The 57671-nt window shown below is 62.8% G+C and carries 37 protein-coding genes and 2 pseudogenes (2 of these 39 running past the window's edge); 6 read left to right on the top strand and 33 right to left on the bottom strand.

Features of this window, described 5'->3' with window-relative positions:
• The 16 genes and pseudogenes from WJU18_RS22830 to WJU18_RS22905 all read right to left on the bottom strand — a co-directional run.
• Positions 1-637, bottom strand: partial view of a branched-chain amino acid ABC transporter permease gene (locus WJU18_RS22830; protein ID WP_423455816.1) — the 5' portion only. Its footprint begins 419 nt before the window's first position; only the first 637 of its 1056 coding nucleotides appear in the window; its start codon is at positions 635-637; the stop codon falls past the left edge of the window.
• 46 nt (positions 638-683) lie between these two features.
• The gene (locus WJU18_RS22835; protein ID WP_423455817.1) at positions 684-1850 is read right to left on the bottom strand and encodes an ABC transporter substrate-binding protein; all 1167 of its coding nucleotides are present in this window, start codon (positions 1848-1850) and stop codon (positions 684-686) included.
• Positions 1851-1968: 118 nt separating this feature from the next.
• Entirely contained in the window at positions 1969-2370 is a 402-nt protein-coding gene (locus WJU18_RS22840; RefSeq protein ID WP_423455819.1) for an aromatic-ring-hydroxylating dioxygenase subunit beta, read from the bottom strand.
• On the bottom strand, positions 2367-3683 hold the full coding sequence (locus WJU18_RS22845; RefSeq protein WP_423455821.1) for an aromatic ring-hydroxylating dioxygenase subunit alpha: 1317 nt from the start codon (positions 3681-3683) through the stop codon (positions 2367-2369). The genes WJU18_RS22840 and WJU18_RS22845 overlap by 4 nt, the downstream gene beginning before the upstream one ends.
• A 25-nt stretch (positions 3684-3708) precedes the next feature.
• On the bottom strand, positions 3709-4857 hold the full coding sequence (locus WJU18_RS22850) for an ABC transporter substrate-binding protein (RefSeq protein ID WP_423455822.1): 1149 nt from the start codon (positions 4855-4857) through the stop codon (positions 3709-3711).
• 37 nt (positions 4858-4894) lie between these two features.
• The gene (locus WJU18_RS22855; RefSeq protein WP_423455824.1) at positions 4895-6052 is read right to left on the bottom strand and encodes an ABC transporter substrate-binding protein; all 1158 of its coding nucleotides are present in this window, start codon (positions 6050-6052) and stop codon (positions 4895-4897) included.
• Positions 6053-6141: 89 nt separating this feature from the next.
• Positions 6142-6885 carry an SDR family oxidoreductase gene (locus WJU18_RS22860; protein WP_423455826.1) on the bottom strand — a complete coding sequence of 248 codons (744 nt, stop codon included), beginning with the start codon at positions 6883-6885 and terminating at the stop codon, positions 6142-6144.
• Positions 6886-6889: 4 nt separating this feature from the next.
• Positions 6890-7693: a cyclase family protein gene (locus WJU18_RS22865; RefSeq protein ID WP_423455827.1), complete on the bottom strand. Its 804-nt coding sequence runs from the start codon at positions 7691-7693 to the stop codon at positions 6890-6892.
• 26 nt (positions 7694-7719) lie between these two features.
• Positions 7720-8968: pseudogene (locus tag WJU18_RS22870) on the bottom strand (SDR family NAD(P)-dependent oxidoreductase).
• Complete coding sequence (locus WJU18_RS22875; protein ID WP_423455829.1) at positions 8965-10167, bottom strand: thiolase family protein; 1203 nt, start codon at positions 10165-10167, stop codon at positions 8965-8967. The pseudogene WJU18_RS22870 and the gene WJU18_RS22875 overlap by 4 nt, the downstream one beginning before the upstream one ends.
• Positions 10164-11810 carry an AMP-binding protein gene (locus tag WJU18_RS22880; protein WP_423455831.1) on the bottom strand — a complete coding sequence of 549 codons (1647 nt, stop codon included), beginning with the start codon at positions 11808-11810 and terminating at the stop codon, positions 10164-10166. Before WJU18_RS22880 ends, WJU18_RS22875 begins: the two co-directional genes overlap by 4 nt.
• Before the next feature lie 10 nt (positions 11811-11820).
• Entirely contained in the window at positions 11821-12303 is a 483-nt protein-coding gene (locus WJU18_RS22885) for an aromatic-ring-hydroxylating dioxygenase subunit beta (protein ID WP_423455833.1), read from the bottom strand.
• Entirely contained in the window at positions 12300-13628 is a 1329-nt protein-coding gene (locus tag WJU18_RS22890; RefSeq protein ID WP_423455834.1) for an aromatic ring-hydroxylating dioxygenase subunit alpha, read from the bottom strand. Before WJU18_RS22890 ends, WJU18_RS22885 begins: the two co-directional genes overlap by 4 nt.
• 37 nt (positions 13629-13665) lie before the next feature.
• Positions 13666-14661, bottom strand: coding sequence for a PDR/VanB family oxidoreductase (locus tag WJU18_RS22895; protein ID WP_423455836.1), 996 nt, complete (start codon positions 14659-14661; stop codon positions 13666-13668).
• A 16-nt stretch (positions 14662-14677) separates the two neighbouring features.
• A complete protein-coding gene (locus tag WJU18_RS22900) occupies positions 14678-16180 on the bottom strand; it encodes an indolepyruvate oxidoreductase subunit beta family protein (RefSeq protein WP_423455837.1) in 1503 nt (500 codons plus the stop codon).
• Between the two features lie 33 nt (positions 16181-16213).
• Positions 16214-18394: a thiamine pyrophosphate-dependent enzyme gene (locus WJU18_RS22905; RefSeq protein WP_423455839.1), complete on the bottom strand. Its 2181-nt coding sequence runs from the start codon at positions 18392-18394 to the stop codon at positions 16214-16216.
• 75 nt (positions 18395-18469) lie between these two features.
• On the opposite strand from WJU18_RS22905, the gene WJU18_RS22910 reads away from it, so the two are divergent.
• Entirely contained in the window at positions 18470-18994 is a 525-nt protein-coding gene (locus WJU18_RS22910; RefSeq protein WP_423455841.1) for a MarR family winged helix-turn-helix transcriptional regulator, read from the top strand.
• Between the two features lie 54 nt (positions 18995-19048).
• Here the strand turns inward: WJU18_RS22910 and WJU18_RS22915 are convergent, their stop codons facing one another.
• From WJU18_RS22915 to WJU18_RS22960, 10 genes are all read right to left on the bottom strand, one after another.
• Positions 19049-19849 (bottom strand): alpha/beta fold hydrolase, encoded by an 801-nt coding sequence (locus tag WJU18_RS22915; protein WP_423461077.1) that lies wholly within the window; start codon positions 19847-19849, stop codon positions 19049-19051.
• A gap of 1 nt (position 19850) precedes the next feature.
• Complete coding sequence (locus WJU18_RS22920; RefSeq protein ID WP_423455842.1) at positions 19851-20861, bottom strand: 3-hydroxybutyryl-CoA dehydrogenase; 1011 nt, start codon at positions 20859-20861, stop codon at positions 19851-19853.
• Positions 20848-21921, bottom strand: coding sequence for an NAD/NADP octopine/nopaline dehydrogenase family protein (locus WJU18_RS22925; RefSeq protein WP_423455844.1), 1074 nt, complete (start codon positions 21919-21921; stop codon positions 20848-20850). The genes WJU18_RS22920 and WJU18_RS22925 overlap by 14 nt, the downstream gene beginning before the upstream one ends.
• Positions 21922-22076: 155 nt before the next feature.
• Positions 22077-23303, bottom strand: coding sequence for a TolC family protein (locus tag WJU18_RS22930; protein ID WP_423455846.1), 1227 nt, complete (start codon positions 23301-23303; stop codon positions 22077-22079).
• A 79-nt stretch (positions 23304-23382) separates the two neighbouring features.
• Positions 23383-24621 (bottom strand): HlyD family type I secretion periplasmic adaptor subunit, encoded by a 1239-nt coding sequence (locus WJU18_RS22935; protein WP_423455848.1) that lies wholly within the window; start codon positions 24619-24621, stop codon positions 23383-23385.
• Positions 24611-26941, bottom strand: a complete 2331-nt coding sequence (locus WJU18_RS22940) for a type I secretion system permease/ATPase (protein WP_423455849.1) — start codon at positions 26939-26941, stop codon at positions 24611-24613. The genes WJU18_RS22935 and WJU18_RS22940 overlap by 11 nt, the downstream gene beginning before the upstream one ends.
• Before the next feature lie 317 nt (positions 26942-27258).
• Positions 27259-36750 carry a Calx-beta domain-containing protein gene (locus tag WJU18_RS22945; RefSeq protein ID WP_423455851.1) on the bottom strand — a complete coding sequence of 3164 codons (9492 nt, stop codon included), beginning with the start codon at positions 36748-36750 and terminating at the stop codon, positions 27259-27261.
• A 26-nt stretch (positions 36751-36776) separates the two neighbouring features.
• Positions 36777-39890, bottom strand: coding sequence for an Ig-like domain-containing protein (locus WJU18_RS22950; protein ID WP_423455852.1), 3114 nt, complete (start codon positions 39888-39890; stop codon positions 36777-36779).
• An 89-nt stretch (positions 39891-39979) separates the two neighbouring features.
• Positions 39980-40405 carry a hypothetical protein gene (locus WJU18_RS22955; protein WP_423455853.1) on the bottom strand — a complete coding sequence of 142 codons (426 nt, stop codon included), beginning with the start codon at positions 40403-40405 and terminating at the stop codon, positions 39980-39982.
• Between the two features lie 789 nt (positions 40406-41194).
• Positions 41195-42430, bottom strand: coding sequence for an FAD-dependent monooxygenase (locus WJU18_RS22960; RefSeq protein ID WP_423455855.1), 1236 nt, complete (start codon positions 42428-42430; stop codon positions 41195-41197).
• A gap of 201 nt (positions 42431-42631) precedes the next feature.
• Between WJU18_RS22960 and WJU18_RS22965 the strand changes: the two genes are divergently transcribed.
• The 3 genes from WJU18_RS22965 (at position 42632) to WJU18_RS22975 (ending at position 45666) form a co-directional block, all read left to right on the top strand.
• On the top strand, positions 42632-43366 hold the full coding sequence (locus tag WJU18_RS22965; protein ID WP_423455857.1) for an enoyl-CoA hydratase/isomerase family protein: 735 nt from the start codon (positions 42632-42634) through the stop codon (positions 43364-43366).
• Positions 43367-43431: 65 nt separating this feature from the next.
• Entirely contained in the window at positions 43432-44403 is a 972-nt protein-coding gene (locus WJU18_RS22970) for a Bug family tripartite tricarboxylate transporter substrate binding protein (RefSeq protein WP_423455859.1), read from the top strand.
• Between the two features lie 3 nt (positions 44404-44406).
• The gene (locus tag WJU18_RS22975; RefSeq protein ID WP_423455861.1) at positions 44407-45666 is read left to right on the top strand and encodes a CaiB/BaiF CoA transferase family protein; all 1260 of its coding nucleotides are present in this window, start codon (positions 44407-44409) and stop codon (positions 45664-45666) included.
• 93 nt (positions 45667-45759) lie between these two features.
• On the opposite strand, the pseudogene WJU18_RS22980 reads toward WJU18_RS22975, so the two are convergent.
• The 3 genes and pseudogenes from WJU18_RS22980 to WJU18_RS22990 all read right to left on the bottom strand — a co-directional run bounded on the left by WJU18_RS22980 (position 45760) and on the right by WJU18_RS22990 (position 49535).
• A pseudogene (locus WJU18_RS22980) lies at positions 45760-48647 on the bottom strand (aconitate hydratase).
• A gap of 292 nt (positions 48648-48939) precedes the next feature.
• Entirely contained in the window at positions 48940-49101 is a 162-nt protein-coding gene (locus WJU18_RS22985) for a hypothetical protein (protein WP_423455863.1), read from the bottom strand.
• A gap of 35 nt (positions 49102-49136) precedes the next feature.
• Positions 49137-49535 carry a hypothetical protein gene (locus WJU18_RS22990; RefSeq protein ID WP_423455865.1) on the bottom strand — a complete coding sequence of 133 codons (399 nt, stop codon included), beginning with the start codon at positions 49533-49535 and terminating at the stop codon, positions 49137-49139.
• A 153-nt stretch (positions 49536-49688) separates the two neighbouring features.
• Here WJU18_RS22990 and yegQ point away from each other — a divergent pair, with 153 nt between their 5' ends.
• On the top strand, positions 49689-51071 hold the full coding sequence (yegQ, locus tag WJU18_RS22995) for a tRNA 5-hydroxyuridine modification protein YegQ (protein WP_423455867.1): 1383 nt from the start codon (positions 49689-49691) through the stop codon (positions 51069-51071).
• A 40-nt stretch (positions 51072-51111) separates the two neighbouring features.
• Here yegQ and WJU18_RS23000 read toward each other — a convergent pair whose 3' ends face one another.
• The 4 genes from WJU18_RS23000 to ppa all read right to left on the bottom strand — a co-directional run bounded on the left by WJU18_RS23000 (position 51112) and on the right by ppa (position 55233).
• Entirely contained in the window at positions 51112-51432 is a 321-nt protein-coding gene (locus tag WJU18_RS23000; RefSeq protein WP_423455869.1) for a hypothetical protein, read from the bottom strand.
• Positions 51433-51481: 49 nt separating this feature from the next.
• Positions 51482-52921: a GTPase/DUF3482 domain-containing protein gene (locus WJU18_RS23005; RefSeq protein ID WP_423455870.1), complete on the bottom strand. Its 1440-nt coding sequence runs from the start codon at positions 52919-52921 to the stop codon at positions 51482-51484.
• On the bottom strand, positions 52914-54365 hold the full coding sequence (locus tag WJU18_RS23010) for a DUF2868 domain-containing protein (protein WP_423455872.1): 1452 nt from the start codon (positions 54363-54365) through the stop codon (positions 52914-52916). Before WJU18_RS23010 ends, WJU18_RS23005 begins: the two co-directional genes overlap by 8 nt.
• Before the next feature lie 331 nt (positions 54366-54696).
• Positions 54697-55233, bottom strand: a complete 537-nt coding sequence (gene ppa, locus WJU18_RS23015; protein WP_423455874.1) for an inorganic diphosphatase — start codon at positions 55231-55233, stop codon at positions 54697-54699.
• Between the two features lie 278 nt (positions 55234-55511).
• On the opposite strand from ppa, the gene WJU18_RS23020 reads away from it, so the two are divergent.
• Positions 55512-57671: the 5' portion of a sodium-translocating pyrophosphatase gene (locus WJU18_RS23020; RefSeq protein WP_423455875.1), read on the top strand. It continues 282 nt past the right edge of the window; 2160 of the gene's 2442 nt are visible here — the first part of the coding sequence; it begins with the start codon at positions 55512-55514; its stop codon lies beyond the right edge, outside the window.

The raw sequence follows: 57671 nt of genomic DNA on the forward strand, positions 1-57671 counted from the left end.
AAAGCCCGCTGAGAACGATTGCCGAAATCACCATCAGGATCACCTGCCCGCTCACCGTGAAGCCATCCGCCAACGTCAACATACCGTCGAATAGCGGCGCTGTGCGGGAGCCCTCAGGCCCAAAAAACAGCAGGCCCAGGCCCGACAGCAGAAAGTGCAGCGCCAGCGAGACGATGAGCAGCACCAGGACCGACGCATCGGCGATGGGTTGGTAGACCACCCTCGCCAGCAGCGGCGAGATGGGCACCACCAGCAGCACACTGGCCATGATTTGCAGTGCGGCAGGTACCCCCATGCGTGCCGCCAGCCAAGCCAGCAGGCACGGAATGGCGGGCAATACCCCCCACATCAGCAGCGCCTTGGGAATGCCCGCAACCTCTCCTCGCCGCAGCAGCGAGACGATCTCCGTGATGAGCGCAAGCAGCGCCAGCGTGAGCACCAGCCCGATCGTGGGCGGCATGCGGTTGGTTTCGAAGGCAGCCAGCGTGAGGGCCGCGAAGGCCGCCACGTCGCCGAAAGGCACGAACACCACCCTGGTCACCGAAAAGATCAGCACGAGGCCCAGGCCGGCCAACAGATAAACAGCACCGTTCGCCAGGCCGTCGATGCCCAGGATGAGTGCCACGTCCCATGTCATTTGAGGGGTCCTTCCAAAATCAGATCAATGGCGGCGCGTGGCACGCTCACGGCGCCAGCGTCCACTGGCCCTTGTCCAGCTTCACGATGACGCGGGCCCGCTGGTCAACGCCGTGCAGATCGCCGGGCTTGAAGGTGTAGATGCCGTGTGTGCCCGCCACTTCCTTGGTACTGAAGATCGCGTCGCGCAATGCGGCACGGAATTCCGCTGTGCCCGGCTCGCCGCCCTTGATGGCGCGGGTTGCCGCATCGACAAACACCATCCAGCCGTCGAAGGAGTAAGCCGAGAAGGCGTCTGACGAAGGCGCGTTGTTGACTTTCTGGTAAACCGCGCGGAAATCCAGGCTGATTTTCTTGGTGGGGTAGTCGGCCGGCAGTTGCTCGGCCACAATGATCGGCCCCGTGGGCATCAGCGCGCCTTGTGCCGAGGCGCCCGCCACACGCACGAAATCCGGGTTGATGAGGCCATGCTGTCCATAGATCTGGCCCTTGTACCCGCGCTCCTGCAAAGCCAGGAATGGCAAGGCACCAGGCGTGCCCGCGCCGCCGGTCATCACCACGTCGGGCCTCTGCGCCATGATCTTGAGTATCTGGCCAGTGACGGAGGCATCGGCACGCGCATAGCGCTCATTGCTCACCACCTTGATCCCTTCCTTGGCCGTCGACTTGATGAGCGCCTCGTACACAAGGTCGCCCCATGCGTCGGAAAAGCCTATGTAGCCCACCGTCTTGACCTTGTTGCGCTTCATGCGCTCGACCACCGCGTCCACCATCAACTGGGTGGGTTGGGCCACCGTCATCACCCAAGGGTTGTCAGCCGGGTTCAGCGCTATCGGGGTGAGGCCGATCATGGGCGTCTGGCTCGCCTTGGCCACCTGGGCCATGGCAATGGCGGCGGGCACGCCCGAAGTGCCCATGAGGACGTCGACCTTGTCTTCTTCGACCAGCTTGCGGGCATTGCGGCCGGCCGTGGTCGGATCGCTGCCGTCATCCAGCACAATGAGCTGGATCTTGCGTCCGTTGATCTCACCCTTGTAGGCTTGCGCGGCGGCCATGCCCTTGGAGTAGGGCACGCCCAGTGACGAGTTGGGCCCCGAGAGCGATACGCTCAACCCTACTTTGAAATCTGCCGCAAGCGCGGCGGAGGCAGCCGCGGCCGATAAGGCCAGGGCGGCTGCGCAGCGGGTCATGGTCAGTGTCAAGCTCTTCTTCATCACGGGCTCCTCAAAGGACAGGGTTGTCAGATGAACAGTTGCACCGCTGGCAGCGCGCGTTCGGCCGCCAGCAGATCCACACGTTTTTGCCGCATGCGCAGGCCGTCGGGCGTGCGCGTCAACTCATGGCGATAGCTGCCGGCGAGCACCAACTGGTCCTCGCCTCGCGCCTCGACATACAGGAAGGGGTGCGCAACACGGCTGCCCCTGCTTCGGCATCCAGGCTTTCCACACGCGGTATCTGCAGCACGTGCTGGCAGTGGCTGGGCGGGTGCTGCGAGTGCGCGCGCGGGTCGCGCAGGCGCCGGATGCGCAGCGCCAGCAGCAACCGGTCTTCATAGGCAATGGAGTTATAGGAATGCGCATCTTCCTGATGGCGCCCCAGCAAGGGAACCCAGTAGCGGCCGTCTTCAGTGAAGAGTTCGAGCCACTGCTCCCACCGGCCTTCATCCAGCAGGGCTGCCTCGCCGGTGACGAAGCGGCACAAGGCCGGCTCGCTCAGCAACGGATCGCCGCTCATGCGCCGCCCCCCATCCGGCTGGTCATGAAATCTGCCCAGGCATGGAACTGGTTGCGCATCAACCGTTCATTCGTGCCGTTGACATCTTGCGCGCCCGACTCGGCTTCGCCAGGCCGGTGGTCTCGATGCAGGCTCACCCACTCGTTGCCACCAGCCCGCAGGCCTTTTTGCATGCTCTCGAACAAATGTACGTCGTCATGCGCCACCACGGACATCGGCGAAAACACCAGCCGGTTGTAGCTCAGGGACCGCTCGAACAGCAACTCGGGCGCACCTTCCGCGCGGAAAGCGTAGGCCTCCACCAAGGTGCGGTTCGCCGCCAGAGGGCGGATCACGCGGATGGCCTGAGGGGAGCTTTTGACCGACAGGCTGGGAAAGAGCACTGAGTTCTGCGGCGAGCGCGTCAACACCTCGTTCGCCCTCTCTTCGCCGTGCGCCGCGCGCATGGCTTCCTCGTAGCCGTCCAGCCGCGCGTAGTTGGAATGAATGGAAAACCGCGTCCCCAGCACGCTGTGGCCATGAGGCAGCACGCGCCCGCCCATCTGGTCGAAGAATTCGTAGCCGGCGCCAAAGGGCAGGATTTGCTCCATGGCCATGGGTTTGGGCTCGGTCTCCGCGCGGCCTTCCCACAGCGCGTCGGCCGCGCGCGTGGCCGATTCGTGCGTGGACATGGGATGCACCGTGTCATTGATGTTCTCCAGGTACATCTTCCAGTTGCAATGAATGATGTTGCGCATGGCGCCGCCTGCCAGCGTGAGGCGGCCCTGCGGAGAACGATCAACCAGGTTGTCGATGGCGCGCAAGGCCTCTCCGAAGTAATCCTCGAAGGAGGGGCCTTCATCCGACAGGCGCACGAAGACAAAGTCGCGGTATACCGCCATGCCGCGCACCGGACTCAAGCCCTGACCGGATTCGCAGTTTTTCAGGTTTGTCCCTTCATAGCCGCTTCTGACCGGAACAGCCAGAGGCGCGCCGTCCAGCTTGTAAGTCCAGGCGTGATAGGGGCAGCGGAAGAATTTGCCGGTATTGCCGGAGGCATCGCTCACCAGTTGGGAGCCCTTGTGTGCGCAGCGGTTGTAGAGCACGCGGATGCCGCCATCGGCCTGCCTCACCATCAGCAGAGGCCGGCCGGCGATGTCCTGGGTCAGATAGTCGCCCGCCTGGGGTATCTGGCTGGCATGGCCCAGATAGGCCCAGGTGTTGGCGAAAAACTCCTGCTCCAGCGCGAAGAGCTCGTCGCTCACGTACAGATCGCGGTGCACCCTGTCTTCCTGCACCAGGGCGCGTATGCGGTCGGGATGGTCGCGGTACATGGTGTCCTGCTTCCAGCGCGCCGGCTCAGGGCGCCAGCTTCCATTGGCCTTTTTCCATGCGCACGATCACCACCGCGCGCTGGTCCGAGCCGTAACGGTCCTGGGGTTTGAAGTTGTAGACGCCGTGCGTGCCCGCCAGTTCGCGGGTATTGACAATGGCGTCCTTCAACGCCGTCCGGTAGGCCGGCGTGCCCGGCTCTCCTTTGGCACGCTTGGCGGCGTCGGCCAGCAGGAGATAGGCGTCGTAGGTATAAGCGGAGAAGGCGTCCGTCGGAATGGCGCCATTGAGCTTCTGATAACTTGCGCGGAAATCCATCGACACCTTCTTGATCGGGTTGCTTTCCGGCAGCTGATCGGCCACCAGCACCGGGCCGCTGGGCACCTGCAGGCCTTCAATCGCGGCACCACCCACACGCACGAAATCGGCATTGATCAGGCCGTGCGTGCCATAGATCTGGCCTTTGTAGCCCCGCTGGGCCAGCGCCAGGTAAGGCAGCGCGCCGGGCGTGCCAGAGTTGCCGGCGAACACCGCATCAGGTTTGCCGGCCACGATCTTGAGAATTTGCCCCGCCACAGACGAATCGGAGCGGGCATAGCGCTCGTTGGCCACCACCTTGATGCCGGCAGGCCCTGCGGCCTTGGCCAAGGAGTCATAAGCCAGGTCACCGAGCGCATCGGAAAAGCCAATGAAGGCCACGGTCTTCACGCCGGCCTTCTTCATGCGCTCCACCACCGCCGACACCATCAGCGGAAAGGGTTGCGACACGGTCACGGTCCAAGCGCCCTCTTCGCCCGGGATGACCACGGGCGTGGGAGAGATCAGCGGTGTGCCGGTCTCCTTGGCCACGGCAGCGATCGCCATGGCACCAGGTACCCCCGAGGTACCGATGAGCACGTCCACCTTGTCGTCCACCGCCAGTTTGCGGGCATTGCGGCCCGCAGTGGTGGGATCGGAGGCATCGTCCAGCACGATAAGCTCGACCTTGCGGCCCGCGATAGTGGGCTGCTGCGCTATGGCGGCGCGGATACCCTTCTCATAAGGAACGCCCAAGGCGGCCACCGGGCCCGACAGCGAGCTGATGAAACCGATCTTGATCGTGTCGGCGGCTACGGCGCCGGTGGCTGTGCAAGCAGCCAGTGCGGCAATGGTCAGGTGCGGTAATAAATGCTTCACGGATCCGTTCCCTCCTGTCTTCATTGACTGGGTGCGTTTATTTCACGAGCTTCCACTGCCCTTTTTCGAGCCGGACGACCACGCGCGAACGCTCGTCGGAACCGTAGCGATCCGTGGGTTTGAAGTTGTAGACGCTGTGCGTGCCCACCAGCTCCTTGGTGGAGACAATGGCATCGCGCAGCGCCACGCGGTAAGCCGGCGTGCCAGGCTCACCCTTGGCGCGGGTGGCGGCGTCCAGCATCACCAGCCAGGCGTCGAACGAGTAGGCCGAGAAAGCATCGGTCGGCGCGCTGCCGTTCGCCTTCTGATAGGCCGCACGGAAATCCATGGCCACCTTGCGCATGGGGTTCGATTCAGGCAACTGCTCGGCCACGATCACTGGTCCGGTAGGCGCGAGCAGGCCTTCGACGGCCGCACCGCCCACCCGCACGAAATCAGGATTGATCAGCGCATGCATGCCATAGATCTGCCCCTTGTAGCCGCGCTGGGCCAGCGCCAGATAAGGCAGGGCGCCGGGTGTACCCGAGGTACCCGTGATCACGGCATCAGGCTTCTGGGCCACGATCTTGAGCACCTGCCCCGCCACCGAACTGTCGGCGCGCGCGTACCGCTCGTTGCTCTGCACCTTGATGCCGGCTGGGCCCGCGCTCTTTTGCAGCGCGTCATAGACCAGATCGCCCCAGGCGTCGGAAAAGCCGATGTAGCCGACGGTCTTGACGCCGGATTGCTTCATTCTCTCCACCACCGCACTCACCATCAGCGGCGCAGGCTGCGGCAGCGTGACCATCCAGGCGCCCTCCTCGCCCGGCAGGTTGGCGTTGGCGATGGCGATCAGGGGTGTCTTGGTCTCGCGAGCCACGGCGGCAATGGCCAGTGCGCCCGGCGAACCGGCCGTACCGATGATCAGATCCACCTTGTCTTCCTCTATCAGCTTGCGCGCATTGCGCGCGGCCGTGCTCGGATCCGAGCCATCATCGAGCGACACCATGGTGATCTTGTGGCCTGCCACCTCGGATTTATAGGCGGCGCCAGCCTTGATCCCCTTGTCATAGGGGATACCGAGCGAGGACACCGGCCCCGACAGCGAGGTGATGAAGCCTACCTTGAGGTCGGCGGCGAAAGCCTGGGACACGGCAAGCGCACTCAGGCCGAAAGCCAGACCGGTGCGAAGGCAAAAACGCGCTGTAACTTTCATGGGATTCCTCTCTGGGTTGGTACTCGGGATGAAAAGTGGATGCACGGAAAAATGCTCGGATGCCTGTGTTTTTGAGGCTTGGGGCTTGGCTACAGCGTCAGGCTGCCCACGCTAGTGCCGCCGCAGACATACAGGACCTGGCCGGTCACGAAGCTGGCCGCCGGATCGGCAAAGAAGGAGACGGCACGCGCCACGTCGGCCGACTCGCCGACTCGGCGCACCGGGATGGAAGCCTCCAGCGCCCGCTCGCGTTCGCTGCCTGCCGGAATCACGTCATAGAACATGTCGGTGCGAATGGGGCCTGGCGCCACCACGTTGACAGTGATACCTTCGGGCGCGAGCTCCAGTGCCCAGGTGCGGGCCATGCCCATCATGCCGGCCTTGGTGGCCGAATAGCTGGTGCGTGTCACCGCACCCACCGCCGCGCGGGAAGACATCAGCACGATGCGGCCGAAGCGCTGCGCCCTCATGGTGGGCAGTGCGGCCTGCGTGAGCGCGATGGCCGAGCCCAGGTGCAGATCCACCAGCGCGTCCAGATCGTCCAGCTTGACCTCGGACAGGAGCGCACCGCGAATCACGCCCGCGTTGTGCACGATGGTGTTGACCGCAAACCTCTTCGTCACCTCGGCTGCCGCCTGCAGCGTGGCTGCGCGGTCCATCAAATCCGCCTCCACGCTGTGCATGCGCGGGTGGTCGATATCGGCCGCGCGGCGCGACAGCGAGATGACCTCGCACCCTTCGCTCAGCAATTGCTCGCAGATCGTCTTGCCGATGCCGGCGCTGCCGCCCGTGACCACGGCCACGCGCTTGATCTTCACGTCTTGATCGCGCATCACCTCACTCCTCCACCAATGCCAACACACGCAAGGGGCTGCCGCTGCCCTTCTCGATCTTCAGCGGCGGACAGATCAGCACCGCGCCTGCAGGCGGAAGAAGATCCAGATTGCAGAGGCACTGCAAGCCATAGCGGCCGGCACCGTGCATGAAATAGTGGCAGGGGTAAGGCGGGCGCAGGTGGTAGCCCTGTCCCGCGTCGGTGCCGATGGCCTCGGACCCAAAGCCCAACACATCGCGCTGCTCCACCAGGAAGCGCACCGCCTCGGTGCTGGGGCCAGGCGTGTGTTGCCCTGTCTCGTCGAAGTTCTGATAGGCCTCCGGGTCCTGCCGCTTGGACCAGTCGGTGCGCATCAATACCCACGCCCCGGCCGGAATGCGTCCGTGCGCGGCTTCAAAGCGCTCGATGTCTTCCACGGTGAGCAGGTAATCAGGATCTTTCTTCACCGCTTCGGAGCAATCGATGACACAGGCCGGCGCCACGAAGTGCTGCGCCGGAATGGTGTCCACCGAGTTGTTCGGCAGGTCGCGGCCGGAGATCCAGTGGATCGGCGCATCGAAGTGCGTACCGGTGTGCTCGCCGCAGGAAAAATTGTTCCAGTACCAGCCCGGGCCGCGTTCGTCGTATTTGGAGACTTCCTCGATACGAAAAGGCCAGCACTGCCCCATCTCGGGCGGCAGCGCGATTTGCGGAAATTCAGGTGTCAGCGTTTGCGTGAGGTCCACCACGCGGATGCGGTTGCTGGCCAGGGCGCTCACCAAAGCGCCCAGCGCGCTGGCGGCGGAAGTCAGTGTTTCGGTCGTCATGGTTCGTTCTTTCAGTGAGTTCGGCCTCAGCCACCCGCGGCCAATTCGCGCTCCAGCACTTTCGGGTTGTCGCGCCAGCGTTCCAGCCATTCCTGGGCCACGTCACCGGGGTACACGTCTTCCACGCCATCCCGCAGCGCTTTCACAATGGCGTTGGCCAGAGCGGAAGGTGCCAGCTTGGGCGGGGGCAGGTGTTGGTTCCACTCATCGTCGATCGGCCCCGGGAAGACATTGATCACGCGGATACCCGCTGGCCGCATCTCGGCTCGCAGGCACTGGGCCAGCGAATAAGCCGCCGCCTTGGACGCGCTGAAGGTGCCATGCGGCGGGAAGTTGGAAAGCGCGTAGATGGAAAGCAGGTTCACCCACGCGGTGGCCGAGGTGGTGCCGTCCGCCGAGCGCCCCTTGAGCGCAGGGCCGAACTCCTGCGCCAGGCGCAGAAAGCCGAAGTAGTTGATGTCCATCTCGGCCTTGGCCACGTCGGTGCCGCGGCGCGACCCAATGCCGAAACCACGGTGCACCTCGGCGTTGTTGATGACGATGTCCACCTTGCCGCCGATCGAACCCGCCAGTTGGCTCACTTGGCGGCCGTTGGTCAGATCCAGCGGCACCAGCGCCACCTGCGGCATCGAGGTGATGTCGTCCAGGCCGCCAAGATTCTTCCAGGGCTCGGCATGGCCAACCCAAACGATGTCGGCACCGGCTTTCACCAGCGCGCGCACCAGAGCCTGGCCCACCGGGGTTTTACCGTCGGTGACCAGCACCTTGCGGAACTTCGGATCGCTGGTCATTTCTCGCAGCATCTTGTCGTCTGCCATATGGGGGCTCCCTTCATTCGGAAATCCAATCAGTACCGCCTGTCCGGCGCGATCCAGCCGAGCGCCCACGCGCACGCGCACCGGGGCTTCCCCTACTTCGCCGTGCAGGTGCACCACGACCGTGGGGCCCGCGTCCAGATGCACCAGTCCCAGCCGCCAGGGCAGGCGTTCGCGGAAAAAGATCGTTGCTGTGGTGCAGCGTGGTGTTGGCCAGCAACTCTCCCTCGCCGGACTGCTGGCGCCATTGCAAGCTAGGCGACAGGCACTTCCCGCAAGCCTCGCGCGGCGGGTATTGCACCGTGCCGCAGTCCTCGCATTCCTGCAATTCAAAGCGGCCTTCGGCTGCTGCGGCCGTGATGCCCAGTGCCACACGGCCGCGCTGGCCGGGCGGCAGGTTCATCTGCCGCGTACGCAGGACAGGATTTTTGCGCTTGGGGCGCATCAAAGGCATCGTCATTCAGATTTTCCTAAGATGACAGCGCCGGTGCACAGGCACCGGTCATAGGTGACCATTCCGAAACCGCACACCATGCCCAGTTCGGCATCCTTCACCGCACGCTTATCCGCTTGACCGGTCAATTGGCGGATGGCCTCGGTCATGCCAAGAAATCCGCCGGCTGCACCGGCCTGCCCCACCGACAACTGGCCGCCGCTGGTGTTGTTGGGAAAATCACCCGCATAGGTCATATCGTGGGAGCGCACAAACTCGGGGCCCTCGCCTTTCTCGCAGAAGCCCAGATCCTCGAACTGCATCATCACGATGACCGGGTAGTCGTCGTAGGTCTGGATGAAGTCCACATCCTTGGGCTGAATACCGGCCTGGGCATAAAGATCGCCGCGGTCCATGCGCCAGCCGCCCTGCACCATCACCGGATCTTCGGAAAACGCGTTATGGCGCTCAATGGCACCGCGGATCACCACGTGCGGCAAGCCCAGGTCGCGCGCCCGCTGTTCGCTCATGACCAGGAAGGCGTCGGCGCCCGCGCAGGGCATGACACAGTCGAACAGATGGATGGGATCGGAGATCGGCCGTGCCGCCATGTACTCTTCAAGCGTCAGGGGCTTCTTGAAAAGCGCGTTGGGATTGGCCAGCGCGTTGGTGCGCTGAGCTACTGCGATACGGCCGAAGTCCTCACGCAGGGCACCATAGGTGCGCATGTAGTTGGCCGTGATGAAAGCAAAGATCGAGTTGGGGCCTCCCGAACCATAGGGATAGGTGGCGTCGCGCGCGAAATTGCTGAAGGCGCCCAAGGTCTGCCGGAAGGAGTCGACATGATTGGTGTCGGCTGCCACACAGGCCACCACGTCCGCATCGCCCGCCTGCACGGCGCGCGCCGCACGGCGCAGGCACATCACGCCGGAGGCGCCGCCGGTGGGCACATGGTCCAGCCAGCGGGGCGAGATGCCCATGTGCTGCGTCACCCCCACGGCGGTATCGGGCACCAGCGAGAAGCTGGACAGGCACAGGCCGTCGATCTCTTCCTTGGCAATACCGCTTTCCTTCACCAGGGCTGCCAGCGCCTGGCCGATGAACCAGTGCGCAGTGCGGGTGGAATAGCGCTCATAGGGCACTGTCACTGGCACGGCAACAGCCACGCCTTCGTAGGACATGCGTTTCGACGTGCGGGTAGACACGCGGGTGGTTGGGCTGCTCATGCCTGCCTCTTTTTCAAGGTGCGCGTGTCGAAGCAGCCCGCCTGGCCCGGCAGCGCGTGCGCCAGGTCACGCAGTTGCCCGCGCTGGATCTTCTGCGAGGGCGTGAGCGGCAGTGCGTCGACAAAAGCCACGTAGCCGGGGGCCTTGTAGTAGGCCAACTGAGCAAGCGCATGCGCCACGATGCTCTCTGCCAACTGTGCGAGTTCGTGCGTGGATTGGTGCGCGGGTTGGCCGTTGGCCACGTCCTCGCGCAGCACGATGCAGGCCAGCACCTCATCTCCACGCACCACGTCCGGCGTGGCGGCCACGGCAGAGGTCTTCACCGCCGGGTGCTGGTTAAGCACGCTCTCTACCTCCACGGCGGAGATGTTTTCGCCGCTGCGGCGGATCACGTTCTTCTTGCGGTCCACGAAGAAGAGGTTCCCTTCAGCGTCGCGGCGCACCAGATCGCCGGTGTGGAACCAGCCATCGGCCCAGGCCTCATTGGTGGCTTGCTCGTCCTTGAGGTACCCGGAGAAGAAATGCTCCCGGGGATCGGCGCCGCGGGCGCGCACCAGCAGTTCGCCGGGCGTATCTACACCGGCCTCGTGGCCCTCTTCATCGAGCAGCCTCATGTCGAGGAAATCGGGCTGGCGGCCAAAACAGCTGCTGCCCACCAGGCGCGGCTCGCGGTTGGCCATGATGCAGGCACCGGCGCCGGTTTCGGTCATGGCCCATGCCTCCACCAGGGGAAAGCCGAAGCGCTCCTCGAAAGGCGCATGGTTCTTCTTGTCCACGCCGGCGCCGAAACCCCAGCAGATCGCATGGTCACGGTCGGCCGCCGAGGGTGAGGCAGACAGGAGCATGGCCGGCATGACCCCCAGATAGTGCACGATCGTAGCGCGGCTTTCGCGCGCGCTGGCCAGCCAGCTCTTGGGATGGAAGCGGTCAAGCTGCACCAGGCAACCACCGGCCGTCAGCACCACCATGGTGGAGAAAGCCATCGCATTCATATGGTTGAGCGGCAGCGGCGTGATGACGCGCTCGGTGTCCGGGCGGATGCGGCACACGCCGTCAAGCTCGGCATACCATTGGCCGGCGCGCAGGAAATAGCCGTTGCTCAGCATGCAGCCCTTGGGCCGTCCGGTCGTGCCCGAGGTGTAAAGCAACGCACACTCGGTCTGCGTCCCGATGGCTTCGTTGGCACGCGGCGCGGCGCTGGGCGCCTTCGGCACCTCGTCGTCTGCCCCCATGGTCGCGAAGGCCACCCCAGCTTCCCGTGCCGCGGCGTGCAGGTCGGCGGCGCGCTCCGGGAGCGTCACGGCCAGGCCGATTTCACTGTGGCCGATGAGATAGATCAGCTCGGCCGAACGCATCTCCGCGTTGATGGGTACTACGCTCACGCCCAGCGCATTGAGCGCCAGCCAGTGCATGAGGAAAGCCGGGCGGTTCTCCAGCAGCAGGCCCACGCGGTGGCCGTGGCCCCAGCCAGCCTGTGCGTAAGCCTGCCGGAGGCGCTCGATTTCAGCCGCTGCGTCACCCCAGCTCAGGGCCCCTTGCTCGATACCATAGGCGTTGGCGGTCACCGATTCCGTGAACAGAAAGTCCGCCTGCGGCGTGCGGGCAGCGGTGGCCGAGAAAACGTCGTGAACGGTGCGATGCATCGCCGGTCCTTCAGATAAAGAGCTGCACCGCTGGCAGTGCAGCATCGCAGTTCAGCAGGTTCACGCGTTTGAGCGTCATGCGCAGTGCCCCATTCACCCACGTGAGGTGATGGAAGAAGGTGCCCACGTAGAACTGCAGTTCGTCGCCCTGCGATTCGGTGTAATGAAACTCCGTGCGCAGCACATAGTTGTTGGCGGCCTCATCGAACGTCTCTACCGTGGGCACTTGCAGCAGGTGATGGCAGCGGCTGGGCGGCTGCTGGGAGAAGGCGCGCGGGCTCTTCAGGCGCTCGATGCGCAGCTCGCGCAGAAGCTTGTCTTCATACAGGTGCGAGGTATGCTGCAGGCCATCTTCCTGGTCCGGCACCAGCGGCACCCAGTAGAAGGCCTCGTCAGTGAAAAGCGCGTTCCACTCCTCATAGCGTTTTTCATCGAGCAAACGGCACTCGCGCACCACGAAACCGATCAGATCCTCTTTCTGGACGGTGCTCATTGGGCATCTCCTTCCATGCTCGCGGTCATGTAGCGCTCCCAGGCACGGTATTGGTTCCGCATGGAAATTTCGCTGGTGCCGATGGTGGTACGGTCCTTGTCAGCCACCTCATCCGCCTCAAAGTTGCGGTGCAGGCTCACCCAGTCGTTTCCGCTGCCGTGCAGTCCGGCTTGAATCCCCCTGTAGGCCTGCAAATCGTCGTGGCCCACCACGGAGAACGGCGAGTTGATCAACCGGTTGTACATCGTGGTGCGCGCCAGCAGTTCGGGTGGCGCGCCCTTGAGGCGGAAGGTCCAGCTCTCTACCAAGGTCTTGTCCACCGCGATGGGGCGGATCACACGGATCGACTGAATCGCGCCCTTGATGGTCAGGTTGGGGTAGTACACCGTGTTGTGGCGCGCCAAGCCCAGAATCTCTGCCGTGCGCTCCGGGCCATAGGCGGCTTGCATCGCGGCGTCGTATTCCGGGATGGCGGAATACTTGCTGTGGATGGAGAAATGAACACCGGAAAAGCTGTGGCCGTTATCGAACACACGCACGCCCATGTCCTCGAAGAATTTGTATTCCGACATGAAGGGCACGAACTGCTCGATGGCCATGGGCTTGGGTTCGTCCGCGGGTTTGCCGGCCCACATGCTCTTGGCAGTGCCCGCCGAGGACTCGTGCGCCACCATGGGGTGCATAGTGTCGTTGAGGTTCTCGATGAACATCTTCCAATTGCACTGGTGCATGAAGCGCAGGCACCCGCCGGCAATTTCCAGCTCGCCTTCTGGCGACCGGTCGGTCATGTTGTCGATGGAGCTGAGCGAGTCGCCAAAGTACTCTTCGAAGCTCGGCCCCGTGTCGTTGATCTTGACGAAGATGAAGCCGCGATGGCTGCGTACGTTTTTCACCGTCACAAGGCCCTTGGCGGATTCGCATTCCTGCAGGTTGGTGCCTTCATAGCCGTTCTTCAGCGGAATCGACAGCAGCGATCCGTCGGTCTTGAAGGTCCAGGCGTGATAGGGGCAACGGAAAAACTTGCCCGTGTTGCCGCAGGCCGCGCTCACCAGCCGGGAACCCTTGTGGGCACACCGGTTCATCATCGCCTTCACCGTGCCGTCGGTGTGCCGTACCACGATGAGCGGCCGGCCGGCAATCTCCACGCTGATGTAGTCACCCGGCTTGGCCAACTGGCTTTCATGTCCTGCGTAGTTCCATGTATTGGCGAAGAAATGCTCCTGCTCCAGCTCGAACAGCTCCTCGTTGATGTAGAGGTCCCTGTGCACCCGGTCGGGCTGCACCAGGGCACGGATCGCATCCGGATTGCCGCGGTAAGTGGTCATCGTGGGCTCCTTTTTCTTTCGGTGCTTCTTTCAGCGCTCAAATGTCAAGAGTCAGCTTGGCGCTCTTGGCGCGTGAAATGCAGATCTGCATCACGGTGCCCTCGGCTTTCTCCCGGGCCGTGAGCACGTAGTCGCGGTGATCGATCTCGCCCTCGAGCACCGGCGTCGCACACACGCCGCATTCGCCGCGCTTGCAATCGAACAGGGGATCGCACCCATGCTCGATGAGGCAATCCAGAATGGTTTGATCCGCCGGCACGGTAAAGCTCTTGCCGGATTGCGCCAGCACCACTTCGAAGGCACAGTCGCCCTCTTCCACCACAGGTTCGGTGAACAGCTCGAAGTGCACCCGCCCGCTCGGCCAGCCTCGGGCCTGGGCAGCAGCGAGTACCGCGTCCAGCATCACCTTGGGCCCGCAAACGTAGAGTTGATCGTCAGCCAGGCAAGCATCCAGCAGCGGACCGATACCGAGCGGCGCACCCGCATCCACATCGGCATGCACCACGAGGTCGTCGCCCAGCAGAGCCTGCAGCTCCGGCAGAAAGGCCATCAGCTCACGGCTGCGGCCGGCATAGTGCATAAGCACCGGTGCCCCTTCAGCGCGGCGCCTGGCGGCCATGCTGACCAGGGGCGTCACGCCGATGCCACCGGCCACCAGCACCGCTCGGGCCCCGCCCGCATGCACCGGGAAGTCGTTCTTGGGGGCCTCTGCAAGCAGCACGTCGCCCGGCTTCAAGCCCTCATGCATGAAGCGGGAGCCCCCACGTCCCCCATCCTCACGCCGTACGGCAATGACATACTCTGCCGGCGAGAGGGCGCTGTCCAGCTGCGCGGAAGGGTTGATGAGCGAGTAGTGCCGCCAATCCTGTTGGCCGCCGGGCAGGGTGACCTGCACGCGGATGTGGGCGCCGGCGGTAAAACCCGGCAGTGCCGAGCCATCTTCCGAAGCCAGCCGCAGCATGCGGATCAATGGGTTCAAACTGCGCGCCTCGACGACTCGCAGGCGCAATGTGTTGGGCACCGGGTGGTTCATCCGTACGCTCCTTGTTTCAGCCCAATGCGTACTGCGCGAGCTTGGCACGCAGTTGCTTGCCGTGTTCGTCGGCCAGGGCGGCATCGCGCAGTTCGCGCAAGGTGGCAGGGGCCAGCGTGTGGCCTGCGCGGGCAACCGCCGCCATCACCAACTCGTAGTTGGCCACGCCGCGTTCATGGGTGTCGCTGTAGCCCTTTACCAGGCGCTGGCATTGCGCGATCTCCAGCGCCAGCGCTGGGTTGAAGGCGGCCGCTTCGGAAATGCGCGCCAGCCACTGCTCGATGAAGGTGTTCTCCTGAGCAAAGCGCGTAGTGCCGCGCCGCCATCGGCGCGCGGCCGCCACACAGCGCAGCATCAGGTAGCCGTGCAATGAACTCGTGCGCACCACCCGGCCCTTCTGCGTCATGCGTTCCACCAGACGGCGAGGCGCACCTGAGCGCATCAGCCAGCGGCCCAGGCCGCCAGGCAAGGTCTCGCAGATTTCCTGCAGCCGCGGGTGCATGTATTCGTTGATGGCCAGCAGTTGCTCCGCCTGCGCGCCAGACTCTCCTCGTACGCGCTCGAAGCGGGCGGCACGGGTCTTCAGATCGGCCACACGGGCGGTGTCCTCATAGGACATCCATAGAGCCAGATGACGCGCGGTGGCCTCGAACAAGCGCCCGCCATCTTGCACGCCCCTCGACAGAATTACCTGCAAGCGATCCAGGTAGGTCGCAGCGTAGGGCAAGTCCTGGTAATCAATCAGACGGCGCACGCCCTCCAACAGCACCGCCTGCGCCTCGCCTGGAAACTCCTGACGCACACGCTCGACCAGGGCACGTACCCCAGGATGCTTGGGCGCCGGTTCGCGCGGAGCTACCGCCGCAGCGGGCTGAGCGGGTTCTCCCTCCTTCTGCGCCCGCTCGAAGGCCTGCCCGAAAGCGCGCAGGCTGGGCTTGACCCCCACACCGCCGCGCTCGATGGTGGCTTCGAACTGGGCACGGCTGAAAGGCAACACGCCCGTGCCCGCCACGGCGCCAAAGAGTACGGCACTGATCACGCTGCCCGCCTCTTCCGCCGCACGCGCCATGTCGAAACGCACGAAACGCTTGGCAGCGCGCTGCGCATGCTTCAACAATTGCTCGCTGTCCACCCGGCCATCGCCCATGGCCGATTTTTCGTCGATGGAATACACCCGGTGCGTGGAAGCCACGAGCGTGGTGCGCTCCTTCGTCACCAGCCCGCGCTGCACGGCGCGGCCAGCCTCCATCAGTTCGGAGGCCAGCACCACGTCCACGTCGCCCGGCAATGGCATCAGCGCCAACACGGGCCGGCCGCCGTCTTCCTCGGCGCGTGCGCTCGGAAACAGCTCCACGTAATAAATGGTGGCGCCGGTACGCTGCGCCACACCGGGCACCGAGGTCGTCTGGGCAATGTAGCCGTTGTGCTCGCCCAGGTCGACAATCCAGTCAGCCAGTACGCCGCCGCCCTCGCCACCCATGGCCAGGATCGCAATCTTGATGGGTTGTACCGCGTTCATCGTGAGACTCTCTACTTTCTGTTCTTTCCCGGTTCAGAATGCATAGCGTTCACGCCGCTTCGCCTGTCCGCGCTGAAGCCAGCCAATGATGGTGCCGCGCAGGCGTTCGCGCAACCGCTCCCAGCGGCTGGGATTGCTGACGACCTGCGCTTTGTAAAAGGACGGGCACAGTACTGCTGCGTGCGAGACGTCGCCGCAGTTGCCGCAGCCCACGCAGCTGTCGAGCACCGTGGCCACCGGGTCAGTGCGCAACGGATCAGGATTGGGTTTGATCGAAAGCGACGGACAACCCGATAAACGGATGCAGGAGTGATCGCCTGTGCAGGTATCTGAATCCACGCCAAATTTCTCGCGCACCACACGCTCGCCATTGGCAATGGCCTTGCGCACGATCGGCTTTTCACGGCGCTGGCGGTTGAGCATGCATTCGGATTGGGCGATGAGCACCTTCGGGCCAGGCTCCTTCGTGGTGAGCGCCTCACGCAGGGTATCCCGCATGCCGGCCACGTCGTAGGTGCGCCGCATCGTGCGCACCCATTGCACGCCCACGCCGCGCACCGCCTGTTCGATCTCGTGGCCTGTGCTGCGCGTGGCATTGCGCGCCTTGGAGGAAAGAATGTCCTGGCCGCCCGTGGCCGAGGTGTAGTTGTTGTCCACCACGACGGTGAGGTTGTCGCTGCGATTGAAAACCGCGTTGGCAATGCCGCTGGTCAAGCCGTTGTGCCAGAAGCCGCCATCGCCCATCACCGAGATCGCCCGCTTGCCGGCGGGCACATTGAGTGCTGCCGCACCCGCCGCGCCCAGACCATAGCCCATGGTGGTGTTGCCCAGGTGGAAAGGCGGCAGGATGGAGAACAGGTGGCAGCCGATGTCGGCACTGACGTGATGCGGGCCCAGTTCACGCTCCACCAATTTCATGGCGCTGAAAATGGGCCGCTCGGGGCAACCCGTGCAAAACCCAGGCGGACGGGCATGGACCACAGACTCGATAGGCGGCTCGGCCTCGGCAGGCGCGGGCATTTCGTCCGTGGCGGCCACCAGCGGAATCACCTTGCGCGCCGGCTCCGCCTTGGGCTGCGGCTGCAAAACGCCGTAGCGCTCGAAAAACGCCCGCGCGCCCTGGATCATCACGGCGGTGGTGTATTCGCCGGCCATGGGCAGCAAGTCCTTGCCGTGCAACCCGGCCGTGACGCCGGCCTGGCGCAGGATGGCGGCCACGTTCTGTTCGATGAAGTTGGGCTGCCCCTCCTCCACCAGAAGCACCGCGCGCTTGCCTTTGCAAAAGCGCAGCACTTCGCTGTCGATTACCGGGTAGGCTACGTTCATGACATACAACGGCACCTGCGTGTGGCCATATACGTCCGCCAGGCCCAGGCGTTCCAACGCGCGCATGAGCGTGTTGTAGCTGCCGCCTTGCACGATTACACCCAGTTCACCGTCCCCATCCCCGAAGAACTCATTGAGACCACGCTCCTCCACGAAGCGCACCGCGGCGGGCCAGCGTTCCTTGATCTTTTCCTGCTCGTGCAGAAAGCTGGCAGGCGGCAGCACGATGCGGCCGACATCGCGCCGCGGCTGCTCGAGCGCTTCCTTGAGCGTGAACTCGGGCGGCCGGTTGGCGCCCGCCACGAACTGGCCGTGCACATGGCAGGCACGGATGCGCAACTGCAGCATCACCGGGGTATGGCTGGCCTCCGAGAGTTCAAAACCGGTTTTCACCGCCTGAACGATGGACGGCAGATTGGGGCGGGGATCCAGCAGCCAGATCTGCGACTTCATCGCGAAGGCGTGGCTGCGCTCCTGCATGATCGAGGAGCCCTCGCCGTAATCCTCTCCCACGATAATGAGCGCGCCGCCCGTCACGCCGCCCGACGCCAGGTTGGCCAGGGCGTCGGAGGCCACGTTGGTGCCCACCGTCGCCTTGAAAGTGACCGCGCCACGAAGCGGGTAGTTGACCGATGCGGCCAGCGTGGCGGCGGCCGTGGCTTCGCTCGCGCTGTTTTCGAACCGGATACCTTGCTCGGCCAGAATGTCTTGCGCGTCGGCCAGAACATCCATCAGATGAGAAATCGGAGCTCCCTGGTAGCCGGCCACATAGGACACACCAGATTCCAGCAACGCCTTGGTGACCGCCAGAATGCCTTCGCCACTGAACACCTCGCCTTCCGCGAGCTTCAGCTTCTTGACTTCCTCGACAAAGGACCGTTCAGCCATGCTGCTCCTTGAAAACCCTCGAATGCCTCAGGTTCAATGGGCGTATATTATTTAGAGCTAAATATATCCACAATCATGAATAACCCTAACAAGACCGATCCCGCAGATGGCGTACCGCACCGGAGTTTTGTCGAGGACTACCTGCCCGCTCTGCTCGCGCAAGCCAGCAATCTCATCTCGGGAGAATTCCATAAAGTGGCGCGGCACAACGGTTTTTCGGTATCTGAGTGGCGCGTGCTGGCCTCATTGGCTGGGAGCGAGGCCATCAGCATCGGCCAGTTGGCTCAGACCACCGTGATGAAACAACCCACCGTGACCCGCGTGCTGGACCGCATGACCCAGCGCGGGCACGTGGAGCGCTTGGCCCATGGCAGCGACCGCAGGATTACCTTGGTGCGCATCACCCTGGCGGGCGAGCAGGCGGTGGGACAGTTGATGGAATTGGCGCGCGAGCATGAGCAGCGCGTGCTGGAGCCTTTTGGCCTGGAAAGCGCTGAAGCACTGAAAAACACCTTGCGCCGCATGATCGAGCTGCACAGGAACCTGCCAGGGGGCGAGAACGACGACGGAGAAAGCGAGGAAGAAGGAGATCTGGCCTAAGAACGTGTTCAAGATCTCCTCGCGGGTCCCTCGCGACGAGATCTTGAATACGTTCTAACTCTGTGTCACAAGAAAATCGGTCACAGCTTGCGCAAATGCCTCCGGTAGCTGGTCAGGCAAGGGCACCATGCCGCCTTCGATATCCACGATGCGCGCATCTTTCAGGTGCTCCGCCAACTCCGCCGCGTGCGGCGATGAAAAGGGATCCTGCCGCGCGCGGATCAACAGCACGGGCTGCGTGACCCGGCCAATGCGGTCTTCCATGCGGTAGTTCGCCACCGCGCGATGCCCCCCTTCAATGTCGCCCGAAGCCTTGAGGCCGTCCAGCACGAAGGATTGCAGCAGCTCAGGCCGGCCCTCTGGATAGAACGCCTGCCGGTTGCGCCACATTTGCATCAGATGAGCGCCATCCGGTGACGGCTCCACCGCATCGATCGGCGGTCGGTGAGCACGCGCGATACGAAATGCTTCATTCGTGTAAGGCGTGGACGACAGCACGACCGCCCCCACCTTGCGCGAAAAATTCACCGCCAGCTCCACCGCGATCACGCCGCCGGTATGGTGGCCCACGACATGCGCGCGTTCAATACCCAAGGCCTCGAGCAACTCCGCGGCCACCCCGGCCCAGCGCTCGATGCTGGGCTCCCAGGGCGGCGGAGGCGAATCACCGAAGCCGACCGTATCCATGGCGACACCGCGAAAGCGGCGGCCAAGCAGCGGCAACACGGCCCGGTACTCAGCCCAACTGCGCGGACTCTGGTGCAGCAGCAACACCGCAGGCGCGTTCGCGCTTCCGCATTCCGCGAAGTGAACCTGGCCTACGGACAGATCGGCAAATGCGCGGCGGACGAGCATGTCAACCACGCGTGGAATCCGCGGGCGCGCGCCACAACCCCGCATGCCTGAGCATCCCCAGCGTACGCAGGAGCACGTCGCCACGGTAGGCAGCGACATCGCGGTTCTCGTAGTTGTAGAAGCCGCTGCCCGTCTTCAAGCCCAGGCGCCCCTCCTCCATCATGCGGCCCAGGATGGCTGGCGCCTGGTAACGCGCCGCATCGATGGAGCCGGACATCTCCCGGCTGGCATGATGAAGAATGTCGGCTCCGCCGAAGTCGATGAACTCCACCACCCCCAGCGCGGCGAAGCGCAAACCCAGGCCGAAGCGCGTGGCCTTGTCGATTTCTTCCGCGGTGGCGGCCCCTTCCTCGATCATGCGAGCCGCTTCGTTCATCACCAACGCCTGCAGGCGCGGCACGATATAGCCTGGCGTCGGCCCGCACACCACGGGCAGCTTGCCGATGCCCTCCAGCGCTGCCTTGGCGCGTTCCAGTACGGCAGGATCGGTCCCCTCATGGCGGCTCAACTCCACCACCGGGATCACATAGGCGGGATTCAGCCAATGCACATTGAGGAACCGCTCCGGCCGCTTGACGAACTGTGCAATCTGCGTCACCAGAATGCTGCTGGTGGTGGACGTGAGAATGGCCTCCTCAGGACAATGCTCGTTGATGTGCGCGAAGGCTTCCTGCTTGGCCTCCAGCGTTTCGGGCACGCCCTCGAACACCAATTCGGCCGCTGCCAGCGCCCCGGGCGCAGCATCCGCACGCACCAGTTGTACGCGCTCCGCAATGACAGGCACCTGCTCGGGAGCCAACGCGCCCAGCGCGGCCAAACCCGCCAGGCTGCCTTCAATCTCTGCACGTGCCTCGCCGGCGAGTTTCTCCCAGGCCTCGCCGCTGCGAGTGCGTAGATCCACCAGCGAGACGCGATGGCCCGCATAGGCAAAGGCGATGGCAATACCCCGCCCCATGCGCCCGGCACCCACCGCGACAATGCGCGGCATGCCCTGGATCTCAGCGCCCGTCATGCAGGCGCTCCTTCAGCTCGGCTTGCGGCAGCCCGGCCAGGCCCAGAGACTCCAGTGTGCGTGGCCCCTTGCGAAGATCCCTCCCCAGGAATCCGCCCACGATGGCGAGCAGCCCCTGCGCAATAGGGGCATCCACCCCCGCGTAGCGGGCGGCCGAAGCCAGGAAAGCCAGGCCCATCTCGGTATCTTCCGCGATATAGCGGTGGGTATGCAGATCGATGTGTTCCCGCCAGTCGCCTGACTTCACGAGTTGCTTGTGCGCATCCCCGTACATCCATTTGTCGTTGTTGTAGTGATCGGCCAGCGGATAATGCGGCGCGGCATGGCCGAATGCCTCGCGTACGGCCATACGCTCATGATCCAACTGGTCGGTGACGGCACGCACCGCGGGTTGCGTCCCCTCATTGTGAATGTCCCAACGCTCGAAGTGCTGCAGCGGCGCCGCGTTCATCACCATGAGCGGCGGATGAATGATGGGACCGGCATTCATCAGCGCGCCCGAGAGCGCGTCTCCGCAGCCATGCACCGACGGATAGGCTTTCCGGATCACTTCGATGGCTTCCTTCTCTTTGCGCGCGGGATAGACCCCCGTGGGCAGATGGATGGCCCGAATGGTCAGGTTCACTTCGCGGTCACCGTGCTTGCGGGCAAGGTAGGGCAAGGTACCGGTCTCGGCCCAGGCCACATCGGCCAGGTTGCCCGACTCGCGCACGATCTGCGCCATGACGTAACTGCCGAAGGTGCCTGGCGGGATGAAGACCACTTGCCCGTCCACCAAGTGCGGCGCCATCGCGCGGGAGATGTCGTTCTGTGCAATGGCGGGTGACGGAATCACGATCAGTTCGGCCCCGCGCAGGGCATCGCCCATGTTCGCGGTAGCCAGAGCGATGGGGACGTCGCGCTCGCCCTGCGCGTCCTTCAGGCGAATCGAGCCGGCCTGGATCAGCGAGGCCAATGCGGAAGCATCACGGCGCCACAGGCGCACCTCATGGCCGGCCTCGGACAAATCGGCGGCGGCGGCGTAGCAGCCATGGCCACCCCCTAAAACTGCGATCTTCATGAATATGTCTCCTTGATTGCTCCGCATCGCGCGAAGCAAAAGTGTCCTCAGACATATTCATCGCGGATCAGAGATTTTCTTTATACATCAACATATCCATTATCATGCAATTTATTTGCCGGCCCCATCCTTCGAAGACCTCGCAAAGGAGTGGCTCAAGGGGTGCGCGGGGCGCTCGTGGACACGTTCTGGGCCCAATCGGCCAGCACGGCATGCGCCGACAGATAGCTGGCCACCGCCCGCCGGTAGTCGTTCTGCGCCATCACACGCGAGGCCTCCACCGAGGCCAGTTCGGCATAGGCGTTGACCAGCTCGATCAGGCTGCGCCGGCCCACCTTGAACTGCAGCTCGTACAGCTCCACCACACTGGCCGATGCGCCGATCTGCTGCTCTGCGGCCTTGATCTGCAACTGGCTCTGCGCCATGTCCGCTTCTGCTGTGGCGCTGCGCTCGGCCACATCGCGCTCCAGCAACTCTCCTCGCCGTTCGGCCGCAACGATCTGCCTGGCGGCGCTTTGCGCGGTGTAATCCGCGCTGCGGTCGAAGAAAGCCCAGTTGAGCACCACCCTTGTATAAGACTGGTTGCCCACCCCGGCCTCCAGGTCCACCCGCGGCCAGCGCTGGCGCTCCAGTGTGCGCTGATCGAAACGCACCGACTCGGCCTCGCGCTGCTGCGCCTGCACGCCCGGATGCACCCGGGTAACCGTATCTGCCGGTAGACGCGCGCGCCACTCGGCGCCAAGGGGATCTTCCAGCGTCGGCGTCTGGCGGGTGTAGCGTGTCAGGCGGGACAAGGCCAGCTTCATCGCCTTTTCATAATCCACGATGCGCATGCGCACCTGCAAAGCCCGTGATTGGGCTTGTACCAACTCATAGCGCCGGCCACGGTCGTTGGCCACCACCACCTCCAGATCGCCGATGATCTTCTCGTGGCGCTTCAAATTGCGCTGTTCGGATTCCATCAGCTCCTTGGAGCGCAGCGCCTCCAGATACAGGCCCGTCACGTTGGTGGCAACGGTTTCGCGGGTCTCCACCGTATGTAGGCGCAGGGACTGCTGCTTCAGCGTGTCGCGTTCAATGGCCGAGTCGATTGAGCCCGCCGCATACAGGTTGACGCGGCCCACTACCCCTCGAAATGGCTGGCTATAGTCCGCCGGATTGGACAGATAGCTACCCGCCTGCGCCCCCAGTGTCGGGTAGTGCTGCGCCCGCGTGGCCTCAGCCCGCGATCCGGCCACCTCTTCATTGGCACGCGCCTCCAGAATCGCCGGATCGGTACTGACCGCCTCCTCGATCAACGCCGGCAGGCCCGCGGCCTGGCTGACGCTGAGCACCCCCTGAAAAAGAACCGCCGCCAGGGCGGCCGGCAATCGATGACTCATGATTTTCGTTGCGTCCAATGAAGATGTCCTGGTTCCCAGGAAAGCGATGCGTGTCATCCGAAGGCGGCGTCAAGCCGGCTCAACGCTCGCGAAGAGCCTGCTTCAAGCGCGTGATGGGCTTGGTCAGGTACTGAAACACCGTTTTCTCGCCCGTCTTGATATCCACCGTGGCAATCATTCCGGGGATGATGGGCAGCGCCTTGCCTGTCCTGTCGGTCAGGTGGTTGTCATGCGTCTCGACGATCACCCGGTAGTAAGACTCCTCTGGATTGAGCTTCAGCTCACTCGGGCGGCGGTTGTCCTGCAAGGTATCGGGGCTGATCAGTTTCACGACCCCGTTCAATCCGCCGTACAACGAATAGTCATAAGCCGTCAACTTGACCAGCGCCTGGTCGCTGGGCTTGATGAAGGCCACGTCCTGCGGCCGGATGTAGCCCTCCACCAGTAGCGGGCCTTCGACCGGCACGATTTCCATGATGCCCTGGCCGGCACCGATCACACCGCCCACCGTGTTGATGCGGATGTTCTTCACCACCCCGCGCAGCGGCGCCTTGATCTCCGAGCGCTTCACCGGGTCGGCCCGTGCAACCATGGTTTCCTCGCTTTGCGCGAGCTCCGCCTCTACACGCACGAGCTCGGTGTTGGCATCTGACTGGAATTTGTTGCGCCGCTCGGTAATCTGAAGCTGCAGCTCGTTGGACTGCCGCTTCATCCGCAGGATTTCCACCTCCGATACGACCCCTTTGGCCGCCATTGGTTCGGTGATGGCAATCTCGTTGTCCAGCAGCCGCTTGCTTTGCAGCAGCCCTTGGACCGACTCATTCACAGCGCGTGTACGCGTGCGGTAGGCTGCGGTCTCGCGCGCGATCAGCTCCGCTGGCGCGTCGGCATCAAACTTGAGCGGCGTACCGTATGACTCCGCGCGCAGCCGCACGGCCGTGGCACGCAGGGCATCGACCTTGTTGCGCGATTCGCGGAACACGGCAGACGACCGGGCGGTATCCAGCCTGACCAACACCTGGTCGGCTTCCACCAGATCGCCCTCTCGGACCAACAGCTCCGAAAGCACCCCGGGATCCAGGCTCTGGATCACCTGCTCACGGCTCGAGGGAATCACACTGCCCTGCCCCCGCGTGACCTCTTCCACATTGCTGAAGTAAGCCCACGCCACGAAGGCGGCCACCAGCAGCGTCAGCAGGCCGACGGTCAAGGCCATGCCATAGTGGCGCTCATTCTGCAAAGCCGCATTCAAATCGCTGAGCAAGGCCAGATCAGCCTGCGCCACGGGCGCCCTGCGATCATCACGTTTACGCCACATGAGCTTGCTCCTCGTTGGCCTGAGCGATCGCACCGCCCCCATTGGAGGGTGGAGAAAGAGGCGGGTTCTGGGGCAGGTTCTGCGGCGGCTGGCCGCCCTGCGCTGGCGGATTCCCTCCGCGCACTACGGTCACCCGCGGCTGCACCGCCAACCTGCCCTTGACCGGCGCTGCTTTCGCGCCCACCGCCGGAACTTCGCCGCGCAAGGCTTGCAGCACTTCATCACGCGGACCATCCATGACCACCCGGCCCTGGTCGATCACCACGATGCGCTGCACGAAAGGCAGCACCTGCGGGCGGTGCGTGACCACCACCATGGTCCGCTCCTGCACCCAATCAGCCACGGCCTGCAAGGCTGCACGCTCACTGGCGTCGTCCAACCCGCTGGTGGGCTCATCCAGCAACACCACGCTGGGATCACGCAGGCTGAGCCGGGCCAGACCCACAATCTGCCGCTGCCCGCCCGAGAGGCCATGACCGTCTTCACCAATCGGCATGTTCAGGCCCAAGGGGTGCGATTGCACCATCTTGTCCAGGCCGAAGCGGCGAAGCGCCGTGATCAACTCTTCGTCGCTGGAGAGCCTGTCCATCCGGCCCATCTCCAGGTTGTCGCGCAGCGTACCCATGAAAAGCCTGGGATGCTGGCCCAGCAGGCTGACATGGGCCCGCACATCAGCCGGGTCTATCTGGCGCACATCCATGCCATCCAGCAGTACATTGCCTTCGCTGGGCGGATGCAAGCCCGCCATCAAACGCAGCAAGGTGGACTTGCCGCTGCCGATGCGTCCCAGTATGGCAACTTTCTCGCCCGGCATGATGCGCAGATTCAGCTCTTTCAGCACCAGCGGTCCTTGCGCGCCATAGCGGTAACCGGCGGCATCCAGACCCAATTCACCACGCACCCGGCTCAGGCTCAGGTAGCTGCGCGCGGAATCCCGTTCTGTAGGCCGGTCCACAATGGCATCGATACCGCCCAGCGCCACCCGCGCCTGCTGGAACCGCGCCATCAGCCCGGCCACCTGGGAGAGCGGCGCCAGCGCGCGGCCCGAGAGGATCACGCAGGCAATCAGCGCGCCCATGGTGATGCGCTGCGCCGGGTTGTCCGAATGGATCAGGTAAGTGCCCACCAGCACCAGGAACACCGTGTTCATCTGCTGCACCAGCGTGGAAAAATGCACCACGCCGTTGCTCCAGTCCCTCAGCTTGATGGCCGAATGCGCCGTGGCCGCCGTGTACCTGTCCCAGCGCTGCTGCGCCCAGTTGCTGGCGTTATGCGTTTTCAGCGTTTCCAGCCCTTCAAGGGCCTCCACCGCGAGGCCCTGGCGTTGTGAACTCTCCCGCATGGATTCATGCGTGTATTTGGAAAGGGGCACCTGGGCCAGAAGGCCGACCCCTACCACCAGCGGGATCGTGAGCAGCGGCACCAGTGCCAGCGGCCCGGCCACCACCCACATCACCCCGATGAACAGCAGGACGAAAGGCAAATCCACCAGCGCCAGCAATGAGGCGCTGGTCATGAAATCACGCACCGATTCGAATTCGCGCAGGTTGCTGGCATAGGAGCCGGCCGACACCGGCTTGTGCGCGAGATCCATGGCCAGCACACGCCTGAAGAGCGCGGAGCTGATGATCAGATCCGCCTTCTTGCCCGCCACATCAGTCAGCCGCGCGCGGATGGTGCGTGCGATGAACTCGAACAGGTTGGCCACCAGCACCCCGATCGAGAGCACCCACAGCGTTTCATAGGCGCGATTGGGAATCACCCGGTCGTAGACGTTCATCACGTAAAGCGACCCGATCAGCGCCAGCACGTTGATGACCACTGAAGTCACCACCACCTGCGCGTAGTACCCTTTGAAGCGCCAGATAACCCGCCAGAACCAGCCTTTGTCCATGGTGTACTCAGGCAGTTCGGAGCGCTTCTCGCGACGTGCCGGTACCTTGATGAACCAGCAGTAGCCGAGATACACCTCTTCCAGCCGCCAGGCCGGCCAATAGGCGCGGGATCCGTCTTCGCTCAGAATTTCATAGCTGGTGGAACCATCCGGGTCATGCGAGATGGCTGCCACCACCAGAGCACCGCCTTCGCGCGTAGGCACCAGCACGGGGGCCGCCGCCGCGGGTATGCGTTCCAACGGTCTTTTAGTGAGATAGTTCTCGTAGCCCTGGCTTCTCAGCACCTCCTGGAGGTTCTGCAGATCCACGCCGCCCTTGGCGTTGCGCAGCGTTTGCGACGCCAGCGACTTGGCGGATAGCGGCTGGCCCAACAAGCGTGTCAGCAGTGAGATCTGCTCGAACAGATCGGCATTTTTTTCGGACATGAGGGCCTCGGTCAGCCTAGGTTCGGTATTTGCGCGCCGCGCCCCTCAGAGAGAGCTCGGATTCGATGTGTATCATCATGTAAACAGACCGGAATCGAGTAGTTACGAAGGTGTTAATTCCGCCGTTTTCGGGACGTATTTCACGTTTGGCTTGGCTATCTCGCAGCACAAAAAGCCAAGCTGTTTCTGTGAGGAGTCGTTAGCCATGCAGGAGCGGCACTCCCCATTCCGCGCGGGCACACCCCCTCTTCCTGCTGCGTAAAAACAGAAAAAGGAAGTGCGTGGCGCGTCGATGAAGACCGGAAGCCCTGCTTTTCTTAGATCAGCACGAAGTTGTTCGCATTCGGATTGAGCGGATGCGTGTTCGCCGCCACGCTTTCAGTCGAGAATTTGTCGAGTTGCACTTCGACATAGCCTCCGGTATGCCCGTCGGCATAGTGGACCGTGCCCTCGGCTGTCACATCCTGTCCGTCAATCACCCTGTCGGTTGCCGTGGCGGTCACGCTGAGGGCTGTGATGCCGTGTTCGCTCAGGTGGCTCATTTCATCTGCCTGGCTGATACCGTCGTGGTTGGTGTCCTGCCAGATCAGCAGTTGGTTGAACACCGCGTCCTGTGCATCGAGAATGCCGTCGTGGTTGCTGTCGAGCGAGGCCAGTGCCGCCACTCCGTTGATGAACTGGCCGCCACCGAAATGGGGTGTGAACAATTCGCTTCCGCTGTCGATCGTACCGTTGCCATTCAAGTCAAGGGCCAGCATGCCATCGTTGGACGTATTCCAGGCGACCTGCTCGACTTTGCCATCGCCGTCGACGTCGAACGAGGCGGTCGCACCGAAACGATAGCCATCACCATTCAGATCCAGAATGATCGGATCGGCAGCACCGACGAAATTGCTGGCGCTCAGGTTACCGTAGCCCACGCCGTTGATCGTCATGATGTGCTCGACCACCATCCCGTTATTCCCAGGGTTGGAGTCGTCGGAAATAGATACCGAATAGATGCCTGCGTTGGCGGTACTGGTGTCCGTGCTCGAGTAAACGATAAAAATATAGGGTCTCTCTGCAGGGAAATCTTCAGTTGCTGCCTGGATGAAACCTTCAATGGTGCTGTTGTTGCCATCATTCCCAAGTGAGGTCGTCACCCAACTGCTATTCAAAAGCTCGATCACTTCAACATTCGAATTGATGTTCGTCCCAGCTGACGTCACCGTTTGGAAACTACCATCTGTGTAGTTGGTGCCACCAATAACCACCGATATCTTGTCGTTCGCTACCTCGAAGTTGTTGATCGTTGCAAGCGTGTTATCGTTTTGACTCACACCGGCATGGCTGAAGACGATCTTGTCGGCGGCACCATCGCCGCTGCCCAGATCGATCGCCCAGTTTGTCGTGCTGGTACCGGCATTCACCGTGATCTTGTCAGCTCCCGCGCCCGAGTTGACTACGCTGTTATTGCCCGTGCCCGCGCTGATCACATCATTGCCTGAGCCAGTGCTGATGATGTTCGTGCCCGTCGAGCCCGTGATCGTGAAGCTTTCCGTCTGATTCGACAGGTTCAACGTGGTCGTTCCGCTGGTGGCAGTGATGACGACGTTCTCGACACCGGTGATGTGCGCATCATTGGTGCTGGTGAAACTGGTCGCGAGATTCAGGGTATCCGTACCGCCGCCGCCGTCGATCAGCAACGCGTCCTGCGTGACGCCATTGATGGTGTCATTGCCCGTACCGCCATAAATGATGTCGGCCCCCCCACCGCTGTTGATCGTGTCGGCGGTGCCATCCCGGCCCAGCAGTATCTCCCGGCCCGCAGTGCCGTTCACCGTGTTGCCCGTTCCATTGCCTTGCCGGACGATATTGACGGTAGCCACATCCGATGTGTTGCCATCGCTGTTGGTCACCGTGTATTGGAACGATCCGGTGGAACCAGAAGTCAGGGTGAACGTGATCATCCCGCCAGACTGGCTGACCGAGAGCCCGCTGCTGGCGCCGCTCAAATTAATGGAAACGGCGTTACCCACCGCATCATTGCCCAGCAACGCACTGATCGGTATCGATGCCGACGTGGCGTCGGTCAAGATAATGTCGTCGCGCGGCGATCCAACGTAGTTGACATTCAGCGTCTGCGTGGCCGAGGCTTCGTCGCCATCGCGATCGACCACCGCGTAGCCCAGCGTCTCGCTGTAGCTGCTCTGCGCGACCGAGGGCTGGTATTCATACGCGCCCGTCGCGAAGTTGAGCACCAGCGTGCCGCCTTTGAGTGTGGTGATGGTCGCCGTGTGCGTGACCGAGTCGTAGGTGGAACGATTGGTGCCGCTGACCGACAGACTTCCCGTCGCATGGTTGTAGCTGTATGTAGTCCCGTCGATGGTGAGTTTGGACACGCTGCCGCCATCGCCTCCGAAGCCCAGGTTGCTGTTCGACAAGTCACCCGTCAGGAGATTGCTGATCTTGGAAGGAACATGGATGGTGCTCTGCAGCACGCCATCCAACTGGCTCATGTCTGTGACCAGCACGCCATTGGTGTTGGAGCTCGTAGCGCCGTTGTATGCAATGGGGTTGATGTTGGCCTGCGCACCAGAGCCAAGACCCGTGCCAATGCCCAATGCGAATGAATTGATTTGATTCGTCGTCAGGAAATTGGTCCAGGTGGCTTCCTCGGTGGTATTGATGCCGTTGCTCGTGGAAGAAGGATCGCCATCCGTCAGGAAGTAGGAAACGTTCTGTCCATTCGAAAGCTTGCCGGATGCGGCGAAGCCGGAAGTCGCGGCTGACAGAGCGGCATCGTAGTTGGTCCCCCCGTCGGCCGACAAGCCTTCGATCAGGATCTTGGCCTGGTTCGCCGTCAGCCACGTAGCCTGGGCAGTGCCGCTGCTGCTGAATGTGACGACCTGAACACGCACTTCTCCATACTGGTCGTATCCGTCGATGAGGTTGTAGATCGCTTCCTTGGCCAACTGCAGGCGTGTTTTGCCCTCCACCCCTGAGTCGTAATCCATACTCCCCGAAAGATCCAGAACCACCATCAAGTTGGTGTTCACCGAGCTGACAGAGGCGCTTACCGAAGCGTCTGCCGCTCTCGGCGAGTCGTCTTCCACCGTCACGGAGAAGTTGACCGGAGTGGAAGTATTCACGCCATCGCTGACGGTGGCTGAGAATCCCATCGACAGCACGTCCTCGATGCCAGGATTGCCGCCCGCGGGGTGATCGACAGGCCCGAGCAGAGTGGCGGTATAGCTGGCCGAATAGGTCCCGCCAGTGCCCGTGATCCCGCCAACCGCGATCGTCATCACCGGGGTGCTGCCGGCGCTGCCAGTCAGCGTATGCGTGCCCGCGTCCCACGTCCATGTCACGTTCACACCACTTGACGTGACGGCGCCGGATACCGGCCCGCTCAGCGCCACCGTCAATTGGCCCGCTGTGCTGTCTGTGTCGGTGATACTGATCGTGCCGCCGATCTGTGTCTGGTTGGTCGTATCTGTTGGCGTACCTACGGTGTCTATCAAGCCGCCCGACAAACCTTCTTCCGAGACGATGCCGGAAGTGATGCCCGTAAGATGAGGAACTTGAGGCACAGGCGGTATGTCTATGATCGTGCCCTCGCCCAAGGAATCAGTGGCCGTCACCCCTGCCGGCAGCGTGCCCAGCGTCACAGTCACCGTCTCGTTGGCCTCGGCAATCGAATCATTCAAAGTCGTTAAGGTCACCGTGGCCGTGGTTGAACCCGCCGGGATCGTCACCGTCGCAGGCCCTGCGGTGTAGTCGGCGCCTGATGTGGCCGAGCCGCCATAGGTCAGCGGAATCGTGATGGGCGTGGCACTGGTACCACCAGACAACGTTATCGTGTAAACCAGATTACCGCCTTCGCTGACGGATCCTGCATCGCTGATCGCGACAGTCAAGGGAGGCGCGTTGTCCAGGATGGTGCCTTCGCCTATTGGATCGGTCACTGTCACGCCTGCCAGCGAAGGTGTACCCAGGTGAGCAACCACTGTCTCGGAGCTTTCGGCAATCGTGTCGGTGCTCGTCGCCACCGTCAGCGTCCCTGTGGTCTGGCCCGCCAGGATCGTCACGTTGGCCACACCCGTATAGTCGCTGCCGTCCGTTGCCGTGCCCGTGTACGTCACGGGAATCGTAATATCGGTAGCACTGGTGCCACCAGACAGGGTCACCGTGTAGACCAGGTTGCCGCCCTCGGTGACTGACGCTGCGTCGCTGATGGCTACCGTCAATGTCGGCGCACTGTCCAGGATCGTGCCTTCGCCTATTGCGTCGGTCACCGTCACCCCTGCCAGTGAAGGCGTACCCAGATTCGCAATCACTGTCTCAGAACCTTCGGCAATCGTGTCGGTGCTCGTCGCCACCGTCAGCGTACCCGTGGTCTGGCCTGCCAGGATCGTCACGTTGGCTACGCCTGTGTAGTCGCTGCCGTCCGTGGCCGTTCCCGTGTACGTCACAGGAATCGTGATATCTGTACTTGCCGTTCCGCCGGACAGCGTCACCGTGTAAATCAGGTTGCCGCCTTCGGTCACTGACGCTGCATCGCTGATCGCTACCGTCAGTATCGGTGCACTGTCCAGGATGGTGCCCTCACCCGTTCCATCAGTGACTGTCACGCCCGCCAGCGAAGGTGTGCCTAGGTTGGCAATCACTGTCTCAGAGCCTTCAGCAATCGTGTCGGTGCTCGTTGCCACCGTCAGCGTGCCTGTGGTCTGGCCTGCCAGGATCGTCACGTTGGCTACGCCTGTGTAATCGCTGCCGTCCGTGGCCGTTCCTGTGTACGTCACAGGAATCGTGATGTCCGTACTTGCCGTTCCGCCCGTGAGCGTGACTGTATAGACCAGGTTCCCACCTTCGGTCACTGACGCTGCATCGCTGATCGCCACGCTCAGTGTCGGTGCGCTATCCAGGATCGTGCCTTCGCCTGTTGCATCGGTTACCGTCACCCCTGCCAGTGAAGGTGTACCCAGATGGGCGATCACCGTCTCAGAGGGTTCAGCGATCGTGTCGGTGCTCGTCGCCACCGTCAGCGTACCCGTGGTCTGACCCGCCGGGATCGTCACGTTGGCTACGCCCGTGTAGTCGCTACCGTCCGTTGCCGTGCCCGTGTACGTCACGGGAATCGTGATATCGGTAGCACTGGTGCCACCAGACAGGGTCACCGTGTAGACCAGGTTGCCGCCCTCGGTGACTGACGCTGCATCGCTGATGGCCACCGTCAATGTCGGTGCGCTGTCCAGAATCGTGCCTTCGCCTATTGGATCGGTCACTGTCACGCCTGCCAGTGAGGGTGTGCCCAGGTGAGCGATCACCGTCTCGGAACCCTCAGCAATCGTGTCAGTGCTTGTCGCCACCGTCAGCGTCCCTGTGGTCTGGCCCGCCAGGATCGTCACATTGGCCACACCCGTGTAGTCGCTGCCGTCCGTGGCCGTTCCCGTGTACGTCACAGGAATCGTGATGTCCGTGCTTGCCGTTCCGCCCGTAAGCGTTACTGTATAGACCAGGTTACCGCCCTCGGTCACTGAACCGGCATCGCTGATCGCTACCGTCAGTGTTGGTGCACTGTCCAGGATGGTGCCCTCACCCACTCCATCAGTCACCGTCACGCCCGCCAGCGATGGCACACCTAGGTGGGCAATCACCGTCTCAGAGCCTTCGGCAATCGTATCGGTGCTTGTTGCCACCGTCAGTGTGCCCGTGGTCTGACCCGCCAGGATCGTCACATTGGCCACGCCCGTGTAGTCGCTGCCGTCCGTGGCCGTGCCCGTGTACGTCACGGGAATCGTGATGTCGGTCGCACTGGTGCCACCGGACAGGGTCACCGTGTAAACCAGGTTGCCACCTTCGGTCACGGAACCCGCGTCGCTGATCGCCACTGTCAGTGTCGGCGCGCTATCCAGAATCGTGCCTTCGCCTGTTGCGTCCGTCACCGTCACGCTTGCCAGCGAGGGTGTGCCCAGGTGCGCAATCACCGTCTCGGAGCCTTCGACAACCGTGTCGGTGCTTGTCGCCACCGTCAAGGTGCCGGTGGTCTGACCCGCCAGGATCGTCACGTTGGCTACGCCTGTGTAGTCGCTGCCGTCTGTTGCTGTACCCGTGTACGTCACGGGTATCGTGATGTCCGTACTTGCCGTTCCGCCTGTGAGAGTTACTGTATAGACCAGGTTGCCGCCCTCGGTCACTGACGCTGCATCGCTGATCGCCACGCTCAGTGTCGGTGCGCTATCCAGGATCGTGCCCTCACCTATTGCGTCGGTCACCGTCACCCCTGCCAGCGAAGGTGTACCCAGGTGGGCGATCACCGTCTCGGAGCCTTCAGCAACCGTATCGGTGCTTGTCGCCACCGTCAGCGTGCCTGTGGTCTGACCCGCCAGGATCGTCACGTTGGCTACGCCTGTGTAGTCGCTGCCGTCCGTGGCCGTTCCCGTGTACGTCACGGGAATCGTGATATCGGTCGCACTAGTGCCACCAGACAGGGTCACCGTGTAGACCAGGTTCCCGCCTTCGGTCACTGAGCCCGCGTCGCTGATCGCCACTGTCAGTGTCGGCGCGCTATCCAGAATCGTGCCTTCGCCTGTTGCGTCGGTCACTGTCACCCCCGCCAGCGAAGGCGTACCCAGGTGCGCGATCACCGTCTCGGAACCTTCAGCAACCGTATCGGTGCTCGTCGCCACCGTCAGCGTCCCCGTGGTCTGGCCCGCCAGGATTGTCACATTGGCCACGCCCGTGTAATCGCTGCCGTCCGTGGCCGTGCCGGTATAAGTGACCGGGATCGTGATATCAGTAGCACTGGTGCCTCCAGACAGGGTCACCGTATAGACCAGGTTGCCGCCCTCGGTCACTGAATCCGCATCGCTGATGGCCACCGTCAGTGTCGGTGCACTGTCCAGAATCGTGCCTTCGCCTGTTGCATCGGTTACCGTCACCCCTGCCAGTGAAGGTGTGCCCAAATTAGCAATTACTGTCTCAGAGCCTTCAGCGATCGTGTCAGTGCTTGTCGCCACCGTCAGCATGCCCGTAGTCTGACCTGCCAGGATCGTCACGTTGGCCACACCCGTGTAATCGCTGCCATCCGTTGCCGTGCCCGTGTACGTCACGGGGATCGTGATGTCGGTACTTGCCGTTCCGCCTGTGAGCGTTACTGTGTAGACCAGGTTCCCACCCTCGGTCACTGACGCTGCATCGCTGATGGCCACCATCAGTGTTGGTGCGCTATCCAGGATCGTGCCTTCGCCTGTTGCATCGGTTACCGTCACGCCTGCCAGCGAGGGTGTGCCCAGGTGGGCAATCACCGTCTCGGAACCCTCAGCAATCGTGTCAGTGCTTGTCGCCACGGTCAGCGTGCCCGTGGTCTGACCCGCCAGGATCGTCACGTTGGCCACGCCCGTGTAGTCGCTGCCGTCCGTGGCCGTTCCCGTGTACGTCACGGGAATCGTGATGTCGGTACTTGCCGTTCCGCCTGTGAGCGTGACTGTGTGGACTAGGTTGCCGCCCTCGGTCACTGAGCCCGCGTCACTGATCGCCACCGTCAGTGTCGGCGCGCTATCCAGGATCGTGCCTTCGCCCACTCCATCGGTCACCGTCACGCCTGCCAGCGAAGGCGTGCCCAGGTGGGCAATTACTGTCTCAGAACCTTCGGCAACCGTGTCGGTACTCGTTGCCACCGTCAGCGTGCCCGTGGTCTGACCCGCCAGGATCGTCACGTTGGCCACGCCCGTGTAATCACTGCCGTCCGTGGCCGTGCCGGTATAAGTGACCGGGATCGTGATGTCGGTCGCACTGGTGCCACCAGACAGGGTCACCGTGTAAACCAGGTTACCGCCTTCGGTCACGGAACCCGCATCGCTGATGGCCACCGTCAGTGTCGGTGCGCTATCCAGGATCGTGCCTTCGCCTATGGCGTCGGTCACCGTTACCCCTGCCAGCGAAGGCGTACCCAGGTGAGCAATCACTGTCTCGGAACCTTCAGCAATCGTGTCGGTGCTCGTCGCCACCGTCAGTGTGCCCGTCGTCTGGCCTGCCAGGATCGTCACGTTGGCTACGCCTGTGTAGTCGCTGCCGTCGGTAGCTGTACCCGTATAAGTGACTGGGATCGTGATGTCGGTGGCACTGGTGCCACCGGACAAGGTCACCGTGTAGACCAGGTTCCCACCCTCGGTCACTGACGCTGCATCGCTGATGGCTACTGTCAGTGTCGGCGCGCTATCCAGGATCGTGCCTTCGCCCGTTGCGTCCGTCACCGTCACGCCTGCCAGCGAAGGTGAGCCCAGGTGGGCAATCACTGTCTCGGAACCTTCAGCAATCGTGTCGGTGCTTGTCGCCACCGTCAGCGTGCCTGTGGTCTGACCCGCCAGGATCGTCACATTGGCCACACCCGTGTAGTCGCTGCCGTCTGTTGCTGTACCTGTATAGGTCACAGGGATCGTGATGTCAGTCGCACTGGTGCCGCCAGACAGGGTCACCGTGTAAACCAGGTTGCCACCTTCGGTCACCGAGCCCGCATCGCTGATGGCCACTGTCAATGTCGGTGCGCTATCCAGGATGGTGCCTTCGCCCACTCCATCGGTCACTGTCACACCCGCCAGTGAAGGTGTGCCCAAGTGCGCGATCACCGTCTCGGAACCTTCAGCAACCGTGTCGGTGCTCGTCGCCACCGTCAGCGTACCCGTGGTCTGACCCGCCAGGATCGTCACGTTGGCCACACCTGTGTAATCGCTGCCGTCCGTGGCCGTGCCCGTGTACGTCACAGGAATCGTGATGTCCGTACTTGCCGTTCCGCCCGTGAGCGTAACTGTATAGACCAGGTTGCCGCCCTCGGTCACTGAGCCCGCATCGCTGATGGCAACAGTCAGCGGAGGTGCGTTGTCCAGAATCGTGCCCTCACCTATGGCGTCGGTCACCGTCACCCCTGCCAGCGAAGGCGCACCCAGGTGCGCAATCACCGTCTCAGAGCCTTCGGCAATCGTATCGGTGCTTGTCGCCACCGTCAGCGTACCCGTGGTCTGGCCCGCCAGGATCGTCACGTTGGCCACGCCCGTGTAGTCACTACCGTCCGTGGCCGTGCCGGTATAAGTGACCGGGATCGTGATGTCGGTGGCACTGGTGCCACCAGACAGCGTCACCGTGTAGACCAAGTTGCCGCCCTCGGTGACTGACGCTGCGTCGCTGATGGCTACCGTCAATGTCGGCGCACTGTCCAGGATCGTGCCCTCACCTATGGCGTCGGTCACCGTCACCCCCGCCAGTGAAGGTGTGCCCAAGTGCGCGATCACCGTCTCGGAACCTTCAGCAACCGTGTCGGTGCTCGTCGTCACCGTCAGCGTACCCGTCGTCTGGCCTGCCAGGATCGTCACGTCGGCCACGCCCGTGTAATCACTGCCATCCGTGGCCGTGCCGGTATAAGTGACCGGGATCGTGATGTCAGTCGCACTGGTGCCGCCAGACAGGGTCACCGTGTAAACCAGGTTGCCACCCTCGGTCACTGAGCCCGCATCGCTGATGGCCACCGTCAGGGGAGGCGCGCTGTCCAGGATGGTGCCTTCACCTATTGGGTCGGTCACCGTCACGCCTGCCAGTGAGGGTGTGCCCAGGTGAGCAATCACTGTCTCGGAACCTTCAGCAATCGTGTCGGTGCTTGTCGCCACGGTCAACGTGCCTGTGGTCTGACCCGCCAGGATCGTTACATTGGCCACACCCGTGTAGTCGCTGCCGTCCGTGGCCGTGCCCGTGTACGTCACGGGAATCGTGATATCCGTGCTTGCCGTCCCACCAGACAGCGTCACCGTGTAAACCAGATTGCCACCCTCGGTCACTGACCCGGCATCGCTGATGGCGACAGTCAGGGAGGCGCGCTATCCAGGATCGTGCCCTCACCTATGGCGTCGGTCACCGTCACCCCTGCCAGTGAAGGCGTGCCCAGGTGGGCAATCACCGTCTCGGAGCCTTCGGCAATCATATCGGTGCTCGTCGTCACCGTCAGTGTGCCCGTAGTCTGGCCCGCCAGGATCGTCACGTTGGCCACGCCCGTATAGTCGCTGCCGTCCGTGGCCGTGCCCGTGTAGGTCACAGGGATCGTGATGTCAGTGCTTGCCGTCCCACCAGACAGCGTCACCGTGTAGACCAGGCTGCCGCCCTCGGTCACTGACGCTGCGTCGCTGATGGCTACCGTCAATGTCGGTGCGCTATCCAGGATCGTGCCCTCACCTATGGCGTCGGTCACCGTCACGCCTGCCAGCGAAGGTGTACCCAGGTGCGCAATCACCGTCTCGGAGCCTTCGGCAATCGTGTCAGTGCTCGTCGTCACCGTCAGCGTCCCCGTGGTCTGGCCCGCCAGGATCGTCACATTGGCCACGCCCGTGTAGTCGCTGCCGTCCGCGGCCGTGCCCGTGTAGGTCACAGGAATCGTAATGTCCGTACTTGCCGTTCCGCCCGTGAGCGTGACTGTGTAGACTAGGTTGCCGCCCTCGGTCACTGAGCCCGCGTCACTGATCGCCACCGTCAGTGTCGGCGCGCTATCCAGGATCGTGCCCTCGCCTATGGCGTCGGTCACCGTCACGCCTGCCAGCGAAGGCGTGCCCAGGTGGGCAATCACCGTCTCAGAGCCTTCAGCAATCGTGTCAGTGCTCGTCGTCACCGTCAGTGTTCCTGTGGTCTGACCCGCCAGGATCGTCACGTTGGCCACGCCTGTGTAGTCGCTGCCGTCTGTAGCTGTACCCGTGTACGTCACAGGAATCGTGATATCGGTGGCACTGGTGCCGCCAGACAGGGTCACCGTGTAAACCAGGTTGCCACCTTCGGTCACCGAGCCCGCATCGCTGATGGCCACTGTCAATGTCGGTGCGCTATCCAGGATCGTGCCTTCGCCCACTCCATCGGTCACTGTCACACCCGCCAGTGAAGGTGTGCCCAAGTGCGCGATCACCGTCTCGGAACCTTCAGCAACCGTGTCGGTGCTCGTCGTCACCGTCAGCGTACCCGTCGTCTGGCCTGCCAGGATCGTCACGTCGGCCACGCCCGTGTAATCACTGCCATCCGTGGCCGTGCCGGTATAAGTGACCGGGATCGTGATGTCAGTCGCACTGGTGCCGCCAGACAGGGTCACCGTGTAGACCAGGTTGCCGCCTTCGGTGACCGACTCCGCATCGCTGATCGCCACCGTCAATGTCGGAGCATTGTCCAGAATCGTGCCTTCTCCCGTAGCGGTGCCCACGTGCAGGGTGTATGTCTCATCGCCCTCGGCAATCGTGTCCGGTACTGACGGCACGCTCACCGTAAAACTGGTTACCCCAGCAGCCACCGTGATGGTGCCATCGCCGTTGTTGGTCACACCCGGACCGAAGGTGGGAGCGCCATGATCGCCAGCACTGGTGGTCACGTCCATCAGGCTGAACGTGAAGGTCGTCGGGTTGGACGACCCATTACTCAGCGTCACCGTATGTACCAGCGTGCTGCCTTCGTTCTCGGTGGCGTCGCTTACGCTGGCGATCGTCGGTGCCGAGTCCTGATCTGTGATGGTGCCTGTTCCGGAGCCATCGGTTACCGTTACGCCCGCCAACGAAGGCGTACCCAGGTTGGCAATCACCGTCTCGCTGCCCTCGAATACTCCATCAGTGAGGGTTGGTACCGTCAGCGTGCCTGTCGTATGACCTGCCAGGATCGTGACGCTCGCCACGCCAGTGAAGTCACTGCCATCCGTTGCCGTGCCGGTATAAGTGACCGGAATGGTGATATTCGTGGCCGCAGTTCCCCCGGACAGCGTGACCGTGAATACCAGGTTGCCCCCTTCGGCCACGGCTGCGGCGTCACTGATGGCTACGGACAGGGCGGGTGGCGGCGCGTCGTCCGGTGTCACCGTCACTGTCACGGTGCTGGTGGTGGTACCGCCATGGCCATCGTCCACGGTGACAGTAAAGGTGTCTGTACCCGTCCAATCAGTGTTGGGCGTGTACGTGTAGCCACCGTCCGGGTTGACAACGACCGTGCCGTGGGAAGGGTTGCTGCCCTTGCCATAGGTGAGCACATCACCATCGACATCGGTACCCGTCACCCGGCCACTTACCGAGGTATCTTCAGGGACGGTATGTTGGTAGTTGCCAACGCTGGGAGGATCGTTGACTGGTGTGACGTCAATGGTGACGGTGCTGGTGGTGGTACCACCGTGGCCATCGTTGACCGTGACGGTGAAGCTGTCAGGCCCGTTGTAATCCTTGTCGGGCGTGTAGGTGTAGCTGCCGTCCGGGTTGACGGTAACTTTGCCATGGGAAGGGTCGCTGCCCTTGCCATAGGTCAGCGTGTCGCCGTCCTCGTCGCTGCCCTGGACCCGGCCAGTCAACGGGATGTCTTCGGCGGTGATCTCGTTGTAGTTGCCGATCGTGGGCGCGTGGTTGCCTGGCGCCGGAGGAGGCGGGGGCGGTGGGGGAGGAGGTGGCGGGGGAGGTGCATCGCCACCGCCCCCACCGCCACCGCCGCCGGCAGCGGCACCTATGAGCAGTGCGCCGCCTATCAGGGCGAGCGGTGAAACGCCGCTACTGGCAGGCCACAGGGCTGTGGGGTAGCTTTCACCACCCAGAGCCTGGCCGGTCAACACGTTCGGGCTCAGATTGCTGAGAGCCTGGGCAGATGCGCCGCTCTCCGGGATGTAGTAGTAATACAGGCCGTCTTCGGCACGGGCAATGAGGCCGTGGTCGTTCTGGTCGTCGTAGTAGCCTTCCACGATGACATCGGGGTTGGCGATGTCGGATTGCTCGAACGCCACGTGCAAGTCCTTGCCGACACGCTTGACCGCAATGTTTTCCGGGCCGGTCCCAGTCTGTTCGTTGATCAGCTCGACATTGAGGTTTTTCTGCCCACGCAGATCGATGTGCAGCGCCTTGCCCTTGGCACCCGCACCGGATTCAACCTGGTATTGCCCAACGGCCCGGCTGCTGTCATTGATTTTGATCTGAATATTCATTTGATGACCACTTGAGTGAAGCTTTGTAGAAACAGCGCGCGCTCAAAAGCGATGCGGCAAGACTCCGCAGGGCGCTGGGCTTGGTGGTGTCAGGAAGCGCTGCACCCGCTACGGGTGACGCGCGCCAGGGTATGGGCTTGGCGGACTTGTAGTGAAGTGATCCTGCCGATCTGGTCGGCGGACGCAGGAGTGAGATTGGCTTGGCCGCCGGCGCCTTCAGTGACTTTGAAGTACTGCATGGGCCGGTCGTCGATGCGGATGGGCTGGCCTGCCAGCTTGGTGCTGTAGCGCTGTGCGACGTCGTTGAAGTGGGCCGCCAGGGTGTGCTGTCCGGGACAGAGGCTTTGCTCGGTATAGGTGTTGCCGACCAGCGAGGCTTGGTATTGGCCGTTCACATAAACGTTGACGGGCTGATTGGCGTTGGCGCCGCCAGCTTCCCGGTAGAACACCACCGCCACCGGCTTCATGGCGCCTGGCTGACCCTGCGCTGCCCGCGGCACCTCGTCTTTGGTCATCTGCCATTTTTCGACCGGACCGCCGCTACCGGCACAGCCCAACAGCATCCAAAATCCGGCTATGCATGCCGCCAGTTTGACGACCCGGCCCGCCGCTGACCGATGCCCGCCGTGTGCTTGCCAAGCATCGTGGAAATTCTGAATAACCTCTCTGGTATCTGTGGATGTGCCACCACTCTCTTGAACGACGCCCATTGCCTACCCCTTAACAATTCACACAAATTCACACCAAAACTCACAAAATGTGACCTTTGGAAATTTTCAGTTTCTATTGTCGTTTCCAGAAAAAGCGAGGCAATACCGCAAAAAGAGTACAAAACAGGGCGAAATTTAGAATCTTTGAGTGCTACGCAATCTTTAGGTTGACTTTTTGTTACCAATCCTAAAATAGGCACTGAAACAAATCAGTGACACCTTTGCATGTCACCGTTATCCCTGCTGGCAAGGCTTTCCCCGCATCAAGGGAAGACCAAGGCATCTGCGCTTACCCGGGCGCAGACCTTCAAAAGGTATATGGATGGTGCTGATGCCGGCGCCTGGTCTGAATACTTAAGACGCAGGCGATTACTTTCTTTGGTTTTATGCAGCGCAAAAAAAATAGCGCTGCACCGTGACATTTTCACGCTCCAAGTTGGAGCGCCAAAAGGCAGCTCGCGCCTGTTTGAATTCATTTTTACTATTCCAGCGAGCGGGCGCCCCTCTCGCCCATGCCTCCTGGATGGCCTCTGCTTTTTCCAGTGGCAGTGAGGAAAAGACTTTTGCGACCCCTCTCCCGCTCTTAGCTCGCGCTCATCGTGGCGTCCACCCTGAGTGGGAATAAAGCCACGGTACATCGAGCAAACGCGCTCCCAGGAACTTGATGGACATATCCCGGCCCAGGCGCACAAGGCCGGTAGAGTGAAATATCTGCCCGTTGCGAATCGAGCGCGATTGCACGCGGGCGCAGCGTTGCCAGCGTGCTAGGGCATAGCGCCTGAGGCGCGTGGGTACATCCACTGCATCCATGGTCAAGGCGTGAGCAAGTCCTGCCGCATCTTCAATGGCCATGCCAGCCCCTTGTGCCAGAAAGGGGCGCATGGGATGAGCGGCATCCCCCAGCAAGACCACAAGTCCTCTGGCCATCTGCTCCGCCTGTTCTACCGGAGCACGATCAGCCAAAGCCCATAAGCGCCACGCGTATTCGTTCACCGAAGCATCAGGTGCGGCCGAGATCAGTTCCCGCAAGGGTGCGCAGGTGTTCCCCATGACGCGCTGCAAGTCTTCGGCATGAGCGCCATGGTCCCAGCTCTGAGCATCTTCCGGTGGCGCCCCCTGCACGATCACCACCACGTTCATCCATTCGCCGCACCGCACCGGATATTGGATGACGTGCAGACGCCGGCCGAGCCACGCCGTGACTTCGGTGCTGCGCAGCCTTTCCGGCAGTGCCGACTGCCTCAGCAGGGCGCGATAGGCCAGATACCCGGTCATGCGTGGCGGCTCATCCGCCAGTAGCTGCTGACGTACAGAGCTCCACAGACCATCGGCACCGATCAAGACATCGCCTTCCACGCGCGTGCTTTGTCCGACGGTAACGGTAACGGCCCGCCCGTCGTCAGAGAAGCCAGCCAAGGCCTGGCCAAGATTGACATGCACATCCGCCTGCTGGGCCAAGGCCCGCACAAGCAATCCATGGATGTCAGCGCGGTGAATGGTGGCGTAGGGTGCCCCGTAGCACGCCTGCATGTGCTTCCCAAGAGGCAACACGCCCAGCGTCCCTCCGCTCGAAGCATTGCGCACACACAGACGCTCAGGAAATGCGGCCACAGCGCGCAAGGCATCGCCCAAGCCCCAGGCCTGCAGGATGCGGGTGGCATTGGGCCCTAGCTGAATACCAGCCCCCACCTCGCTGAACATTGGCGCACGCTCGTACAGCCTGACCGCACAGCCTGCGCGCGCCGCCGCCAGAGCCGACGCTACGCCCCCGATACCACCACCTGCGACCAATACATCCAATGCGCTCATGACCGCCGATTGTGCCGTCATGCACTAGGGTGTGTCCGGCGAGGTACCTGACTCCAGGCTCCGTGATCTGCTCTGGCCGCCTGCGGAGCCCTCGCGGCGAGTTATCCCCTATTGCGTTTCTCCTTCAGCAGTGTCATATTTGAGAAATGATGTTCTCAAATATGGAACAACTTATTTTTCCGAAAGGAATTACCCGATGACAATCACAGGAGCTTGACTGCCATGGATGAACTCATCGTGCGAGACGACGGTCCCGTCAGAGTGATCTCGATCAATCGCCCCCACAAACTGAACGCTTTGAGCAATGGCGTGGCCAAAGGCCTCGAACAGGCCTTCAAGGAATTCGATGCCTCACCCCAGAAAGCAGCGGTGCTGGCTGCCGAGGGACGCAGTTTCACGGCCGGCGCGGACATCAACGATCTGCCGGAGTTCTGGCGCTGCGTTCCGACGGTAGGCATCACCACCGACAAGCCCGTCATCGCAGCGGTTCAGGGCTGGTGCGTAGGCGGAGGGGTCGTGATGGCGGCCATGGCCGATCTCTGTGTGGCCGCGGACGATACGACCTTCTGGTACCCCGAAGCCACTCTGGGCTTGACCGGCGGGATGATCTGCGCGCTGGCGGGCCGCATCCCGCACAAGGCGGCGATGGAAGTCATGTATCTGGCCCGCAAAACCAGTGCGCAGCGGGCCTACGAGATGGGGCTGGTGAACCAGGTCGTACCCGCAGGCCAACAACAGGAATCCGCCATAGCGATGGCTCATGAACTCTCGCGGCTGGCTCCGTTGGTCTTGCGTTCCATCAAGCGCATCGTGAACAACCACGTGCTACCCAAAGGCCCGGCGGAAATCGCTGCCAGCATGACCAGGGACAACCTCGTGATCACGGGCAGCCAGGATTTTCAGGAGGGCCGTGCGGCCTTCCGGGAAAAACGCGCGCCGCAGTTCACGGGCGCCTGACGACCACAGACATCCGGCAAACGCCGGGCATTCCCAGCCTTCATAACAACCACACTGGAGACAAGATGAAAACGCGCACTCTGCTCAAATGCATGGCGTCACTGACACTGATTTCCGCTTTCGCGCCAGCGCTTGCCGACAACTTCCCTGTCAGGCCGCTGAAGATCGTGGTGCCTTTTCCAGCTGGAGGTGGTTCCGACATCGTCGCCCGTCTGTTGGCCAAGGGCATGCAGGCGAATCTCGGCCAGCCCGTTTTAATCGAAAACAAAGGAGGCGCAGGTACCGTCATCGGAACGGAGGCGGTCGCCAAGAGCCCAGGAGACGGCTACACAATGCTGTGGATGGCCACGCCGTTCTATATCAACGCCACGCTGGTCAAGAAGCTGCCCTACGACACGCTCAAGGATCTGACCCCGGTCGTCGATATTGTCTCCGGCCCGCTTGCGCTGGTGGTCAATCCCAGCTCGCCCTGGAAAACCCTGGGGGATCTCGTCAACGCGGCCAAACAAGCGCCCGGGAAGCTGAGCTATGGTTCTTCCGGTAGCGGCGGGTCGCCTCACATTGCGACCGAGATGCTGGCCGTGGCCGCGGGGGCAAAGTTCACCCATGTCCCCTATCGCGGAAGCGCGCCCGCCATGAACGACCTGCTCGCGGGCCAGACACAATTCCAGCTCGACACGATCACGTTGCTCAAGCCGCACATCGATGCAGGGAAACTGCGCGCCCTGGCGATCACCGGCAAGAAAAGGGACGCTTCGCTGCCTAACGTTCCGACCATTGCCGAATCCGGCTACGCAGGCTTCGAGGCCCTCTCCTCCATGTCGCTGGCCGTGCCCTCGTCCACTCCTGCGGATGTCGTCAAGAAGCTCAACGCGGCCGCCATGCATGCGCTTGCCGACAAGGAGACGCGCGAAAGCCTGAACAGCCGCGGCTGGGACATCATCGGCAACTCCGCCGATGAAGCCAAAGAGCGATTGGCCTCCGAGATCGAACGCTGGGGCAAGGCCGTCCGTGCGTCCGGGGCTTCCGTCGAATAGGTGATGGCACCGAACCCGTACTCCCCTCACTCCATGGTCCATACGGCCCTCCCTCCCCTGCCCGGCTCTCCCGCGCCGGGCGCCCTTTCCAATCTGAGAATTCTTGACATCGGCACGATGGTCGCCGGGCCGGTAGCTTGTACATTCCTGGCCGACTTCGGCGCCGAAGTCATCAAGGTCGAACAGCCCAGCGGGGGTGATACTCTGCGCGGCTTGGGCCCCTTCAAGAACGGCGAAAGCCTGTGGTGGTGTCTTGAAGGGCGCAACAAGAAATCCGTGACCATCGATCTGCGCCAGAAGGAAGGCCAGGATCTGCTGTTGAGCCTGGTTGCAAAGGCGGACGCGATCGTCGAGAACTTCCGCCCCGGAACGCTGGAAAGCTGGAATCTCGGTTATGACCGCCTGGCCGAGGTGAACCCCCGCCTCGTCATGCTCAGCGTCTCCGGCTTCGGCCAATCCGGCCCGTATGCCAAGCGCGCGGGCTACGATCGCATGGGACTGGCTTTCAGCGGCGTCATGGGCATCACCGGCTACCCCGACCGGCCGCCCGTGAGGCTAGGCATTTCGGTCGCCGACTATTCGACCGCGACCATGGGCGCCTTCGCGGTCATGATGGCGCTCTATCATCGTGATCGCGGCGGCCCAGGCCAGCACATCGACCTGTCCTTGTACGAAACCATGTTCCGCTACACCGATTCAATGGTCGGCTCATACAGCGCGCTCGGCAAACGCCGCGCACGCACAGGGAATGTCCACCAGGCAGCAGCGCCTGGCGACAACTTCGAGACGCGCGATGGCCGGTTCATCGTTCTGACAGTATCCGGCGACACCCTGTTCCGCAAGCTCTGTGCCGCGATCGGCCAATCCGCGTTGGCCGACGAACCAAGGTTCGCCACGCACTCATCGCGATTCGAAAACATCGAGGAACTGAATGCCACCGTCGCACAGTGGATGCGATCCCGCGACACCGCGGACATCCGGGAGATCCTTGACGGTGCCGGCGTCGCCTACTCCGTGATCTACACAGTGGAAGACATCGTCGAAGACCCCCACTACAACGCACGCGAGAACATCATTGGGGTCGAACACCCCGTGGCGGGCATGGTCCAGATGCCGGGCGTCGTGCCGAAAATGAGCGGCACGCCGGCAGCTCAGCCAGCCGCCGCCCCCACGCTGGGCGCGCACAATGACGAAATCCTGAAAGGACTGCTGGGGCTTGGCGACGCCGAGGTCGATCGCCTGCGGGAGGCCAAGGTGATCTAAGAGCGCATCCATGCGCCCAGAGCGCCCCCAAGGCGGCGCTCCCTGGCCGCGCTCTTCCTTATTAGAGGGAGCGCGTCCGGTAGCCCTTTGGCTTTAGGCCAGCAGTTGCCGCATCACGTAGGGCAGGATGCCTCCGTTCAGGAAGTAGTCCACCTCGATCGGGGTGTCGATACGCAAGGTCAGCGTGGTTTCCTGCCTGGAACCGTCGGCGCGGGTAATGACCATGCGCGCATCGCTTTGCGGCGCCAGATCAGCAGCGGGGACAATGTCGATCTGCTCGTCGCCCTTGAGCCCCAGACTTTCCCAGGATTCGCCGTTCTTGAATTGCAGTGGCAAGACGCCCATACCCACCAGGTTGCTGCGGTGGATGCGCTCGAAGCTCTTGGCCACGACAGCCTTGATGCCCAGCAGTTGCGTGCCCTTGGCCGCCCAGTCCCGGCTGGAGCCCGTGCCGTACTCTTCACCCGCGAAAACCACGGTGGGAACGCCTGCATCCATGTACTTCATGGCGGCGTCGTAGATGAACTCCTTGGCCCCCTGCTGATCGCCGGGTAGTTGCAGCAAGGTCAGGCCGCCCTCCTCGCGGCTGCCATCCTCCAACGCGGGCAGCATCAAGTTCTTGATGCGGACATTGGCGAATGTACCGCGCATCATGACCTCGTGGTTGCCGCGGCGTGCGCCATAGCTGTTGAAATCGGCCTTCTGCACCCCATGCTTGACCAGCCAAACCCCTGCGGGAGAGCTTTCGCGGATGGAGCCGGCAGGCGAGATGTGATCAGTGGTGATCGAGTCACCAAACAGCGCCATGATGCGCGCGCTTTGCACCGAGCTCGAGACCGGCTGGCCGCCCGTGGCCCCGTCCAGCGCGAATCCGTCGAAGAAAGGCGGCTGTGCGATGTAGGTGCTGCTGGGCCAGTTGTAGACATCGCCGGTGACACCTTCGATTTTTTCCCACAACTTGCCCGGCTCTGTCGCGATCTTGCTGTAGTTTGCCCGGAAGGCCTTGCCCTTCATGGCGAACTTAAGCAGCTTCTGGATATCGTCGCTCGTGGGCCAGATATCGCCCAGATAGACATCCTTGCCGCCTTTGCCCTTGCCCACGGGCTGCGTCATGAGGTCCACCATCATGTTGCCGGCAATGGCGTAGGCCACCACCAGCGGGGGGCTGGCGAGGAAGTTGGCCTTGAGGTTGGGATGGATGCGGGCTTCGAAGTTGCGGTTGCCTGAGAGCACGGCCGCACACACGAGTTCGTTGCGGGAGATGGTTTCGTTGAGTTCCGGCGCCAGATCTCCGGCATTGCCGATACATGTGGTGCAGCCATAGCCTGCCACGGCAAAGCCGAGTTTTTCCAGATAAGGCAGCAGGCCGGTTTCGGTGAGGTATTCCGTGACGATGCGCGAGCCGGGAGCCAGCGATGTCTTGATATGCGGCTTGACCTTCAGGCCCGCTTCCACGGCTTTCTTGGCCAGCAGGCCCGCCGCCAGCAACACACTCGGGTTGCTGGTGTTGGTGCAACTGGTGATGGCGGCGATCAGCACATCGCCGTTACCCAGGGTGTAGGCGTAGGGTGAAGCGGGTTCCACCACATCGGCCTCGGCCAGAGCGGATTCGAGCGTGGGTTTGTTGGCCACCATCTCGACGACTGCGCGTGGGGCACCGGCCGGAGTGGCCTTGGGGGCGGGTGCGCGCTCGTGGCGATCGGGGTCGTTGTCGCGCCGTACTTCCACACGCCGGTGCAGTTCGCTCTCAGGGCGGTTGAAACCGTTGTCGCTCATGGGCATACTGAACAGCGCGGCAAACTGGTTGGCCACATGGCCAAGCTCGATGCGGTCCTGCGGGCGCTTGGGACCGGCCAGGCTGGGCGTGACATCGCCGAGATCGAGCGTAACCACCTTGGAGTAATCGATCTCGCCCGCCTTGGGAACGCCAAAAGCCCTTGGGCCTTGAACCAGGCCTCGAACATCTCGATCTCGGCCTTGGTACGGCCTGTACCTTCGAAGTATTCAATGGTGCGCTCATCAACGGGGAAAAAGCCCATCGTGGCACCGTATTCCGGCGCCATGTTGCCAATGGTTGCGCGGTCTGGCAAAGACAGGGTGCGGGTACCTTCGCCGAAAAACTCGACAAATTTGCCAACCACCTTCTCCTTGCGGAGCATTTCGGTCACGGTAAGCACCAGGTCCGTGGCGGTGCAGCCTTCACGCAGGCGGCCTTTCAGCTCGAAGCCGACGACGTCCGGCGTAAGGAAGTAAACCGGCTGGCCGAGCATGGCGGCCTCGGCTTCAATGCCGCCCACGCCCCAGGCCACCACGCCGATGCCGTTGATCATGGTGGTGTGGCTGTCGGTGCCTACCAGGGTGTCAGGGTAATAGACGCCTTCCCTGGTCTTGTGCACGCCGCGCGCCAAGTACTCCAGGTTGACCTGGTGCACGATCCCGAAGCCCGGCGGCACCACACCGAAGGTGTCGAAGGCTTGCATGCCCCATTTCATGAATTCATAGCGCTCGCGGTTGCGCAGGAATTCGAGCTTCATGTTGAGATCGAGCGCGTTTTTCTTGCCGTAGTAGTCGACCATGACGGAGTGGTCAACCACCAGATCAACGGGCACCAGAGGCTCGATTTTCTTGGGATTCTTGCCCAGTTTCTGCGCCGTCGAGCGCATGGCAGCCAGATCGGCCAGCAGCGGCACGCCGGTGAAATCCTGCAGCACCACGCGGGCTACGGTGAAGGGAATCTCGTCGGTGCGGGGGGCATTGGGTTTCCAGTTGGCCAACTGCTCCACGTGCTCGGGCGAAACCTTGACGCCGTCGCAGTGGCGCAGCACCGATTCGAGCACGATGCGCAGCGACACCGGCAAGCGTTTCACATTGGGGTATTTCCGGGCCAGGGCAGGCAGCGAAAAGAGTCGGCCTGATTTGCCCGAAGCGGTTATGAACGATTTGCGTGCGGAAGCGAAAGCGTGGGATTTTTGGGTAGCCATGGCATTTTCCTTCGGTTTTGAAGCGATGCCTTCGCCCCATTGCTCCCGCACAGCCGGGAATCCAGGGGCGCTGGAATCAGCGGGGAGTGGCCCCGCCTTCGCGGGAAGACGGCTAGTGCCGACTTGGTTCCCGTGATGCTCTGACGATTATTGTGTCAGGAGCGCTTCAAGTCTGCCACCGCAATGGGTATGCAGTGCGTCGTTATCGCACCCCACCGGAAGAAAGCGGGAGTTTCGGCTCGGGCAAGTCAGCGCGTGGGGCTTTAATTGATGACACGCCCTAGCCCCAGCTTCACTTTTTCGCCGGCGCAGCGCCGGACATCGCACCTGCCTGAGCCTTGAGATCGCTCATGAGTTGATCGATGGGCTTGACCGAACCGCAGTTGCTGCTCACGAACTTCATCTGCGTTTCGGTCTGCGTGGTGTGCCGCGCGCCAGCGCGGTCGGTGCTCACGGCTTCGATCTTCGAGCTCGCCAGATCTCCGTCGATCAGGATTTCCCCCTTGGAAACCGTCTGGCCGCCTCCCACCTGCTTGCACACGGCTTCAAAACTCGTTCGGTTGCCGCTCTTGGAAACCTTTGGCGGATCACACTCTGCACGCTGAGGGCGGGGACCAGGGCGCCGTCCTTCGCCACCATCTCGGGGCTGATGCATATGCGGTGAGTGCCGCTGTCCCCGCTCTGCGCGGGCATCATCGCCTCCATTTTCTTGCGCTGCTCGGGAGGCATCTTGGCAAACGCCTGGCGCATTTGCTCCTGGGCGGCGTTCATCTGCGCAAGCGCATCCTTGCCATCCATGGTCATCCGGACGATTTTGCTTTCCCACAGGCCGGGCTTGATGGTGCTCTGTGCCTGGGCGGCGCCGCTTGCTGCCAGCAGGATCGGCAAGGCCGACAGAAGGATTCGCGAGGGTGTCAAAGCATGCTCTCCACAAAAAACTATGAGGCGCCCATGGTAAGCCAGCCCGCAGCGGCCCAGCCAGTCAGCCAATTGGCTTAGGCAATCGATACGTTTGGCCCCAGAACGCGGACAATAGAGGCTATGACGCTCCGAGCCCCTGAATTGCTGCTGCCCGCCGGCAGCCTCGACAAAATGCGCGCCGCCTACGATTTCGGCGCAGATGCCATCTATGCAGGCCAGCCGCGCTACAGCCTACGCGCGCGCAACAATGAGTTCCGGCTGGAACAGATTGCCACCGGCATCAAAGAGGCGCACGCCCGCGGCAAGAAGTTCTTCGTGACCAGCAACCTGCTGGCGCACAACGACAAAGTCCGCACTTATCTGCGCGACCTGGAACCCGTGGTGCAACTGAACCCTGACGCGCTGATCATGGCCGATGCGGGCCTGATCATGATGGTGCGCGAAAAATGGCCGCACATCCCCGTTCACCTCTCGGTGCAAGCCAATACCACCAACTGGGCTGCGGTGAAGTTCTGGCAGAAAATGGGCGTGGCGCGCATCATTCTCTCGCGCGAGTTGAGCCTGGACGAAGTGGCCCATATCCGTCAGGAATGCCCCGACATGGAGCTTGAGGTCTTCGTGCACGGCGCCCTGTGCATTGCCTACTCCGGCCGGTGCCTGCTTTCAGGCTATTTCAACCGGCGCGATCCCAACCAGGGGACCTGCACGAACGCCTGCCGCTGGAACTACAAGACCCATGATGCCGAGGTGGATCCCAACACGGGCGAGGCCATGGCGCAAGCCGGCGAACTGCAGGGCTTCAACTTCGCGGCCGCGCAGCAGGAAGCCGAGGAAAGCGCTTTCTCCAGTTGCGGCAGTGGCCAGCGCCACCCGGCCGCGGACAAGATCTACCTGATCGAGGAACAGGGCCGGCCCGGCCAGTTGATGCCGATCATGGAGGATGAACACGGCACCTACATCATGAACAGCAAGGACTTGCGTGCTGTCGAGCTGGTGGAAAAGCTGACGAAAATTGGCGTCGACTCACTCAAGATCGAGGGCCGCACCAAGAGCCTCTATTACGTGGCTCGCACCGCACAGGTCTACCGCCGCGCCATTGATGACGCCGTAGCGGGCCGGCCATTCAACCCGAACCTGATCACGGAACTGGAAGGCTTGGCCAACCGGGGCTACACCAGCGGCTTCCTGGAGCGCCGGCCGGCCAACGACTACCAGAACTACGAAACCGGCCATTCGGTCACGCAGCGCAGCCAGTTCGTGGGCGAAGTCAAGAGCGTGGCAGACGGCTGGGCCGAAGTGGAAACAAAGAACCGCTTTGCCGTGGGGGACTGGCTGGAAATCATTCACCCCAGCGGCAACCGGACCATCAAGCTGGAAACCATGAAAAACCTTGAAGGCGCATCCATCGAGGTAGCGGCTGGAAATCCGTTGCGGGTACGGATTCCGGTGGCAGGGCAAGTCGAAAATGCCTTGATTGCCAGGCTGACCCAGGCGCCGGCTTGAACGATTTGGGCCTAACCACCCCTGGCCCTGGACTTGAGCGCTATTGCCGATCGTGCCGTGGAGGACGCATGCCAGGGCGCACCTGCATGGCGCTCTCGGCCGGATAAACCGCGTTGGTCAGGCGGACTGCGCCGAACCGATCAGTCTGCGAACCACAATTGCTGTCAGCAATGCCGAACACCAGGGTGGCGCCCGGCCCAAACCGCTCGGGCACGGTGAGGTGCAGAGGGTAGGACATGTCCACCGGAGGGTTGGGCGATTCGGAAAGCACCTCGCCCTTTGAGTTCAGGACCGTGTAGCACGACGCCCATGCCCCGGAGGCGAGCAGGCTGGCGGCTAGAAGAATGGCGGTGTTCCTCATGGGGCAGTTTGGGCAGTTCGGCCTCAGTCTGCCTGTCTGGCGCCGTTTGTCAAGCAGACAAAGTCCGCAAAGGAGCAAGCGCATTTCCCGATGGGTACTTTGGCATTAGGCTTTCCAAGTGGCGGGCAACCTCTTCCAGACTCTGTTGCCGGTCATCTTCAGCACGGCGCCTGGCATGCTGGCCATGCTCCCATTCAGGGTGGCCGCGGGCCGGCTCCAAGGCGCGGACGACCTCGCGCAGATCGCCGGCCGGGTCAGCTGATCGCCCCGGTGCAAGGCGCAATTTGTCCATGGCGGCATGGCCGCGCTGCTCCAGGGCGCCGATCAACTGCAGGAGATGATCGGCCAGGAGCATCAAAACAGCGTCCTCCACCGTCAACTCCTGCACGCCACTCAGACGGTTCTCAAGTTTGCGCCACAGCGGCTTCCAGCCGCCGCTGATGGCCCCGCCAAGGGTAGCCCCGAGCGTGGTCGCCGCCCCCAGTGACAGGCCCGCCAGGGCCACATCGGCCACCACGCCGATGCCGGCACCGATCACGGCGCCCAGGCCGAGCTTCTTGCCGACTTCCCGCAGGGTCTCGGGATTGAAAAGATCGTCTTCCCAGCGGGCCGCCATTTGCGGCAGGCGCGCCACCTCGGCATCGCCGCGCCGAAATGCGAACACCTGCAGGAGCTCGTCGACCGTCCGGCGTGCATGGGCACCGACGTCATCGTGCAGCGCTTTCACGAACTCGGTGCGGCGCAGTTCGGTGGAAAAATCGTCGGCGCTGATCTGCCGGCGCATGGCCGCCACATCTACCAGGCCGCTGGCGGCTATACGGCAGGCGGCACGGCGGCGGTCCGCAGCCTCCAGCGCGAGGTAATCGACGATATCGGAAAGCTGCTGGCGCCTACCCTGCAGCAAGGTGGCCAGATCACCATACAGCTGCCGCTCGGCCCCCACGAAAGGCGCTACCGCGTCAAATTCGGCCTGTGCGTGCAGGTTGCTTTCCAGCAGAACCTGGCGCCACTCCTCACGCCGGCTGTTCGGGGCGCGCACGAAGTTGAGCACGGGCATCACCGGCTTGGCGCACCAGGTCAGGATCTCGATCTCCGCCCGGAATTTGGGCAGCACCGGCTCGCGTGTATCGATCACCAGCATGGCCGCATCCGCCTGCTCCAGCAAGGTGCGCAGCACCTTGGCCTCCTGCTCGAAAGTCTCGCGCGACTCCGGGCCGGCCAGGAAGGCACGCACGCGCTCCGGGCGAGAGTCACCGGGAAGCCGGTTCAGGAATTCCAGCAGGGCCACAGAGTCTTCAAGCCCCGGTGTATCGGTGAATCGCACGGCCGGCGCGCCATTCACCTTGAGATCGATCGCCTCCGCGTGGCGCGTGGTGCCAGGCCGGTCGGACACATCGCCGAAATCGACCTGGCGGGTCAGCGTCCGCAGCAGCGATGTCTTGCCGGCATTGGTGTGGCCTACGACGGCGATACGGATCGGTTCAGGCATGTGATTGGTCAAGCTCAGAGGATTCTGGTGCTAACTTTATGGCATCAAGCCGTTCGGCAGCCAGCCAGTCAGCCCAGCGGCGGGTACTCTCGGTCTCCGCAGGAGCTGCGCCGCCCTCCTCCGCCACGAGAAGCAGATGGCATTGCCTGGCCACCGGAGCAACCTCGCGCAGAAAGCGCGCGGTACCACGGTCAGGACTGGAGGCTGCATGGCAGACCACCCACAGGCTCCAGGGCCGGGCCTGCTCCAGCGCCAAGATCACCTCTTGCCTTTCGGCAGCAGAGCCCGCAATGCGCTCAACCAGTACCAGCTCTCCTTCGGCGCCATCCGGCAAACCCGATATTGGCGGAAGCGGCCAGGGCACCTCGGGCGGCAGTTCGAACCCGATCACTGCCAGCGTACCCGGCACCGCAGCGTCGCCGGGGGTCCGGTGAGGCTGCGCCACCTGGATAGGGCGCTGCTCCGGATCAGTGACCACCGGCGGGTCGAGCGCATCCAGCCGCGCAAAAACGGCGCGCACATAGGGATCCGCACTGTCTGGCTTACCCATGCGGGCCACACCTGCACGCCAGCGCGCATAGCTGAGCAGCGCCAAAAAGACGCGCGGCAGCAGGCCGTAGGTGAACACACAGCCCATGAGCCACCAGGCCCACTCACTCTGCGCGGCAGCTTCGCCCAGGGTCTGCAGGTTGCTGGCGCCGGCGCGCTGTATGGCAGCGGCATCGGGCACCGCGAAGCCCAGCATGGAAGGGAACGAGCCCGTCAGATGGACGAAGCGTTGGAAAAAATCAGCACTGAGAATGGTGGTTTCCCAGCTCAGGCGATAGGCATGAAAGGCAAAGCCGAAGGCGAGCACGGCCAGAATCAAGCCGAACGCGAGCGCCCAGATGGTGTGGCTGACCACCCCGAATGCCCATGGCAGCAGCTTGTGCCTCTTCAGGAGGCGATTGACGGCGCGCAGCACGGAAAAAGAATGTGGGCCGCGCTCCAGTGGCAGACGCGCAGTGAGCCACAGCGCCAGCCTGCCCAAGGACAGACTGGCTGCAGCACCCGGCCATAACAAGCCCAGCAGCCACAGGGCGAGTGTCAGCAAATGCAGACCGAGCAACGTGATGAAAGCGGCCATGGCGTTGATGCTGCGTGCATCGCCCACCACGGCACGGGCGGTGCCCAGTGCCGACAAGGCCACCAGCGCCGCCAGCATCAGGATCACGATAAGGCCTACATGACGCCAGCGCGCCAGTTCAGCCGGCAGGCCCAGGCGCTCGCCCAAAAGCCAGGCCCGTTCCATGAACTGGGCAGCACGCGTCGGTTGCGCCCGATGCGCCAGCCGCAACTCTGCCCGGTCGTCGAGCGGACCGGAGGATTCGATGAGTGCCACCGTGCCGGCAATGACTGCCGTGGCGAGCGCGGGGCGGCGGGGAACTGAGTCTGGAACAGGCACTGCGCGATTATGCCGAGCAGGTGCCTGGGGTCGGGGCACGAGTTGCCGTCGAACCTGCCTTTTGCTTTTCGATAGGCCAACTGCCTCGTCATTCCGGCGAAAGCCGGAATCCAGGGTTACGTGGCGCGATGACTACTCAATCCCTGGCTTTCATTCCACTCGCTTCAAGCCCACTGCAAACACTTGGGTGTCCGTGCTTGCTATCCCTGGATTCCGGCTTTCGCCGGAATGACGATACCAGGGCAATTCTGGAGCTCAAGTCGGCAGGTACGTCTGCCTCAGCCTCTCCCAGAGGGAGAGGGGGAAGAAAAAGCAGGCGGTAGGCTAGGCCTCAGGCGCCCGCTTTACGGTAGTTCGCCATGCCGTCGGCGATTTCCTTGCGGGCCGAGTCCGGGCCTTCCCAGCCCAGAACCTTGACCCATTTACCTGGCTCGAGATCTTTGTAGTGCTCGAAGAAGTGGGCAATGGTCTTCAAGCGCATGGGGTTCAGATCCTCAGGCTTTTGCCACTGGGTGTAGATGGAGAGGATCTTGTCGGTGGGCACAGCCAGCACCTTGCCGTCTTCGCCGGCTTCGTCTTCCATCTTCAGGATGCCGATGGGGCGGCAGGTCACGACCACGCCAGGAATCAGCGGCACGGGAGTGATCACCAGCACGTCCACCGGGTCGCCATCGCCCGAGAGCGTCTGGGGCACGTAGCCGTAGTTGGTGGGGTAGTGCATCGCCGTGCTCATGAAGCGATCAACGAAGATAGCGCCCGTTTCCTTGTCAACCTCGTACTTGATGGGGTCGGCGTTCATCGGGATCTCGATGACGACGTTGAATTCATCAGGCGCCTTGTTGCCGGGGGTCACTTTGTCGAAGGACATTTTTTGTTTCGTCTTGAATTAAATTGAAAAGACTTGAATCCTGGTGTTGCGCTACGAGCCCAATTTAGCCCTGCCGCGCCTAGGATTAACCCTGATTTTACTTTCGTGTTCCTTGCGTTCCTGACAACTGTCATGTTTTCACGCTAAATTCGGACGGTTGGCCAATCGTTTCGGGGTAATCCCGGGGGCGAGGAAGCAACGCGGTGGGAGGTGCCACTTGCGTTGCGAAGCTGGCTGGCGGTGTCTCCCTGAGCGAAACTGCTTTAGAGGAGACATCAATGAACGGCAACGCAGCGCTGATATTGGCGCTTGTCTGTGGGTTGGTAGCTGTAGCCTACGGTTTCTGGGCACGCGGCTGGATTCTTTCTCAAGACGCGGGCAACGCCCGCATGCAGGAGATCGCCACGGCGATCCAGACTGGTGCGGCCGCCTACCTGGCGCGGCAGTACAAGACCATCGCCATCGCTGGCGTGGTGCTGGCCATCCTGATTGGCCTCTTTCTCGACGTGACCACTGCCATCGGCTTCGTGGTGGGCGCCGTGCTTTCGGGCGCCTGCGGCTTCATCGGCATGAACGTCTCGGTGCGGGCCAACGTGCGCACCGCTCAGGCGGCTACCAAGGGTATCGGCCCGGCATTGGATGTAGCATTCCGGGGCGGCGCCATTACCGGCATGCTGGTGGTGGGCCTGGGTCTGCTGGGCGTGGCAGGGTTCTATTGGTTCCTGGGAGGCCCTGCCGCCGATCCGCACGCCCTCAACCCCTTGATCGGCTTTGCCTTCGGCTCTTCGCTGATCTCGATCTTTGCGCGGTTGGGCGGCGGCATCTTCACCAAGGGCGCCGACGTGGGCGCCGATCTGGTAGGCAAGGTGGAGGCCGGTATTCCGGAAGACGATCCGCGCAACCCGGCGGTGATCGCCGACAACGTGGGCGACAACGTGGGCGATTGCGCCGGGATGGCCGCCGACCTGTTTGAAACCTACGCCGTCACGTTGATCGCCACCATGGTGCTGGGCGGGTTGATGGTGGCCAATGCGCCAGCCAACGCCGTGCTGTATCCGCTGGGTCTGGGCGCGGTGTCGATCATCGCCTCGATCATCGGGTGCTTCTTCGTCAAGGCCTCGCCGGGCATGAAGAACGTGATGCCCGCGCTTTACAAAGGCTTGGCGATCGCGGGCGTGCTGTCACTGATTGCCTTCTACGGCGTGACCGTATGGCTGATGCCCGACAACGCCATCACCGCCACCGGCACGCAAATGCGCCTGTTCGGTGCCTGCGCCGTCGGCCTGATCCTGACCGGCGCCCTGGTTTGGATCACCGAGTTCTACACCGGCACACAGTATGCGCCCGTACGCCACATCGCGCAGGCAAGTACCACCGGGCACGGCACCAACATCATCGCCGGCCTGGGAGTCTCGATGCGCTCCACGGCATGGCCTGTGCTGCTGGTGTGCCTGGCGATCATCGCTTCGTATTCGCTGGCCGGACTCTATGGCATCGCCGTGGCGGCCACCTCCATGCTCAGCATGGCCGGCATCGTGGTGGCGCTGGATGCCTACGGGCCGATCACCGACAACGCTGGCGGCATTGCCGAAATGAGCGAACTGCCCCCCAGCGTGCGCGACATCACCGACCCGCTGGACGCCGTGGGCAATACGACCAAGGCCGTGACCAAGGGCTATGCCATCGGCTCCGCAGGCTTGGCCGCCCTGGTGCTGTTCGCCGACTACACCCACAAACTCGAGGGCCTGGGCCAGGCGGTGAGTTTCAACCTGAGTGATCCGATGGTCATCGTCGGCCTGTTCATCGGCGGCATGATCCCTTACCTGTTCGGTGCCATGGCCATGGAAGCCGTGGGCCGCGCGGCCGGCAGCGTGGTGGTCGAGGTGCGGCGCCAGTTCAGCACCATCAGGGGCATCATGGACGGCACCGGCAAGCCTGAATACGGCAAGGCCGTGGACATGCTGACCAGCGCCGCCATCAAGGAGATGGTGATCCCCAGCCTGCTGCCCGTGGTGGTGCCGATCCTGGTCGGCCTGATCCTGGGACCGAAAGCGCTGGGCGGCCTGCTGATGGGCACGATCGTGACCGGCCTGTTCGTGGCCATTTCCATGTGCACCGGCGGCGGCGCGTGGGACAACGCCAAGAAATACATCGAAGATGGCAATTTCGGCGGCAAGGGCTCCGAGGCACATAAGGCCGCCGTCACCGGCGACACGGTGGGCGACCCCTACAAGGACACCGCCGGCCCGGCCGTCAACCCGCTGATCAAGATCATCAACATCGTGGCGCTGCTGATCGTGCCGCTGGTGGTGAAGCTCCATGGCAGTGATGTGGCCGCCGCGCCACCACCGGCTGCGACGCCCGTGGTGGCAGTGGTCGCGGCCACCGCCATCGAAGGCGATGCCGTGCGGGTAGAAGGGGACACCGTGCGCTTTTAT

The sequence above is a fragment of the Ottowia sp. VDI28 genome, assembly GCF_049532675.1.
Taxonomy (GTDB): domain Bacteria; phylum Pseudomonadota; class Gammaproteobacteria; order Burkholderiales; family Burkholderiaceae_C; genus Ottowia.

Coding starts and splice junctions, on each gene's coding strand:
- WJU18_RS22835 (WP_423455817.1), bottom strand. CDS start 1,850: ATGAAGAAGAGCTTGACACTGACCATGACCCGCTGCGCAGCCGCCCTG.
- WJU18_RS22840 (WP_423455819.1), bottom strand. CDS start 2,370: ATGAGCGGCGATCCGTTGCTGAGCGAGCCGGCCTTGTGCCGCTTCGTC.
- WJU18_RS22845 (WP_423455821.1), bottom strand. CDS start 3,683: ATGTACCGCGACCATCCCGACCGCATACGCGCCCTGGTGCAGGAAGAC.
- WJU18_RS22855 (WP_423455824.1), bottom strand. CDS start 6,052: ATGAAAGTTACAGCGCGTTTTTGCCTTCGCACCGGTCTGGCTTTCGGC.
- WJU18_RS22860 (WP_423455826.1), bottom strand. CDS start 6,885: ATGCGCGATCAAGACGTGAAGATCAAGCGCGTGGCCGTGGTCACGGGC.
- WJU18_RS22865 (WP_423455827.1), bottom strand. CDS start 7,693: ATGACGACCGAAACACTGACTTCCGCCGCCAGCGCGCTGGGCGCTTTG.
- WJU18_RS22875 (WP_423455829.1), bottom strand. CDS start 10,167: ATGAGCAGCCCAACCACCCGCGTGTCTACCCGCACGTCGAAACGCATG.
- WJU18_RS22880 (WP_423455831.1), bottom strand. CDS start 11,810: ATGCATCGCACCGTTCACGACGTTTTCTCGGCCACCGCTGCCCGCACG.
- WJU18_RS22885 (WP_423455833.1), bottom strand. CDS start 12,303: ATGAGCACCGTCCAGAAAGAGGATCTGATCGGTTTCGTGGTGCGCGAG.
- WJU18_RS22890 (WP_423455834.1), bottom strand. CDS start 13,628: ATGACCACTTACCGCGGCAATCCGGATGCGATCCGTGCCCTGGTGCAG.
- WJU18_RS22895 (WP_423455836.1), bottom strand. CDS start 14,661: ATGAACCACCCGGTGCCCAACACATTGCGCCTGCGAGTCGTCGAGGCG.
- WJU18_RS22900 (WP_423455837.1), bottom strand. CDS start 16,180: ATGAACGCGGTACAACCCATCAAGATTGCGATCCTGGCCATGGGTGGC.
- WJU18_RS22905 (WP_423455839.1), bottom strand. CDS start 18,394: ATGGCTGAACGGTCCTTTGTCGAGGAAGTCAAGAAGCTGAAGCTCGCG.
- WJU18_RS22910 (WP_423455841.1), top strand. CDS start 18,470: ATGAATAACCCTAACAAGACCGATCCCGCAGATGGCGTACCGCACCGG.
- WJU18_RS22915 (WP_423461077.1), bottom strand. CDS start 19,849: ATGCTCGTCCGCCGCGCATTTGCCGATCTGTCCGTAGGCCAGGTTCAC.
- WJU18_RS22920 (WP_423455842.1), bottom strand. CDS start 20,861: ATGACGGGCGCTGAGATCCAGGGCATGCCGCGCATTGTCGCGGTGGGT.
- WJU18_RS22925 (WP_423455844.1), bottom strand. CDS start 21,921: ATGAAGATCGCAGTTTTAGGGGGTGGCCATGGCTGCTACGCCGCCGCC.
- WJU18_RS22930 (WP_423455846.1), bottom strand. CDS start 23,303: ATGAGTCATCGATTGCCGGCCGCCCTGGCGGCGGTTCTTTTTCAGGGG.
- WJU18_RS22935 (WP_423455848.1), bottom strand. CDS start 24,621: ATGTGGCGTAAACGTGATGATCGCAGGGCGCCCGTGGCGCAGGCTGAT.
- WJU18_RS22940 (WP_423455849.1), bottom strand. CDS start 26,941: ATGTCCGAAAAAAATGCCGATCTGTTCGAGCAGATCTCACTGCTGACA.
- WJU18_RS22950 (WP_423455852.1), bottom strand. CDS start 39,890: ATGAATATTCAGATCAAAATCAATGACAGCAGCCGGGCCGTTGGGCAA.
- WJU18_RS22955 (WP_423455853.1), bottom strand. CDS start 40,405: ATGACCAAAGACGAGGTGCCGCGGGCAGCGCAGGGTCAGCCAGGCGCC.
- WJU18_RS22960 (WP_423455855.1), bottom strand. CDS start 42,430: ATGACGGCACAATCGGCGGTCATGAGCGCATTGGATGTATTGGTCGCA.
- WJU18_RS22965 (WP_423455857.1), top strand. CDS start 42,632: ATGGATGAACTCATCGTGCGAGACGACGGTCCCGTCAGAGTGATCTCG.
- WJU18_RS22970 (WP_423455859.1), top strand. CDS start 43,432: ATGAAAACGCGCACTCTGCTCAAATGCATGGCGTCACTGACACTGATT.
- WJU18_RS22975 (WP_423455861.1), top strand. CDS start 44,407: ATGGCACCGAACCCGTACTCCCCTCACTCCATGGTCCATACGGCCCTC.
- yegQ (WP_423455867.1), top strand. CDS start 49,689: ATGACGCTCCGAGCCCCTGAATTGCTGCTGCCCGCCGGCAGCCTCGAC.
- WJU18_RS23000 (WP_423455869.1), bottom strand. CDS start 51,432: ATGAGGAACACCGCCATTCTTCTAGCCGCCAGCCTGCTCGCCTCCGGG.
- WJU18_RS23005 (WP_423455870.1), bottom strand. CDS start 52,921: ATGCCTGAACCGATCCGTATCGCCGTCGTAGGCCACACCAATGCCGGC.
- ppa (WP_423455874.1), bottom strand. CDS start 55,233: ATGTCCTTCGACAAAGTGACCCCCGGCAACAAGGCGCCTGATGAATTC.